This window comes from Aeromonas rivuli (assembly GCF_020149575.1).
Classification (GTDB): Bacteria; Pseudomonadota; Gammaproteobacteria; order Enterobacterales; family Aeromonadaceae; genus Aeromonas; species Aeromonas rivuli.
Window position 1 is genome coordinate 865,001 of record NZ_CP079742.1, and the last position, 57,671, is coordinate 922,671.

At 60.8% G+C, this 57,671-nt stretch carries 32 protein-coding genes, 5 tRNA genes, 2 rRNA genes, 1 pseudogene and 1 riboswitch (2 of these 41 running past the window's edge); of the genes and pseudogenes, 23 read left to right on the forward strand and 17 right to left on the reverse strand.

The genetic code is table 11. The features are described from left to right. The 3 genes from KYK33_RS04185 to KYK33_RS04195 form a co-directional block, all read left to right on the forward strand. Nucleotides 1-1,401: ribosomal RNA gene (locus tag KYK33_RS04185) — 23S ribosomal RNA — on the forward strand (it extends 1,489 nt beyond the left edge of the window). A 122-nt stretch (nt 1,402-1,523) separates the two neighbouring features. Continuing rightward, nucleotides 1,524-1,638, forward strand: a 5S ribosomal RNA gene (gene rrf, locus KYK33_RS04190). 559 nt (nt 1,639-2,197) lie between these two features. Further along, complete coding sequence (locus KYK33_RS04195) at nt 2,198-2,827, forward strand: LysE family translocator (protein WP_224432112.1); 630 nt, start codon at nt 2,198-2,200, stop codon at nt 2,825-2,827. Between the two features lie 134 nt (nt 2,828-2,961). Here the strand turns inward: KYK33_RS04195 and fis are convergent, their stop codons facing one another. Both fis and dusB read right to left on the reverse strand, forming a co-directional pair. After that, nucleotides 2,962-3,258: a DNA-binding transcriptional regulator Fis gene (gene fis / locus KYK33_RS04200; RefSeq protein ID WP_005309538.1), complete on the reverse strand. Its 297-nt coding sequence runs from the start codon at nt 3,256-3,258 to the stop codon at nt 2,962-2,964. 25 nt (nt 3,259-3,283) lie between these two features. After that, nucleotides 3,284-4,249, reverse strand: coding sequence for a tRNA dihydrouridine synthase DusB (gene dusB, locus KYK33_RS04205; protein WP_224432113.1), 966 nt, complete (start codon nt 4,247-4,249; stop codon nt 3,284-3,286). Nucleotides 4,250-4,598: 349 nt separating this feature from the next. On the opposite strand from dusB, the gene KYK33_RS04210 reads away from it, so the two are divergent. From KYK33_RS04210 to KYK33_RS04225, 4 genes are all read left to right on the forward strand, one after another. Continuing rightward, nucleotides 4,599-5,957, forward strand: a complete 1,359-nt coding sequence (locus KYK33_RS04210; RefSeq protein WP_224432941.1) for a TolC family protein — start codon at nt 4,599-4,601, stop codon at nt 5,955-5,957. Nucleotides 5,958-6,093: 136 nt separating this feature from the next. Next, complete coding sequence (locus KYK33_RS04215) at nt 6,094-7,098, forward strand: HlyD family secretion protein (protein WP_224432114.1); 1,005 nt, start codon at nt 6,094-6,096, stop codon at nt 7,096-7,098. After that, nucleotides 7,098-8,240: an ABC transporter permease gene (locus KYK33_RS04220; RefSeq protein ID WP_224432115.1), complete on the forward strand. Its 1,143-nt coding sequence runs from the start codon at nt 7,098-7,100 to the stop codon at nt 8,238-8,240. The genes KYK33_RS04215 and KYK33_RS04220 overlap by 1 nt, the downstream gene beginning before the upstream one ends. Beyond that, the gene (locus KYK33_RS04225) at nt 8,234-9,388 is read left to right on the forward strand and encodes an ABC transporter permease (protein ID WP_224432116.1); all 1,155 of its coding nucleotides are present in this window, start codon (nt 8,234-8,236) and stop codon (nt 9,386-9,388) included. The genes KYK33_RS04220 and KYK33_RS04225 overlap by 7 nt, the downstream gene beginning before the upstream one ends. Before the next feature lie 49 nt (nt 9,389-9,437). On the opposite strand, the gene KYK33_RS04230 is transcribed toward KYK33_RS04225, so the two are convergent. The 3 genes from KYK33_RS04230 to KYK33_RS04240 all read right to left on the reverse strand — a co-directional run bounded on the left by KYK33_RS04230 (nt 9,438) and on the right by KYK33_RS04240 (nt 11,768). After that, nucleotides 9,438-10,073 (reverse strand): SDR family oxidoreductase, encoded by a 636-nt coding sequence (locus KYK33_RS04230; RefSeq protein ID WP_224432117.1) that lies wholly within the window; start codon nt 10,071-10,073, stop codon nt 9,438-9,440. 112 nt (nt 10,074-10,185) lie between these two features. Next, nucleotides 10,186-11,040, reverse strand: a complete 855-nt coding sequence (locus tag KYK33_RS04235; RefSeq protein ID WP_042041258.1) for a DnaA ATPase domain-containing protein — start codon at nt 11,038-11,040, stop codon at nt 10,186-10,188. Nucleotides 11,041-11,093: 53 nt separating this feature from the next. Next, a complete protein-coding gene (locus KYK33_RS04240; RefSeq protein ID WP_224432118.1) occupies nt 11,094-11,768 on the reverse strand; it encodes a DnaT-like ssDNA-binding domain-containing protein in 675 nt (224 codons plus the stop codon). A gap of 222 nt (nt 11,769-11,990) precedes the next feature. Here KYK33_RS04240 and KYK33_RS04245 point away from each other — a divergent pair, with 222 nt between their 5' ends. Further along, nucleotides 11,991-12,962 carry a response regulator gene (locus tag KYK33_RS04245; RefSeq protein WP_224432119.1) on the forward strand — a complete coding sequence of 324 codons (972 nt, stop codon included), beginning with the start codon at nt 11,991-11,993 and terminating at the stop codon, nt 12,960-12,962. Between the two features lie 74 nt (nt 12,963-13,036). On the opposite strand, the gene KYK33_RS04250 is transcribed toward KYK33_RS04245, so the two are convergent. The 3 genes from KYK33_RS04250 to KYK33_RS04260 form a co-directional block, all read right to left on the reverse strand. Further along, the gene (locus KYK33_RS04250) at nt 13,037-14,437 is read right to left on the reverse strand and encodes a peptide MFS transporter (RefSeq protein ID WP_224432120.1); all 1,401 of its coding nucleotides are present in this window, start codon (nt 14,435-14,437) and stop codon (nt 13,037-13,039) included. 213 nt (nt 14,438-14,650) lie between these two features. Next, complete coding sequence (galU, locus tag KYK33_RS04255) at nt 14,651-15,562, reverse strand: UTP--glucose-1-phosphate uridylyltransferase GalU (protein WP_224432121.1); 912 nt, start codon at nt 15,560-15,562, stop codon at nt 14,651-14,653. A gap of 93 nt (nt 15,563-15,655) precedes the next feature. Then, on the reverse strand, nt 15,656-15,973 hold the full coding sequence (locus tag KYK33_RS04260; RefSeq protein WP_224432122.1) for a ComEA family DNA-binding protein: 318 nt from the start codon (nt 15,971-15,973) through the stop codon (nt 15,656-15,658). A gap of 193 nt (nt 15,974-16,166) precedes the next feature. Between KYK33_RS04260 and cysQ the strand changes: the two genes are divergently transcribed. Then, entirely contained in the window at nt 16,167-16,922 is a 756-nt protein-coding gene (gene cysQ / locus KYK33_RS04265) for a 3'(2'),5'-bisphosphate nucleotidase CysQ (RefSeq protein ID WP_224432123.1), read from the forward strand. Nucleotides 16,923-17,038: 116 nt separating this feature from the next. Here the strand turns inward: cysQ and KYK33_RS04270 are convergent, their stop codons facing one another. The 3 genes from KYK33_RS04270 to KYK33_RS04280 form a co-directional block, all read right to left on the reverse strand. Further along, entirely contained in the window at nt 17,039-17,335 is a 297-nt protein-coding gene (locus KYK33_RS04270) for a YciI family protein (RefSeq protein WP_042041266.1), read from the reverse strand. 24 nt (nt 17,336-17,359) lie between these two features. Further along, entirely contained in the window at nt 17,360-17,923 is a 564-nt protein-coding gene (locus KYK33_RS04275; protein WP_042041268.1) for a septation protein A, read from the reverse strand. 95 nt (nt 17,924-18,018) lie between these two features. Further along, nucleotides 18,019-19,530, reverse strand: coding sequence for a pyridoxal-dependent decarboxylase (locus KYK33_RS04280; RefSeq protein WP_224432942.1), 1,512 nt, complete (start codon nt 19,528-19,530; stop codon nt 18,019-18,021). Nucleotides 19,531-19,765: 235 nt separating this feature from the next. Here KYK33_RS04280 and trhA point away from each other — a divergent pair, with 235 nt between their 5' ends. The 3 genes from trhA (at nt 19,766) to KYK33_RS04295 (ending at nt 40,658) form a co-directional block, all read left to right on the forward strand. Then, nucleotides 19,766-20,398, forward strand: a complete 633-nt coding sequence (trhA, locus tag KYK33_RS04285; RefSeq protein ID WP_224432124.1) for a PAQR family membrane homeostasis protein TrhA — start codon at nt 19,766-19,768, stop codon at nt 20,396-20,398. 157 nt (nt 20,399-20,555) lie between these two features. Then, on the forward strand, nt 20,556-22,217 hold the full coding sequence (locus tag KYK33_RS04290; RefSeq protein ID WP_224432125.1) for a putative transporter: 1,662 nt from the start codon (nt 20,556-20,558) through the stop codon (nt 22,215-22,217). A 234-nt stretch (nt 22,218-22,451) separates the two neighbouring features. Next, the gene (locus tag KYK33_RS04295; RefSeq protein ID WP_224432126.1) at nt 22,452-40,658 is read left to right on the forward strand and encodes an Ig-like domain-containing protein; all 18,207 of its coding nucleotides are present in this window, start codon (nt 22,452-22,454) and stop codon (nt 40,656-40,658) included. 205 nt (nt 40,659-40,863) lie between these two features. Here KYK33_RS04295 and KYK33_RS04300 read toward each other — a convergent pair whose 3' ends face one another. The 3 genes from KYK33_RS04300 to KYK33_RS04310 all read right to left on the reverse strand — a co-directional run bounded on the left by KYK33_RS04300 (nt 40,864) and on the right by KYK33_RS04310 (nt 44,228). Continuing rightward, complete coding sequence (locus KYK33_RS04300; RefSeq protein ID WP_005317918.1) at nt 40,864-41,073, reverse strand: cold-shock protein; 210 nt, start codon at nt 41,071-41,073, stop codon at nt 40,864-40,866. Between the two features lie 286 nt (nt 41,074-41,359). Beyond that, nucleotides 41,360-42,025, reverse strand: a complete 666-nt coding sequence (locus tag KYK33_RS04305) for a LysM-like peptidoglycan-binding domain-containing protein (RefSeq protein ID WP_224432127.1) — start codon at nt 42,023-42,025, stop codon at nt 41,360-41,362. Between the two features lie 100 nt (nt 42,026-42,125). After that, complete coding sequence (locus tag KYK33_RS04310) at nt 42,126-44,228, reverse strand: methyl-accepting chemotaxis protein (protein ID WP_224432128.1); 2,103 nt, start codon at nt 44,226-44,228, stop codon at nt 42,126-42,128. 377 nt (nt 44,229-44,605) lie between these two features. Here KYK33_RS04310 and gltX point away from each other — a divergent pair, with 377 nt between their 5' ends. The 9 genes and pseudogenes from gltX (at nt 44,606) to KYK33_RS04355 (ending at nt 51,903) form a co-directional block, all read left to right on the forward strand. Beyond that, nucleotides 44,606-46,021, forward strand: a complete 1,416-nt coding sequence (gltX, locus tag KYK33_RS04315) for a glutamate--tRNA ligase (RefSeq protein WP_224432129.1) — start codon at nt 44,606-44,608, stop codon at nt 46,019-46,021. Between the two features lie 11 nt (nt 46,022-46,032). Continuing rightward, nucleotides 46,033-46,168: pseudogene (locus KYK33_RS04320) on the forward strand (glutamyl-tRNA synthetase); the annotation flags it as partial. Between the two features lie 487 nt (nt 46,169-46,655). After that, a tRNA-Ala gene (locus tag KYK33_RS04325) sits at nt 46,656-46,731 on the forward strand. A 28-nt stretch (nt 46,732-46,759) separates the two neighbouring features. Next, nucleotides 46,760-46,835, forward strand: a tRNA-Ala gene (locus KYK33_RS04330). A gap of 60 nt (nt 46,836-46,895) precedes the next feature. Further along, a tRNA-Ala gene (locus KYK33_RS04335) sits at nt 46,896-46,971 on the forward strand. A 58-nt stretch (nt 46,972-47,029) separates the two neighbouring features. After that, a tRNA-Ala gene (locus tag KYK33_RS04340) sits at nt 47,030-47,105 on the forward strand. A gap of 58 nt (nt 47,106-47,163) precedes the next feature. Beyond that, nucleotides 47,164-47,239 (forward strand) — tRNA-Ala (locus KYK33_RS04345). Nucleotides 47,240-47,580: 341 nt separating this feature from the next. After that, nucleotides 47,581-47,667: riboswitch (cyclic di-GMP riboswitch) on the forward strand. Nucleotides 47,668-47,779: 112 nt separating this feature from the next. Beyond that, nucleotides 47,780-50,809: a glycosyl hydrolase family 18 protein gene (locus KYK33_RS04350; protein WP_396021379.1), complete on the forward strand. Its 3,030-nt coding sequence runs from the start codon at nt 47,780-47,782 to the stop codon at nt 50,807-50,809. Nucleotides 50,810-50,961: 152 nt separating this feature from the next. Further along, on the forward strand, nt 50,962-51,903 hold the full coding sequence (locus KYK33_RS04355) for a chemotaxis protein CheV (RefSeq protein WP_042040342.1): 942 nt from the start codon (nt 50,962-50,964) through the stop codon (nt 51,901-51,903). A 71-nt stretch (nt 51,904-51,974) separates the two neighbouring features. On the opposite strand, the gene KYK33_RS04360 is transcribed toward KYK33_RS04355, so the two are convergent. Then, nucleotides 51,975-52,580 (reverse strand): arylesterase, encoded by a 606-nt coding sequence (locus tag KYK33_RS04360; RefSeq protein ID WP_224432131.1) that lies wholly within the window; start codon nt 52,578-52,580, stop codon nt 51,975-51,977. Here KYK33_RS04360 and KYK33_RS04365 point away from each other — a divergent pair. Beyond that, entirely contained in the window at nt 52,579-53,337 is a 759-nt protein-coding gene (locus KYK33_RS04365) for an ABC transporter ATP-binding protein (protein WP_224432132.1), read from the forward strand. The genes KYK33_RS04360 and KYK33_RS04365 overlap by 2 nt on opposite strands. A gap of 133 nt (nt 53,338-53,470) precedes the next feature. Beyond that, nucleotides 53,471-55,909 carry an ABC transporter permease gene (locus KYK33_RS04370; protein WP_224432133.1) on the forward strand — a complete coding sequence of 813 codons (2,439 nt, stop codon included), beginning with the start codon at nt 53,471-53,473 and terminating at the stop codon, nt 55,907-55,909. Nucleotides 55,910-55,991: 82 nt separating this feature from the next. On the opposite strand, the gene KYK33_RS04375 is transcribed toward KYK33_RS04370, so the two are convergent. Beyond that, the gene (locus KYK33_RS04375) at nt 55,992-56,906 is read right to left on the reverse strand and encodes a TIGR01777 family oxidoreductase (protein WP_224432134.1); all 915 of its coding nucleotides are present in this window, start codon (nt 56,904-56,906) and stop codon (nt 55,992-55,994) included. Between the two features lie 418 nt (nt 56,907-57,324). Further along, on the reverse strand, nt 57,325-57,671 hold the 3' end of the coding sequence (pta, locus tag KYK33_RS04380) for a phosphate acetyltransferase (protein ID WP_224432135.1). Its footprint extends 1,813 nt past the window's final position; only the last 347 of its 2,160 coding nucleotides appear in the window; its start codon lies beyond the right edge, outside the window — the gene reads right to left on this strand; its stop codon occupies nt 57,325-57,327.

A 57,671-nucleotide genomic window follows, 5' to 3' on the forward strand; every position in this document is an offset into this window, starting at 1 on the left:
GATGCAACGCTGAGACACGAGACGAAGCCACTACGGTGGTGAAGCCATTGATGCCATGCTTCCAGGAAAAGCCTCTAAGCTTCAGATTACAAGTCATCGTACCCCAAACCGACACAGGTGGTCGGGTAGAGAATACCAAGGCGCTTGAGAGAACTCGGGTGAAGGAACTAGGCAAAATAGAACCGTAACTTCGGGAGAAGGTTCGCTCTTGACAGTGAAGTCCCTTGCGGATGGAGCAGTTGGGAGTCGCAGTGACCAGATGGCTGGGACTGTTTATCAAAAACACAGCACTCTGCAAACACGAAAGTGGACGTATAGGGTGTGACACCTGCCCGGTGCCGGAAGGTTAATTGATGGGGTTAGCGCAAGCGAAGCTCTTGATCGAAGCCCCGGTAAACGGCGGCCGTAACTATAACGGTCCTAAGGTAGCGAAATTCCTTGTCGGGTAAGTTCCGACCTGCACGAATGGTGTAACCATGGCCATGCTGTCTCCACCCGAGACTCAGTGAAATCGAATTCGCCGTGAAGATGCGGTGTACCCGCGGCTAGACGGAAAGACCCCGTGAACCTTTACTACAGCTTGGCACTGAACATTGAACCTACATGTGTAGGATAGGTGGGAGGCTTTGAAGCGATGACGCTAGTTGTCGTGGAGCCGTCCTTGAAATACCACCCTTGTATGTTTGATGTTCTAACGCAGGGCCCTGAATCGGGCTCGCGGACAGTGCCTGGTGGGTAGTTTGACTGGGGCGGTCTCCTCCCAAAGAGTAACGGAGGAGCACGAAGGTTGGCTAATCCTGGTCGGACATCAGGAGGTTAGTGCAATGGCATAAGCCAGCTTAACTGCGAGACGGACAGGTCGAGCAGGTACGAAAGTAGGTCATAGTGATCCGGTGGTTCTGAATGGAAGGGCCATCGCTCAACGGATAAAAGGTACTCCGGGGATAACAGGCTGATACCGCCCAAGAGTTCATATCGACGGCGGTGTTTGGCACCTCGATGTCGGCTCATCACATCCTGGGGCTGAAGTCGGTCCCAAGGGTATGGCTGTTCGCCATTTAAAGTGGTACGCGAGCTGGGTTCAGAACGTCGTGAGACAGTTCGGTCCCTATCTGCCGTGGGCGTTGGATGATTGAAGGGAGTTGCTCCTAGTACGAGAGGACCGGAGTGAACGAACCTCTGGTGTTCGGGTTGTCACGCCAGTGGCACTGCCCGGTAGCTAAGTTCGGAATCGATAACCGCTGAAAGCATCTAAGCGGGAAGCGAGCCCTGAGATGAGTCATCCCTGACCCCTTGAGGGTCCTAAAGGGCCGTTGGAGACCACAACGTTGATAGGTGGGGTGTGTAAGCGCGGCGACGTGTTGAGCTAACCCATACTAATTACCCGTGAGGCTTAACCATACAACACCCAAGAAGTGTTCTGAGACTTGTAGCAAGTGCGAGACTACTTACCTAATTCAGTGATAGTGACAAGCCAAGCGCAACATCATTACTCACGTCAGCTTTCCGGATGAAGTTTTTTGCCTGGCGGCCATAGCGCCGTGGACCCACCTGATCCCATGCCGAACTCAGAAGTGAAACGCGGTAGCGCCGATGGTAGTGTGGCATTCGCCATGCGAGAGTAGGACACTGCCAGGCTCCTAATTACGGTCACAGCGATGTGATTGGCCACAAATGCAGAGGCATTTGACTGGTAGCAAGACCCTGAAAGCCCGCTCTCACGAGCGGGCTTTTTTCATGCCTGAAATGTGCTGTGCCAGCACATCGGCGCACCCATTCAGCGGGATGGCAGGTGCTTGCCAGCGGGTCTGCCGAGCCAGACTGCCATGCTGAGCTAACCGATGGGAGCTAGGCTTATTCACCTGACCCGCCACACGGCAGCAGCATCTCCACCCCCCCTCTTCCAGCCGCATATCGATGTGAAAACCGAGATGATTGGCTAAATCGCCATTGCAGCAGGGCGCCCCTCTCGCAGTCTCTATTCCCCATGCCAAAGGAACACGACCGTTTAGCATCGGGTAGGGTGAGCGTCTCTATTTTCCTTTGGGAGAGATGCAGTGGAGAAGGGGGGTAATGCACAGTGACTCGCCTCCTATCCGGTCGTTATCACCGGCATTGATAGTCGTTATAGCCTGGGTGAGGGATGACAATCGCTCTGGCCCCCTTAGACTATCCCTTTCCACGGGAGGACGCGTTCATGTTAGGGATCCATGATTTGGCATTGTTTATCGTATCTGGCCTGCTGCTCAATATCATGCCGGGACCTGACTCCTTGCTGGTCATGTTGCGCAGTGGCTCCCAGGGATGGCGAGCAGGCTCGATGGCGGCGCTTGGAATTGGAACTGGCACCATGGTGCACGTATTGGCGGCGGCATTAGGTCTATCGGCCTTGCTGAGTGCCTCTGCCAGCCTGTTCAGCGTCATCAAGCTGCTGGGGGCGCTCTACCTCATTTATCTGGGCATTGGCTTGCTGTGCGCACGACCTGGCGCCCCCTTGGATAACGGAGCGCTCAAGTTGGCTCCTTTGCCTTATGGCCGCCTCTTCTGGCAAGGATTTCTGACCAATCTTCTCAATCCTAAGGTGGCGCTGTTCTTTCTGGCGTTCGTGCCGCAGTTCATTGCCCCGGATGCTCCCCAGAAGGCGCTGGCGTTCATCTTACTCGGTTGCATCTTCAATCTGAACGGGATGATCTGGTGCCATCTACTGGCGCTGTCGACCGCATTTGCCAGTAGCAAGCTGAGGTTACCTGTCAGGTTGAGCCAATGGCTCCATCGGGTGATGGGGGGGCTTTTTGTCGCGCTGGGGATACGGTTGGCGACGGAATAGGAGGGATGGAAGGGTGCATAAACGGGCGGTCATGTACGCTGTATCACACAGCGCAGATCGCTTGTCTGTGCAATAGAAAAAGGCGCACTCCATCGCTGGAATGCGCCTTGTCCTGCACAGACATGATCGAAGGATCAGTTCATGCCGTAACGTTTGAGTTTTTTGCGCAGGGTACCGCGGTTGATCCCCATCATCACGGCGGCGCGAGTCTGGTTACCACGGGTGTACTGCATGATCACGTCCAGCATGGGAGCTTCGACTTCGGAGAGGACCATATCATACAGATCAATCACTTCCTGACCGTTCAACTGGGCCAGGTAGTTACGCAGGGCCTGTTGCACAGAGTCACGCAGGGGGCGCTGGGTGGGCTCGGCGGCATGATTGTGAGTAGTTGTTACCAATGCATCAGAAGTCAGGGTTTGTTCGAACATATTCGGTCGGCTCTTTAGTTATGCGTTAACCTAATCCATCGAAATACACTTCAAGTGCGCTTAGCTGTGCATCTGCACAATCCAACGCATTGAAGTGCTTACGGAATTCTCGGCCCGTCTCTTCTTCATCCAGATACCAACCCACGTGTTTACGGGCAATGCGCGCTCCCAGAAAGGCACCGTAAAACTGATGCAGATTGGTTACATGCTCGTTCATCAGGGTGCGAACCTCATCCCTTCCGGGAGGTGGCAGCTTGGTTCCTGTCTCAAGAAAATGACGGATTTCCCGGAAAATCCACGGTCGTCCTTGCGCTGCACGGCCGATCATCACGGCGTCGACGCCGGTATAGTCGAGGACATACCGGGCCTTCTCCGGGCTGTCTATGTCGCCATTGGCGACAACAGGAATCGATACGGCCTGCTTAATCGCCCTGATAGTGTCGTACTCGGCTTCGCCCTTGTAGAGGCAGGAGCGAGTGCGACCATGCACGGCAAGGGCCGCGATACCGCAATCTTCGGCGATTCGGGCGATCTCCTCGCCATTGCGGTTATCCGGATCCCATCCTGTGCGGATCTTCAAGGTGACAGGCACTTCCACTGCATCGACCACGGCCCGGCAGATAGTTCTGACCAGATCGGGTTGGCGCAGCAGGGCGGAACCTGCCAACTTCTTATTCACTTTTTTTGCTGGACACCCCATGTTGATGTCGACGATCTGAGCGCCCTGCTCCACGTTGTAGCGGGCGGCAAACGCCATCATCTCCGGGTCGGCTCCAGCAATCTGGACCGATCGCAGTCCCGCTTCGGCAGAGTGGTCCATCCGCATCCTGGTCTTCTGGGTATCCCAGACGTCCGGATTGGCCAGCAGCATCTCGGAAACGGCCATGCCAGCTCCCAATCGCAAGCAAAGCTCACGAAATGGTCGGTCTGTTACACCGGCCATGGGGGCCACAATCAAGGGAGTTTCAAGCGTGTGGGGACCTATCTGCATTCCACGGTTACCATCGGCTTAGGGCGGCGTATATTACGCATTTTTTAGTCAGGATAAAAGGTTAGTATTTGAGCGTCAGGCATTTTTTTATGAAAAAAACGGCCAGCGAGCCCTTGCAAATTCTGGAGTGCTTGAAAATCGGGCAAATTGTGATGGGGGCTGCCGTCAGCTTGGGTGAAGGGATACAATCGAATTACCCGTGACCAGATCCCCGGGCTTTGCGTTATGATAATTGCCCTGCGTTGAGTAAAAACTCCAAACATTTTTATTATAAACAGCACGACCAACAGATTGGGGAAGTATGAGATCACGCGTTATCTGCCAGCTGGCATCCTGTCTGTTATGGCTCATGCTGACGCCGGCCCAGGCGCAGTCACTCAGCTTTAGCCAGGCCTGGAGCACGGTGTTGCAGCAAGACGAGGGGTTGGCCGCAGAGCAAGCCGGTGTCGACCGTGCCAAGCAGCTACGGGAAGCGGCCAAGGCCATGTATCTGCCCAAGGTGGACCTTGGGGCAAGCTACACCCATCTCGACAAACCGGTCGAGCTGGACATGCTGGATCTCAATCCCATTGCCAATCATCCCGAGTTTGGTCAGATCCTGGGGCCCGTCATGCAGGCATTGCAGCTCGGTGCCAGCGATTTTGTCACCCCTCTCACCAAGCAGAACGTGGTGACCAGCTCGGTCAAGATGCTGTGGCCGCTGTTCGTCGGTGGGCGCATCGATGCCGCTCAGGATATCCGCCAGGCTCAGGTGCTGGAGGCTCAGGAGCAACTGGTGCTCAAACAGCAGGCCAGTTTCGAGAGCCTCTCCCAGACTTATTTCGGCGTGGTGCTGGCGGCGCAGGTGGTGCAGACCAAGCAGGAGATCGAACAGGGATTGGCCCATCACCTCGATCATGCCCGCAAGCTGGAGGCGCAGGGCCAGATAGCCAAGGTGGAACGGCTCTCGGCTCAGTCGGCCTATGACAGGGCGCGTATCGATACCCAGAAGTATCGCCGTAGCCTGGAGATCGCCGAACTGGCCCTGGCCAGGATGCTCAAACTCAAGGGGGCCGAGCCCGACAATCCTCTGTTTATCAATACCAAGATGCCACCGATGGATGCCTTGGTGCAGGAGACCCTGACGGTGCACCCCGGGCTCAAGCTGCTGGCGGCGAAGAAGCAGCAGGCTCAGGGGCTCATCAAGCTGGAGAAGGGCAAGTACGCCCCCGAGCTGTTCCTGTTTGGTAATTACAACCTCTATGAAGATGACTCCATCACCTCCAGCCTGACCCCGGACTGGCTGGTCGGGGTCGGCGTCAGCATGCCGCTGGTGAGCCGGGATGGCCGCTCCGAGACCGTGCAGGCGGCCAAGAGTGCCGAGTTGCAGGTCAATCTGCTCCAAGCCAAGACCCGCGAGGATCTGGAGCTGCTGGTCGAGAAGACCTGGCGCGAAGCGGCCCAGGGGATGGAGGAGTATCAGGCCCTCGACTCGACCCAGCAATTGGCACAGGAGAATGTCTCCCTGCGCGACAAGGCATTCGCCCAGGGGCTCTCCACCTCGCTGGATGTGGTGGATGCCCGCAATCAGCTGGCCGGGGTAAAGACTCAGCGCGCCGCAGCGGCTTACCAGTATGTGGTATCGCTGGCGCGGCTGTTGGCGCTCTCCGGCCAGATGAACAGCTTCAATCAATACCAGTATGCCCAGGCCACCGAGGTGCGCTCATGAAGCACCTGCCTTGCAATGCAGGTGCACCGGCTTGCCGTTTCAATGAGCGCCCTCACTCCCTGGAGGCCACGGCGCCTGCCTTGTCCATTGTCCGTTTCTGTGTCGGCCGCACTGGCCCCGTTATCGAGGTATCAGCATGAGTCACTCCCCCATACGGCAGAAGATGCGCCAAGGTCGGCCGTTGTTGTTGCTCCTGGCGTTGGCATTGCTGGTTATCTGGCTTGGCTGGCGCTTCTGGCTGGCCTATCAGCCTGAACCGGTGCGGTTGCAGGGGCAGATAGAAGCGCAGCAGTATGCGGTCTCCTCCAAGGTGGCCGGGCGAATCGATCAGGTGCTGGTGAAAAAGGGGGATAAGCTGGACAAGGATCAGCTGGTGTTCACCCTGGCTAGCCCTGAAATAGAGGCCAAGTTGAGCCAGGCCAAGGCGGGCGAGGCGGCGGCCGGAGCCCTGGCGCAAGAGGCCGAAAATGGCGCTCGTGCCCAGCAGATAGCGGCCGCCAAGGACCAATGGCAGCAAGCCAAGGTGGCGGCCACCCTGCGGGGAACAACCTATCAGCGGGTCGCCAACTTGCACAGGGATGGCGTCATGCCGTTGCAAAAACGCGATGAGGCCTGGACTGCCTGGCAGGCGGCCAAGTACAGCGAAGGCATGGCCTGGCAGCAGTATCAACTAGCCCTGGAAGGGGCGCGAGCCGAAACCAAGCTGGCGGCGCGGGAGAAGGTCAAGATGGCGGCGGGCTCCGTGGCCGAAGTGGAGGCCTATCTGGCCGATACCCGCATCACCAGCCCCCATGCCGGTGAGGTTGCCCAGGTGCTGCTGCAAAGCGGCGAGCTGGCTCCTCAGGGCTTCCCCGTGGTGACCCTGCTCGATATGCAGGATGCCTGGGCCCAGTTCCATGTGCGCGAAGATCTGCTGCCCCGCTTCCAGGTCGGCAGCGAGTTCGATGCCAGTATTCCCGGTCTGGGCGATCAGTCGGTGCGCTTCAAGGTGACCCATGTCGCCGTGATGGGGGACTTTGCTACCTGGCGTGCGACTGATACCCGTCAGGGGTTTGATATGAAGAGCTTCCAGGTCGAAGCCCGGCCGCTGCAGCCCGTAGATGGGTTGAGAGTCGGCATGAGCGTCCTGGTTCAACTCTGATGAGAGAGGAGCTGCGCCAGCTCTGGCGTGATCCGTTTGGCCGGGCTCTGGCCAGCTGGCTGCCCCTGCTGTTGATGGGACTGCTGTGCTGGATCTTTTCCGCCGGTCTGGCACGGGATCTCAACATAGGCCTGGTGGATCTGGACAAGAGTCAGCTCTCCCGCCAGCTCGCCTTCTCTCTGGACGGCTCCTCGGGTCTCAAGCTGGGGGCCGAGTTTGATTCTGTCAGCGAGGGCAGTCGCGCCCTGCGTGGGGGAGATATCTACGCCCTGGTGGTGATCCCTCACCATCTGGAGCGGGATGCCCGTGAGGGTATCCAGCCCCAGGTGACCGTCTTCAACAATGGCCAGTTCATCCTGATTGCCAAACTGGTCAATTCGGCACTGGCCCAGGTCGTTGGCACCCTCAATGGCCAGGTCGGGGTACTGAATGCCCTGGCTGAGGGGCAGGCACTGCCGGGGGCCATGGGCCAGGCGCTGCCCATCAACAATCAGATCACGGCGCTCTATAACCTCAACTCCAGTTATGCCCAGTTCCTGCTCAGCGCCTTGTTGCCTGCGGTCTGGCAGATATTGGTGGTGCTCTATGGCTTGAATTCCCTGGCCCGAGCCGACAGGTTGGGCCAGAGATGGCACGCTGAAGGGGTCTGGCAGGGCCTGTGGCGCAAGCTGGCCCCGAATCTGCTCATCGGGTGGGGCTGGGGGCTGGGATGGAGCCTGATGCTGTTCAAGGTGCTGGCTTATCCCATGCAGGGCAGTTGGCTTGTGTTGACTCTTGGATTGGGTCTCACCACAGCCGCCTGCCTCAGCGTGGGCGCCTTGCTCTATGCCCTGCTAAGGGATGCGGCGAGGGCACTCTCCATGGCGGGGGCCCTGACGGCCCCCGGTTTTGCCTTCATGGGGGTCACCTTTCCGACCAGCGCCATGGGCAGTTTCGCCGAAGGGTGGCGCAGCCTGCTGCCAGTCTCCCACTATATCGAGTTGCAGGTGGGTCAGGCCAACTATGGTCAGTCTCTGGCTCAAGCCTTGCCCCAACTGGCGCCGCTGCTCCTGTTCATGCCACTGTTCTGGGTAGTGGCACGCCGCTATCGGACCGACGCCCTTTCCCCGTCCCCCCATGGGAAGGAGCCTGGTCCATGTTAGGTTTTTGGGATCTGGTACGTCTCGAGCTGCGTACCCTGCTATCGGACCGGGCCATCATGCTGACCCTGTTTGGTGGCGTGCTCTTCTACTCCTTCCTCTATCCCCAACCCTATTTGCAGCAACTGCCTCGGGAAGAGCCGGTGGTGGTGATCAACGAGGATGGCAGCCAGCTCTCGCGCCAGCTTGAGTTTATGGCCGATGCGACGGCCCAGGTTCGCTTGGTCGCTCGGGTGAGCAGTCTGGATGAGGCGCGTCAGTGGCTCATGGACGGTCGGGCCAGCGGTATACTGCTGATCCCCCGCCACTTCTATCGGGACCTGTTGCAGGGCAAGAGCGTGACCTTAAGCTATAGCGGTGACGCCTCCTACTTCCTGGTGTACGGCACCATCGCCGAAGGGCTGGCACAGGCGAGCGGCACGCTCGCGGCCCAGATCAAGGTGGCGCGTCTGCTGGTCGAGGGGCAGGCACTGCCCCAGGCGGCCACGGGCTGGAGTGCGGTGGGGCTCAACGTGCTGCCCGTATTCAACCCGACCATGGGGTATGTGAACTATGTGGTGCCAGCGGTGTTCGTGCTGATCCTGCATCAGGTGTTGCTGATGGGGGCCGGCATCCTGGGGGCCACCCAGAATCAGCAAAGCGAGCGGGGAGAGGCGGGTTATTGGCAAAGGGCGCCGGTGCTGCCCCTGTTACTGGCGCGGACTCTGGTGCTGGGGGGGCTCTTTCTGATCCCTGTCAGCTACTTCTTCGGTTTCTGTCTGGATCACTACCAGATAACCCGCAGCGCTTCACCGGCGGCGCTCTGGTTGTTTGTGCTGCCCTTCGTGCTGGCGACCACCATGCTGGGCGTGCTGTTGGGGGCCCTGTTGTCCAGGCGGGATCTGCCGAGCCAGATAGTGTTGCTCTCATCTCTGCCCCTGGTGTTTCTGGCGGGCTTCATCTGGCCGGTGGAGTTGATCCCGGCACCGCTGAATTGGTTGGCCCAGTGGCTGCCGAGCACCCCGGCCATCGCCGGTTTCCTGCGACTCAACCAGATGGGGGCCGACTTTGTGCAGGTGGCGCCACTGTGGTGGCAGCTCTGGGGGCTGACGGCGCTCTATGGCGCACTCTCCTATTACTGGCTGGCCCGGCGTCAGCGGCCAAGAGCCTGAACGGCAAGGGCCAGCACTGAGGCTGACCCTTGTTGAGTGGTGGGGACAGTCAACCCCGCTGGAGACCGGGGTCGCTGATGGCGTAGATCTGGCCGGCGGCCGTGCTGTCGGCGAGCAGGCTCAGCCCTTGAATGGCGACATCATGGCGTCGTACCAGGCCGTGGGTCTCCTGACCTTGACTCAATCGTGCCTGACCGGTTGGTTCGCCATCCTGCAAGCCAGCAGGGCGCAATATGGTCCAGGTCAGGGTGCTGGTCTGCAACCAGCTTTCGGCCAGACTCTTGAGGCGGACCTCGTGGCCGAAGGGCGCCCTGGCGCGCTCGGGGAGATGCTGCCAGCTGTCGCCGCACCCAAGGGAGGTGACCAGCAGCAGACGCTTGAGCCCAGCCTCTTCCATCCCATCGATCAGATGGCGATTGCCCTCATAATCCACCGGCTCCGGGCTGCGAAAGCTGCCGAGGGTTGAGACGACCCAGCTATCCTTCCCCGCCAATGCGCAGGCATGGCTCACCGCCTCTTTATCGAGCGCATCCCCCAACAGCACATCGACCCCGATCGCATTCAACGCCTCGGCCGCTTGGGATGAACGCACCATGGCATGGACCTTATGCCCCTGGGCCCTGGCCACGTTTGCGAAGGCAAGTCCCAGCCCCCGGCTGGCTCCGAAGATAAGAATGGTGGGCATGACCCTCTCCTGTTTGCGAAAAGGTTAGCCTAAGGGTTCATGATGGAGGTGTAAATGAGAGCTGTTATTATTTGAGGGGTGGCAGAGCGGGCCACCGGGGCCCGCAGGGTGTTTAGCCGTTGTAGTGGCCGATACTGGGGCGACGGCTCGGACCACTGAGCTGAATATCCACCGGATTGAATGCCTTGATCGCCTCGAAGCTGAAGTCGCCAATGGCCTGATGCAGACTCTGGGGGCTGTGGTTGGTGATGATGATGACGCTCTTGGAGAGGTTGCGGCGCCGGCGCAGCAGGTGGCCGAGGAAGCTGGACTGGCTCTCCGCCATCTTGGCCCTGTTGGCGGCCACCTCGTCGAGGATCAGCAGATCAACTTCTTCCAGGGCACGGCGATACTGGTTGCGCTCCTCCTGATCCTGGATGACGTTGAAGAAGAGCCTGTCCACCACCGAGGCCCACTGCTGGAAGATCACCGATTTCTGGTGCTGCTCGATCAGTTCGTGTGCCACGGCCCCGGCCAGGGTCGACTTGCCGGTGCCATAGTCACCATAGATGAGCATGCAACCGCCACCGCTCTTCTCCCAATGCTCGAAGCCGCTGATGAAGTAGCGTGCGGTCTCCATGGGGTATTGCAGGCTGGGATCCCCGCTATCCATGCGCTCGAAGACCCATTCCGGATTGAGGTCGGCCTGGGCGATCAGTTTCTGAATGCGCTCCTGACGGGCCGTTTTCTGCAGCTGGCGCACCTCGGCATTGGCCTTGGCGTCGTACTCTTTACGCAGGGTTTCGTAGTCGTACTGGCCGCCGCCGGTCTCGGCCTGCAGCTTGCGGATCCGCTCGAGCAGACCGCCCACATGACGGCTCAATTCTGGGTCATGGACTCGGTTGTCCTGTTTGGCCTTGGCGATACGTTGCCGCTTGGCTTCGATCTCGGCCAGCTCCTGGCGCAGGGGATCCTGTTCATCTGCCATCTTGATATGCTCCTGGTGCCGGGGTGGCGATCATTGTTCGGGTTGGGGCTAGCTCAATCATGCTCGCTCTCTTGCTGCTCGGCCAGCCGTTTGGCCTGCTCTATCATCTCCTGGGCGCGTTTGCTCGGGCCGGAAGAGACGGGATCTGCGCTCACCTGCTGGTAGCCTTGTACCTCGGTTTGCGAGCGACGCACATAGCGACGGGTCTTGAGGGCCCGGATGAATTTGAGCATCCACTGGTGCTGGGAGTCAAAAACCTCGGGACGCCCCAGCCAGTAAGCGATGAACTCGCCGAGATCCTCCTCGCTGTAGCTGGCATCTATGACGCCACAGAGGCGCGCCAGCGCGGGCAGCTCCTCGTCCGGACGCCAGTGCAGGTGCATCTGGAAGGGCCGTTCAGGCAAGGGGCTGCGGCTGCGTTGGTTCAGCAGGGGCAGAGTAAAGGTGCACTGGTGATAGTGCTCACTCTCCACCGGGCTCTCTATATGCAGCAAGCCTGCCTCGATCAGCTCGTCAAACAGGGCGGTGAGCTGGCGGGCATTGACCTGATAACTGAAGCCGCTGGCATCCATGGGATCGACCACCGCCAAGGTGCGTCCCAGTTTAGGATAACTGAGCCGGGGGGGCTGGTTCTCCATGATCAGTCGCCGCAACTGCAGACTGTAGAGGCTGCGAGCCGGATGAGACAATCTGGGATGGGCGAGGGCGCTGTATTCGGCTGGAGTCATGGCGTTCTTCGCTAGCTAGGATGGCGCCATTATCCCCCATGGGCTGGCTGGGCACAATTAAGGGCTGATCCTGGGCGCATTCTGATTGGCGGCTGCGAATAACCCGTCTCTAGACAGGGATTAATAATCATGCGTATTTTTGCGGGGTCACCCCGTCCGCGGGGGGCGGCTGTGGTCTAGGATTAGGCTCTAATCGGCATGAACCACAAGAGTTGTAGCAAGATGTTAAGAGCCGGAATCAGGATCCTGGTGGTGGAGGACGAAGCTGTCTTTCGCCACATGTTGGTGAATTATCTAGAGAATGAAGGAGCTTGCGTGTTCCAGGCCGAGGATGGCATCGAGGGATTGTCCGGGGCTGCCCTCTATCATCCCGATATAGTGCTGTGCGATCTGGGCATGCCTAATCTGGACGGTCATGAGGTGATTGCCTGCCTGGTGGCGCGTTACCCCCAGATCCCCATCATCGTCATCTCGGGCCAGAACCGGATGGAAGAGGTCGGCCGTGCCCTGCGCGGTGGCGCCCGGGATTTTCTGCTCAAGCCCATTCGTGACTGGCCCCAGGTGGCGCAGAGCATCAATCAGTGCCTGTCGGCCCCAGATCTCTCCAGCCCGCAGCTGGAATTGGTCGAACACCTCCATTACTTTCGCCACCATGACGGTGCGGCAACTCGCTTGCTTGGCAATCTATCGACCCCGGTCTTGCAGGAGTGGGGCCCCTGGCAGGTCACGTTCGAGGGGATGGGCAACCTCTTCATCCCGGATACGTTCAGGGTGGATAACCGTCTCCTGGTGCTGGTGATGGAACTGCCGGTGCTGGCTGCGGATGCCGCCTTCTGCGGCGCCTTGGTGCGCTCACTGCTCAATGTGCCCTATCGCGAGTATCAACAGAGGGAGAGCCAGCTACTGGCTCAGCCCCACCGATTGCTGGCCTATCTCAATTGGCAGTTGATGGAGTCTGGCCTGCGTCACTCCTTCTCGATGGCCGCTCTGCTGTTTGACGAAGAAGAGGGCCTCAGCTTTGCCAATGCCGGCATCACTTCCCCCCACTGGCTGATGCGTAGCGGCGGGCTTCCCCTTGGTCTGATGCGGGATGGCCACTACCGGCTTCATAAACGGAGTTGGCACGATCCCTTCGAACTGCAGATCCGCAGTGACACGGGTTGTGCCCTGCATATGCAGGTGCGCCACCACTAGCCTCTCGCCACCCAATCCATAAAAAGAGGGCACCCAATGGGTGCCCTCTTTGTCATGACGGTCGCTATGGGCAATCAGACGGTCGCTGAGTGCAGTTTCTTGTCATCTTGCTCATCAGGTGCCTCGGCATGGCCTTCGGCCCCGTGCATCCAGTAGACCAGGCGGTTGGCCATGGTCAGCAGCAGCAGAGCACTGAGCACGGCGGCGGCGGCGATACCACCGAAGATGGCAATGGCACCGGACTCGCCCACGAAGGAGCCAATGAAGCCGGCGGCATAGTTGGCCAGGGCAACAAAGCCGAACCAGGCACCCATCATCAGGGAGGCCAGGCGCAGGGGAGCCAGCTTGGTCACCATGGAGAGGCCGATGGGGGAGAGGCAGAGCTCACCCAGGGTGTGGAACAGGTAAGCGCCGACCAGCCAGAACATGGAGGTCTTGACGCTCTGATCGCCACCTTGCTCCAGCACGGCACCGATCATGAACAGGAAACCTATGGCAAGGAACAGCAGGCCCATGGCGAATTTCACCGGGGAGTTTGGCTCTTTCTTGCCAAGCTTGATCCAGATGGCGGCAACCAGGGGGGCCAGGGTGATGATGAAGAAGGGGTTCAGGGACTGGAACCAGGCCGTCGGCACCTCGAAGCTGCCGATCATGCGGTCGGTATACTCCTGGGTGTAGAGGTTCATCAGACCGCCGGCTTGTTCGAAGCCAGCCCAGAAGATGATGGTGAACAGACCCAGAATGAGGATGACCTTGATGCGATCCACTTCCTGCTTGGTCAGGGGAGCCTTCTGGTTTTTGGAGCGCTTGGCGGCAGCCAGCTTGGCCGCAGGGACCCGGCCAATGTCGCCGAGGAAGTTCTGCGCCATGGTCGCTTGCAGCACCAGGGAGAGCAGCATGCCGATGCCGGCGCCGACGAAGGCGGCCTGCCAGCCATAGGCGGTGGCAGCAGCCCCACAGATCACCCCGGCCAGCAGGGAGCCCAGGTTGATGCCCATGTAGAAGATGGTGAAGGCACCGTCACGACGGTGATCGCCTTCCTGATAGAGATCGCCCACCATGGTGGAGATGTTCGGTTTGAACAGGCCATTGCCCACGATCAGCAGGGCGAGGCCCGCGTAGAAGACGCTATTGACCATGTCCGGGAACATGGCATGGGGCAGGGCCAGGGTGAATTGCCCCGCGGCCATCAGGATGGCACCGATCAGGATGGAGCGGCGTTGTCCGAGTACAGTGTCGGCCAGCCAGCCACCGATGAGCGGCGTGATATAGACCAGACCCGTGTAGATGCCGTAGAGCTTGAGGGCATCGGCCTGGCTCCAGCCCATGCCGCCGTTGGCGGTCAGGTCGGTCAGATAGAGCACCAGTACAGCACGCATGCCGTAGTAGGAGAACCGCTCCCACAGTTCGGTACTAAAGAGCAAAAAGAGCCCTTTAGGGTGACCTAAAAAGGTCCCTTTTGACGGATTATTCATGGAACTTCCACCTGTATCTTTTATTTTTTTAGGAATTTTATGCAAGGGCTCGGAACAAGCCTTAAACCTTATAAAACAAGCGTGATTGAATTACAAGGTCATGATTTGGTAGTTAATTGTTTGCTCAAAGCTGAATATTTGTTGATGAAATGAAAACGGGGCATCAAATGATGCCCCGTTTAATATTCTGTTTAATGGCGAAAAATTCAGCGTTTACAACTGTTTGGCAAACTGAGCCAGCCACTGTCTGAATTCTGCGCCGAGCTCGCCATGGCGGGCTGCGTACTCGACATTGGCCTTCATATAACCGAGCTTGCTGCCGCAATCATGGCTTCTGCCCTTCATGGAGTAAGCGTTGACCTGCTCGCGCTCCATCAGCATGGCGATGGCGTCGGTCAGCTGGATCTCGTCGCCGGCACCGGCGGGCGTCTTCTCCAGCAGCGGCCAGATGTTGGCCGACAGCACATAACGACCCACCACCGCCAGGTTGGAGGGGGCCTCGTCCCGGGGCGGTTTCTCGACGATGGCCTGCATCGGCAGGGACATGCCCGCGGTCAGCTCCTCCCCTTTGACGTCGGCGATGCCGTATTTGTCGACCTCGCTCTGGGGCACGGTCTCGACCATGATCTGGCTGATCTGGTCTGCCTCAAACAGATGCACCATCTCGGCCAGGTTATCTTGCTTGAGATCGCTGGCCATCTCGTCGATCAGCACGTCCGGCAGCAGCACGGCAAAGGGGTTGTCGCCGATCAGCGGACGGGCGCAGAGCACCGCATGGCCCAGCCCTTTGGCTTCTCCCTGGCGGACATGCATGATGGTCACGTCCTTGGGACAAATTTGCTGCACCTCTTCCAGCAGTTGGCGCTTGACCCGCTTCTCCAGGGTCGCTTCCAGCTCGAAACTCTTGTCGAAATGGTTCTCGATAGAGTTCTTGCTGGAGTGGGTGACCAGGATGATCTCCTTGATCCCGGCGGCGATGGCTTCACGTACCACATACTGGATCAGGGGTTTGTCGACCACTGGCAACATCTCTTTCGGGATGGCCTTGGTGGCGGGCAACATGCGGGTACCCAGGCCAGCAACGGGTAGCACGGCCTTGCGAACAATGAGCGGTGTCTTTTTCATGGAGATATATCCGGTGAGACAAAGTGGGCACATGATACCCGAAGAAAAATGGGGCAGCCACTGGCTGCCCCGGGACATGAGTCCGCTCCTGTCTTACTTGACGATGATCAGATCCCGATTGGCCTCCAGCGTCGCCGGGCCAATGCCACTCACGTCGGCCAGCTGATCCACAGAGTTGAATTTCCCCTGCTTCTCGCGGTAGTCGATGATGGATTGCGCCTTCTTGTCGCCAATGCCCTTGAGGGCGGTCAGCTCGTCCAGGCTGGCCGTATTGAGGTTGATCTTGCCCGCCTGGTTGACGGCGTTGCTGGTGACGGCTTGGGTTGCGGTTTTCTCTGCCGCCAGTGCGGGTTGGCCGAGTAACGGCAGGGTGGCCAATAGCACGGCACAGGTGAGTATGAGACGTTTCATCGACTCTCTTCCTTGAGCAAGGACGCGGGTTGCGCCGTCTTGATGTTTAGCTCAGCGGTGGCCGTTTCTGTCTGTCAGAAATGACAGGGGAAGGCTGCCATTTCTGACAGGGAATAACTCATGATAAACGGCTATAAGCTGGCGGTTCTGATTCGGGTAGACTGAGCTATCTTTTTGACTTGGAAGCTATTTTATGTCCTTTCCCCCAATTGCCGCACTCGAAGCCATCGCCCGGGCCGCAGGCGATGCCATACTGGCCATCTACCAGCAAGCCTTCACCGTGGAGTACAAAGCCGACGAGAGCCCGCTGACGGCGGCAGACAGGGGGGCCCATGACGTGATAGTGGCCGGTTTGGCGCGTCTGACCCCCCATATCCCCGTGTTGTCCGAGGAGTCCGGGGAGGAGGTGTTGCAGGCCAGGCTAGGTTGGCAACGCTATTGGCTGGTGGATCCCCTGGATGGCACCAAGGAGTTTGTCTCCCGCAACGGTGAATTTACCGTCAACATAGCGCTTGTCGAAGAGGGCCGTCCGGTCTGGGGCATGGTCTATGCTCCCGTGCTGAACAAGCTGTGGTATGGCGGCAAGGGGCTGGGGGCATGTTGCAGCGAGGGGGGCGTCAGTCGCTCTATCCAGACCCGGCCTCACCAGGAGGGAACCCCCTGGCGCGTGGTGGGCAGTCGCAATCACCTCTCTCAGGAGACCCTCGATTTTCTGGCCCCCCTTGGGGAGATAGCGCTGGTTTCCATGGGCAGCTCCCTCAAGTTTTGCGTCATCGCCGAGGGCGGAGCCGAGCTCTACCCCAGACTGGCGCCGACCTGTGAATGGGACACCGGCGCCGCTCAGGCGATCCTGGAAGGGGCGGGGGGCAGTGTCACCCAGCTCGATGGCGCCCCCCTCGTATACAGCAAGCCGGATATCCTCAATCCCTGGTTTGTGGCGCGAGCCTGAGGCACCGTTCTGGCAAGCAGTGAATGGGCGGGGGATGTCTGGCTGCCAGCCTTCCCTCAAAAAACAGGCCGGACAATGTCCGGCCTGTTGGTTGGTGCTGAGCTGCCCGTGTTCCCTTAGAACACCTTCTTGAATGGCTTGATGGTGACCTTGTCATAGACGCCGGCGGCGACATAGGGGTCAGCATCTGCCCATGCCCGGGCATCGGCCAGGCTGTTGAACTCGGCGATGACGGTCGAGCCGCTGAAGCCCGCATCGGCCGGATCCTCGGCATCGATGGCGGGATTGGGCCCCGCAGTCAGCAGGCGCCCTTCATCCTGCAGCGCCTGCAGCCGGGCGAGATGGGCGGGGCGAGCCTGTTTGCGCAGGGCCAGGCTGGCGGCCACATCTTCGGAGTAGATCAGATACCACATGAGAGGATCCTTTTCGGGTTGCGGTTATTTTTTCTGTTCGAGTTTTTGGGCCTCTTTCTGCTCCGCCGGCATATGGCGGTAAAGATAGACGCCGGAGAGCAGGGTGAAGACCAGGGTCAGGCCGAGCAGGCCGAACACCTTGAAGTTGACCCAGACCTCCTGAGGCAGATTGAAGGCGACATAGAGATTGAGCAGGCCGCAGAGGGCGAAGAAACCGGCCCAGGCCAGGTTGACCCTGTCCCAAATGGGATCAGGTGCCTGCAACTCCTTGCCCAGCATCTGCTTGATCAGGTTCTTGCCAAAGCCGTAGCGCGCGATAAGCAGGGCGAGGGCAAACAGGGCATTGATGACGGTCACCTTCCACTTGATGAAGGAGTCATCATGGAAGAAGACGGTCAGACCGCCGAAGAAACCGACCAGGATAAAGGTGAACAGCTGCATCTTCTCGACCTTGCGATAGCGAAGCCAGCCATAGAGCAGCTGCAGACCCGTGACCACCACCAGGGCGCCGGTTGCGGCATAGATGTCCACCATCTTGTAGACGGCAAAGAAAACGATAAGCGGAATAAATTCAAAAAATTGCTTCATGCTGGCTCATTCACCTCGAAATTTCATCCAGTCTACCTGTCCGACAGACAACGGCAAATGAATAAGACCCGCCCCGGGGGCCTGAGTTCCCTTGCTTATGCATCGACGAACAGCTCGGCGGCGACCCTCAACCCTAATCGGGTCTGATCTGCCAGCAAGTCGCGGATGTCAGACTCCTCAATCTGAGGATTGAGCAGCACGGCGCGCAGCAGTACCAGGGGTTGATCGTCGTAGCGGCTCAGTGCGCGCTGGGTGCGGGAGACGAAGCTGTGCCCCTCGGCGCGCTGGGCTTTTTGCAGCGCAATGTTGAAGGCATTGATCTGGTCGTTGGCCGCCTCGTCCAGGGGCTGACCCTGCAGGTGGGGCGGGATGCAGCGATAGGAGAGCAGGTTCATCACCGGCGCAGACATCAGCTCGAAGGCAGGATCCGCGTCTATCAGCGCCGCCATGCAGCGCGCCTTGTCATAGTTGGCTTCGATGAGGGTGCGATAGCCCGCCTCACCGAGCAGTTGAAAGGCGGCATCCAGATAGAGGGCATTGGCGGGACGGGTGCCTTCCAGGGTGAAGCGGCCCTGATCGAAGGAGCTGGCACGAATGGCGTAGGGGGCTTCGCGCTTGACCGCCATCACCAGATCCGGTCGCTTGCAGAGCAGCATGCCGGTACCAAGGGGGATCAGCAGCTGCTTGTGGCCATCCAGGGTGACGGTATCGGCGGCCTCTATGCCCGCCAGTAGCGACCGATAGCGAGGAGAGAAGAGTGTCGGACCGCCCCAGGCGGCATCCACGTGGAAATGCACCTCTTCCCGGCGGGCGATGGCGGCGAGTTCAACCAGGGGGTCGACGGAGCCAAAGTCGGTACTGCCCGCCACCCCTATGATGGCGAGCACCTTGAGGCGCTGGGCCTTGCACGCGAGCAAGGCGGCCTCCAGGGCGGGCAGGCTGAGGCGATTGTCGGCATCCGTGTCCAGGCGATGCACACTGGCCGCGCCCAGCCCCAGCAAGTCCATCCCCTTGTCGAAGGAGTAGTGCATAAGGCGTGAGCCAAGGATGACGGCACCGCGGTAACCCTGCTCGACCAGATTGAAGAGGTTATCGCCCACCGCATGGTTGCGGGCCAGCCAGAGGGCGGTGACGTTGGCGATGGTGCCGCCGCTGGTCATGACACCGAGGGCTGCGTCTTTGGCATGCATCTGGCTGCGATAAAACGCATCCTCATCCCGGTAGACGAGGCGGTGCAGCTTGGCCAGGACTTCCCGCTCGAGGAAACTCAGCAGTCGGGAGGACTCCATCTTCATCGGATTCTGGTTGAGCATCACCAGCAGCCGGGCCAGCTCGCCGGTGAAGGCGGGCAGAGGGGCCGTCATGTGGCCCATGTAGTGACGGGAGGCGAGATGGGAAGCGCCAGGCACCAGTTGTTCGAGCCGTGCCAGATAGGCCTGGGTATCCATGCCCTCGCCGGGCACAGTGGCATCATCGAGTTGCTGGCAAAACTGCTCATGCCTATAGGGCGCCTCGCTGTCATCGGCGCGGTGAAAGCGCTCCAGCAGGCGGGTCACGGCAGCGGCCAAGGCCGGGTCCGGTTTGGCAAAGAGTTCGGTCAACGTCATCGGGGTCTCCAGACCAGGCCGGCGGACCACGCCATCCGGGCGCATGGGCCAAGGGGTCGCGGCGGCATCAATACGGGTCATCACCAGAACCACTCAGGGGCAATGGGCTGGCGGCAGAGGATACACCAAAGGGGCGCGGCTGGCAGCCACTCCCTTTTTTCAGCTAACACTTGTACTCTTAAATCCTCTTGGGCTAGAGTGAAGCCTCTAATCATTGGTATCGAGAGTGGGTGCGATGGACTATTCCCCCCGTGAAGAGTGGGCGAATCGCTGGAGTCATGGCCTGGGGTTGGGGCTGGGGATAGTGGGCGGGATCTGCCTGTTGCTCAAGGGGTGGGATCAAGGGCCCCTGGCCCGGCTCAGTTATGGCCTCTACAGCGCCAGCCTGATATTGCTATTCCTCGCCTCCACCCTCTATCACAGCATGGGGGAGGGGCCCTGGCGGCGTTGGTGCAAGATCTTCGATCACTGCGCCATCTATCTGCTGATCGCCGGCACCTATACCCCCTTCCTGCTGGTCGCGCTCGATAGCCCTCTCGCCGATTGGCTGATGGCGGTGATCTGGCTGCTGGCTCTGTTCGGAGTGGTGTTCAAACTTATTTTTATCAATCGTTTCAAACGACTGTCCCTTGTCACCTATCTGATCCTGGGCTGGCTCTCTCTGCTGGTGGTCTACCAGCTCTACCTCAATCTGGCCGTTGGCGGCTTGGCATTGCTGGCGCTGGGTGGCCTCATCTACAGCCTGGGCGTCATCTTCTACGCCAACAAGCGGATACCCTACAACCATGCCATCTGGCACCTGTTTGTACTGGGGGGGAGCCTGTGCCACTTCGGGGCCATTTATGGCTACGTGGCCTCTCTACCCTGAGGCGATAGCGCGAGCACCATATCACGGGTATTTAATCTAACCCTTAATTGGTAATTTCTGCTCCGGGTTACGCCAGAATCGTGCGCCGCCACACAGTCATCCCCCTCCTTTGCTGACAAGCTAGGCCGAGTCAAATTCGGAACAAGGATGGCGGAAAATGAGTGAGATCGCGCTTTCTATCAGCATGCTATCCCTGGTGGCGGTGCTCGGGCTCTGGCTGGGCAACTGGAAGATCCACGGGGTGGGATTAGGGATAGGGGGGGTGCTGTTTGGCGGCATACTGGTCGGCCACTTCGCCGGTATTTTGCAGGTGAGCTTCGATGACCACACCCTGCATTTCATCCAGGAGTTCGGGTTGATCCTGTTTGTCTACACCATCGGCATTCAGGTCGGTCCCGGGTTCTTCTCCTCCCTGCGCAGTTCCGGGCTCAAGCTCAATGGTTTTGCCGCTCTGCTGGTGGTGCTCGGCTGCGTTGTGGCGCTGGGACTTCACAAGCTGTTTGACGTGCCGCTGCCGGTGATCCTCGGGGTCTTCTCCGGGGCCGTGACCAATACCCCTTCCCTGGGGGCGGGTCAGCAGATCCTGGCAGAGCTGGGCGCCGCTCCCGGCTCCACGGCGCTGATGGGGATGGGCTATGCGGTGGCCTACCCGTTCGGGATCTGCGGCATACTGCTGACCATGTGGTTGGTGCGCGTATTTTTTCACATCAAGATCGAGGATGAAGCCGTTCGTTTCGAGCAAGAATCCGGCACAGTCCGCGAGAGTCTGCAGACCATCAATATCGCGGTACGCAACCCCAACATGCACGGAATCATGCTCAAGGAGATCCCCAGTCTGGATGAGACGGATGTGATCTGTTCACGTCTGAAGCGGGGCGATGAGCTGATGGTGCCGCGCCCGGATACCCGCATCCAGACCGGGGATCTGCTGCATCTGGTCGGAGAGCGTCATGCCCTGCGCAAGGTATTGCTGGTATTGGGGGAGGAGGTCGATACCTCCCTCTCGACCCGGGGTACCGAATTACGGGTCGAGCGGGTGGTGGTGACCAACGAGCAGGTGCTCGGCAAGAAGATCCGCGATCTCGACATTAAGCAGAAATACGATGTGGTCATCTCGCGCCTCAACCGGGCCGGGATCGAGCTGGTGCCGACCAGCCAGACCAGCCTGCAATTTGGTGACATCCTTAACCTGGTCGGCCGGCTAGATGCCATAGAAGCCGTGACCTGCGTCGTGGGCAACGTGCAGCAAAAACTGCAACAGGTGCAGATGCTGCCGGTATTCATCGGCATCGGGCTCGGGGTGTTGCTTGGTTCAATTCCCTTCTATCTGCCCGGTTTCCCGGCGGCGCTCAAGTTGGGCCTGGCTGGTGGCCCTCTGGTGGTGGCCCTGATCCTCGCCCGGATCGGCAGCATAGGTAAGCTCTATTGGTTTATGCCTCCCAGCGCCAACCTTGCCCTGCGGGAGATAGGCATAGTGCTGTTTCTGGCCGTGGTCGGGTTCAAATCCGGTGCGGGTTTTGTTGATACCCTGCTTCACGGTGATGGCCCTGCCTGGGTGCTCTATGGCATGGCGCTGACCCTGATCCCTCTGCTGGTCGTTGGTGTACTGGCGCGTCACTATGGCAAGCTCAACTACCTGACCCTGTGCGGTTTGCTGGCGGGTTCGATGACGGATCCTCCGGCCCTGGCTTTTGCCAACGCCATGCACAGCAACAGCGGTGCCAGTGCGCTTGCCTACGCGACGGTTTATCCCCTGGTGATGTTCCTGCGCATCATCTCGCCGCAACTGTTGGCCATACTGCTCTGGGCCGGCATCTGACGTATCAGTTGGCATCACGGCATGATGCCAATTGACCCATTTCAACCAATTGAAATGAATAGTTTTTTATCAGTAAGCACAACAGATGCCAACCCTCCGGTTTCTAAGCCTGTTCCCTCTCAAAAAGCCCTCATTCGTTCTAAATTTCTCACTGGTTGCTAGTGACTCATTCGAATAAAGTGGATGCTGGAAAATTGTATGCCCGTCATCGGGAATTACTCATCAGGAGAGAGCATGAGCGCCAATACCATCACCTTGGAACAGGACATAGTCGTGACCCATTTGACCCAGCCGGTATACCTGGTCGGTGAGGATGGCAGCCTGCGTCAGTTGGCCGAAGGGGATGCCGTCGCCAAAGGCGCACAGTTGCTCTCGCCTGAGGGAGGCACCCTTGGTGCCGGTACATTGCAGATCTCGCTGCCAGTGGCCGACCTCCATCCTGATGAGCTGGATCCCGCAGGTGACGGTGTACTGTTGGCCCTCAACCAGGGAGAGGGTGAACCCTCGGCCACGGGGGCTGTCAGCGATGACATTGCAGCCTTGCAGGCTGCCATTCTTGACGGCGTGGATCCGACCAAGGCATTCGAAGCGTCAGCAGCGGGGGGGGCCCCGGCGGCGGGTGGCGGTGTGGCGGGAGGAAGCGGCAACGGGGGCTTTATCGTGGTTGATCGCAGCGCCGATTCGACCCTGGCTCAGGGTGGTTTCGATACGGACGAACCAGCCAGCGCCATTGTGCGGCGAGAGGATCTTCCTGCCGCAGCAGATGAACTGCTGCTGGATGCGACAGCACCGCAGATCTCGGTCTCGGCTCCCGACAATATCAAGGACGCTACCCCGACCCTCACCGGCATCACGGATGCCGCCCCCGGCAGCACAGTGACCCTGGTGGTGACGGATGCCAATGGCAATCAGCAGATCCTGATCGCCACGGTCAATCCGGATGGCAGCTTCAGTGTGGATGTGGCGACGCCCCTGGCTGATGGCGACTACAGGGTGACGGCTTCCGTGACCGATCCTGCCGGCAACACCGGCACTGCCGCCGACGATGGCAGCGTGGACAGCACGGCGCCTTCCGTCACTGTGACTGCGCCGGATAACACCAACGACAGCACCCCGACCATCACTGGGACCACCAATGCCGCCCCTGGCAGCACAGTGACCCTGGTGGTGACCGATGCCAATGGCAACCAACAGACCCTGATGGCCACAGTTCAGCCGGATGGGACTTACAGCTCGAATGTGGTCACCCCATTGCCGGATGGCGGTTATAAGGTGACCGCCAGCGTGACCGATCCCGCCGGCAACACCGGCACTGCCGCCGATGATGGCAGCGTGGACACCACCGCCAACATCACGGTGAGCCTGGATGACGTGAACGGCGACAATGTGGGCAACGCGCCCATCACTGGCACCTCCGATGTCGGCCCGGGTCGCACCGTGACCCTGGTGATCACTGATGCCAACGGTGACAAGGTGACTGTCACAGCCGTCATCGATGGCAATGGCAACTACAGCACCACCGCGGATCTGAGCGGGCTGGCGGATGGCAATCTGACCGTCGTGGCCAGTGCCACAGATGCGGCGGGCAACCGTGCTGACGCCCGTGATGACACCACCTCGCTCGACACCACGGCGCCGGATGCTCGTATCACCCTGGATGCCGACATCACGCCGGATGACATCATCAACGCGGCGGAAGCGAACCAGAACATCGCGATCACCGGCACTGTGGGTGGTGACGTCAGGGTGGGCGACACCGTCATCCTGACGGTGAACGGCAAGACGTTTACCGGCCTGGTGCTGGCCGACAAGACCTTCAACATCAAGGTGCCGGGTGCGGATTTGGTGGCGGATGGCGACAAGCTGATCGACGCCAGAGTGACCACCACAGATGCGGCGGGCAACAGCACCACAGCAACTGGCAGCGAAGGCTACAGCGTGGACACCCAGGGCCCGAGCGTGCTGGTCGACATCGTCGACACCCAGCTGACCGTGGGCGAGACCAGTGACGTCACCTTCACCTTCAGCGAGCAGGTGACCGGGTTCGATCCGAGTGACCTGACCGTGGTCGGCGGCACCGTGACCGGGCTGACTACTTCCGACGGCGGCAAGACGTGGAGCGGGACCTTCACCCCGGATGCCAACTTTGAAGGCACCGCCTCCGTCACCGTCAAGCCGGAGAGCTACACCGATCTGGCCGGCAACCAAGGAAGCGGCGGCAGCGACAGCGCGGCCATCGACACCCAGGCCACTGGCGCGCCGACGGTAGTCATTACCGAGGACATCGATAACGACGGCACCATCGACCGCACCGAAATCAGCGGCAAGGTAGACGTCAACGTCAGCCTGCCGACCGATGCCAAGGCCGGCGACACCCTCAAGGTGAGCGGCCAGGCCGATCGGGTGCTGACCGATACCGACATCAGCGCAGGCAAGGTGGGCTACGAGTTTGACCGTCCGGCGGACGGGGTGAAGCTCACCGTCACCGCCACCATCGTCGATGCCGCCGGTAACGTTTCGGCAGAAGGTAAAGACAGCGCGGTCATGGGCGACACCACCGCGACCGGTGCGCCGACCGTGGTCATCACCGAAGATGCCAACAACGACGGCACCATCAGCAACAGCGAGATTTCAGGCCCCGTAAACGTCGAGGTGAGTCTGCCAGCGGAAGCCAAGGCGGGTGACACCCTCAAGGTGAGCGGCCAGGCTGACCGGGTGCTGAGCGATGCCGACATCAGCGCTGGCAAGGTGGGCTACGAGTTTGACCGCCCTGCGGACGGCGCCGGTCTGACTGTCACCGCCACCCTCGTCGATGCCGCCGGCAACGTCTCGGCAGAAGGTAAAGACAGCGCGGTCATGGGTGACACCACCGCCACTGGCGCGCCGACCGTAGTCATCACCGAAGATGCCGACAACGACGGCACCATCGACCGCACCGAAATCAGCGGCAAGGTAGACGTTAACGTCGGCCTGCCGACCGAAGCCAAGGCCGGCGACACCCTCAAGGTGAGCGGCCAGGCAGACCGGGTGCTGAGCGATACCGACATCACGGCGGGCAAGGTGGGCTACGAGTTTGACCGTCCGGCTGATGGCCAGAAGATTACCATCACCGCCACCCTCGTGGATGCCGCCGGTAACGTCTCGGCTGAAGGCCGCGACAGTGCCACCATGGGCGACACCACCGCCACCGGTGCGCCGACCGTGGTCATTACCGAAGATACCAACAACGACGGCACCATCAGCAACAGCGAGATAAATGGTGCAATCAACGTCGAGGTGGGCCTGCCGACCGATGCCAAGGCCGGCGACACCCTCAAGGTGAGTGGCCAGGCTGACCGGGTGCTGAGCGATGCCGACATCACGGCGGGCAAGGTGGCTTACGAGTTTGACCGCCCGGCTGATGGCGTGAAGCTGATTGTCACCGCCACCCTCGTCGACGGGGCGGGCAACGAATCCCTGCCGGGCAGCGACAGTGCCACCATGGGCGACACCACCGCGACCGGTGCGCCGACCGTGGTCATCACCGAAGATGCCGACAACGACGGCACCATCGACCGCACCGAAATCAGCGGCAAGGTAGACGTTAACGTCGGCCTGCCGACCGAAGCCAAGGCCGGCGACACCCTCAAGGTGAGCGGCCAGGCTGACCGGGTGCTGAGCGATACCGACATCAGCGCCGGCAAGGTGGGCTACGAGTTTGACCGTCCGGCTGATGGCCAGAAGATCACCGTCACCGCCAGCATTGTGGATGGGGCCGGCAACGTCTCGGCAGAAGGTAAAGACAGCGCAGTGATGGGCGACACCACCGCCACTGGCGCGCCGACCGTGGTCATCACCGAAGACACAGATAACGACGGCACCATCGACCGCACCGAAATCAGCGGCAAGGTAGACGTGAACGTCGGCCTGCCGGCGGATGCCAAGGCGGGTGACACCCTCAAGGTGAGCGGCCAGGCCGACCGGGTGCTGAGCGATGCCGACATCAGCGCTGGCAAGGTGGCTTACGAGTTTGACCGTCCGGCGGATGGCGTGACGCTGACCGTGACCGCCACCCTCGTCGATGCCGCCGGCAACGTTTCGGCAGAAGGCAGCGACAGCGCGGTGATGGGCGACACCACCGCCACCGGCGCGCCGACGGTGGTCATCACCGAAGATGCCAACAACGACGGCACCATCAGCAACAGCGAGATTAGCGGCAAGGTGAACGTGGAAGTGGGTCTGCCGGCGGAAGCCAAGGCGGGCGACACCCTCAAGGTGAGCGGCCAGGCAGACCGGGTGCTGAGCGATGCCGACATCACGGCGGGCAAGGTGGGCTACGAGTTTGACCGTCCGGCCGACGGCGCCGGTCTGACTGTCACCGCCACCCTGGTGGATGGGGCGGGCAACGTCTCCCTGCCGGGCAGCGACAGTGCCACCATGGGCGACACCACCGCCACCGGCGCGCCGACAGTAGTTATCACCGAAGATACCAACAACGACGGCACCATCGACCGCACCGAAATCAACGGCAAAGTGAATGTCGAGGTGGGCCTGCCGACCGATGCCAAGGCTGGCGACACCCTCAAGGTGAGCGGCCAGGCCGACCGGGTGCTGAGCGATACCGACATCAGCGCCGGCAAGGTTGCTTACGAGTTTGACCGTCCGGCGGACGGCGTGAAGCTGACTGTTACCGCCAGCATCGTCGATGCCGCTGGTAACGTTTCGGCAGAAGGCAAAGACAGCGCGGTCATGGGCGACACCACCGCGACCGGTGCACCAACCGTGGTCATCACCGAAGACACCGACAACGACGGTACCATCGACCGCACCGAAATCAACGGCCATGTGAATGTCGAAGTGGGCCTGCCGGCGGAAGCCAAGGCTGGCGACACCCTCAAGGTGAGCGGCCAGGCAGACCGGGTGCTGAGCGATGCCGACATCACTGCCGGCAAGGTGGTTTACGAGTTTGACCGTCCGGCGGACGGCGTGAAACTGACCGTCACCGCGACCATCGTCGATGCCGCCGGTAACGTCTCGGCAGAAGGCAAAGACAGCGCGGTGATGGGCGACACCACTGCCACCGGTGCGCCGACCGTGGTCATCACCGAGGATACCAACAACGACGGCACCATCAGCAACACCGAGATCCGCGGCAAGGTGAACGTGGAAGTGGGCCTGCCGGCCGAGGCCAAGGCGGGTGACACCCTCAAGGTGAGCGTCCAGGCAGACCGGGTGCTGACCGATGCCGACATCAGCGCAGGCAAGGTGGGCTACGAGTTTGACCGTCCGGCGGATGGCCAGAAAATCACCGTCACCGCCACCCTCGTCGATGCCGCCGGCAACGTTTCGGCAGAAGGCAGCGACAGCGCGGTGATGGGCGACACCACCGCGACCGGTGCACCGACCGTGGTCATCACCGAGGATGGCAACAACGACGGCACCATCAGCAACAGCGAAATCAGTGGCAAGGTAGACGTGAACGTCGGCCTGCCGGCCGAGGCCAAGGCCGGCGACACCCTCAAGGTGAGCGGCCAGGCCGATCGGGTGCTGAGCGATGCCGACATCAGCGCCGGCAAGGTGGGCTACGAGTTTGACCGTCCGGCGGACGGCGTGAAGCTGACTGTTACCGCCAGCATCGTCGATGCCGCCGGTAACGTCTCGGCTGAAGGCAAAGACAGTGCCACCATGGGTGACACCACCGCCACTGGCGCGCCGACTGTGGTCATCACCGAAGATGCCAACAACGACGGCACTATCAGCAACAGCGAGATAAATGGTGCAATCAACGTCGAGGTGGGTCTGCCGGCGGAAGCCAAGGCGGGCGACACCCTCAAGGTGAGCGGCCAGGCAGACCGGGTGCTGACCGATGCCGACATCACGGCGGGCAAGGTGGCTTACGAGTTTGACCGCCCGGCCGATGGCGTGACGCTGACCGTCACCGCCAGCATCGTCGACGGTGCGGGCAACGAATCCCTGCCAGGCAGCGACAGTGCCACCATGGGTGACACCACCGCCACCGGCGCGCCGACCGTGGTCATCACCGAAGATGCCGACAACGACGGCACCATCGACCGCACCGAAATCAACGGCAAAGTGAATGTCGAAGTGGGCCTGCCGACCGATGCCAAGGCCGGGGACACCCTCAAGGTGAGCGGCCAGGCTGACCGGGTGCTGAGCGATGCCGACATCAGCGCCAGCAAGGTGGCTTACGAGTTTGACCGCCCGGCTGATGGTCAGAAGATCACCGTCACCGCCACCATTGTGGATGGGGCGGGTAACGTCTCGGCTGAAGGCAAAGACAGTGCCACCATGGGTGACACCACCGCGACCGGTGCGCCGACCGTGGTCATCACCGAAGACACAGATAACGACGGCACCATCAGCAACAGCGAGATAAATGGTGCAATCAACGTCGAGGTGAGTCTGCCGGCGGAAGCCAAGGCGGGCGACACCCTCAAGGTGAGCGGCCAGGCCGATCGGGTGCTGAGCGATACCGACATCACGGCGGGCAAGGTGGGCTACGAGTTTGACCGTCCGGCTGATGGCGTGACGCTGACCGTCACCGCCACCATCGTCGATGCCGCCGGTAACGTCTCGGCTGAAGGCCGCGACAGCGCGGTGATGGGTGACACCACCGCGACCGGTGCGCCGACCGTGACCATCACCGAAGACACAGATAACGACGGCACCATCAGCAACAGCGAGATAAATGGTGCAATCAACGTCGAGGTGGGCCTGCCGGCGGAAGCCAAGGCGGGCGACACCCTCAAGGTGAGCGGCCAGGCCGACCGGGTGCTGAGCGATGCCGACATCACGGCGGGCAAGGTGGGCTACGAGTTTGACCGTCCGGCGGACGGGGTGAAGCTCACCGTCACTGCCACCATCGTCGATGCCGCCGGTAACGTCTCGGCAGAAGGCAGTGACAGCGCGGTGATGGGTGACACCACCGCGACCGGTGCGCCGACCGTGGTCATCACCGAAGATGCCAACAACGACGGTACCATCGACCGCACCGAAATCAACGGCAAAGTGAATGTCGAGGTCGGCCTGCCAGCGGAAGCCAAGGCCGGCGACACCCTCAAGGTGAGCGGCCAGGCCGACCGGGTGCTGAGCGATGCCGACATCAACGCCGGCAAGGTGGCTTACGAGTTTGACCGTCCGGCGGACGGAGCCGGTCTGACCGTCACCGCCACCCTCGTCGATGCCGCCGGTAACGTCTCGGCAGAAGGCAGCGATAGCGCGGTGATGGGCGACACCACCGCGACCGGTGCACCGACCGTGGTCATCACTGAAGATACCAACAACGACGGCACCATCAGCAACAGCGAGATTTCAGGCCCCGTAAACGTCGAGGTGGGCCTGCCGGCGGAAGCCAAGGCCGGCGACACCCTCAAGGTGAGCGGCCAGGCCGACCGGGTGCTGAGCGATGCCGACATCACGGCGGGCAAGGTGGCTTATGAGTTTGACCGCCCGGCCGACGGCGCCGGTCTGACTGTCACCGCCACCATTGTGGATGGGGCGGGCAACGTCTCGGCTGAAGGCAAAGACAGCGCGGTGATGGGTGACACCACAGCTACTGGCGCGCCGACCGTGGTCATCACCGAAGATGCCAACAACGACGGCACCATCGATCGTACCGAAATTAGCGGCAAGGTAGACGTTAACGTCGGCCTGCCGGCGGAAGCCAAGGTTGGCGACACCCTCAAGGTGAGCGGCCAGGCCGACCGGGTGCTGACCGATGCCGACATCACGGCGGGCAAGGTGGTTTACGAATTTGACCGTCCGGCAGACGGGGTGACGCTGACCGTGACCGCCACCATCGTCGACGGGGCGGGCAACGAATCCCTGCCGGGTAGCGACAGCGCGACTATGGGCGACACCACCGCGACCGGTGCGCCGACCGTGGTCATCACCGAAGATGCCAACAACGACGGCACCATCAGCAACAACGAGATAAATGGTGCAATCAACGTCGAGGTGGGTTTGCCAGCGGAAGCCAAGGCGGGCAACACCCTCAAGGTGAGCGGCCAGGCCGACCGGGTGCTGAGCGATGCCGACATCAGCGCCGGCAAGGTGGCTTACGAGTTTGACCGTCCGGCGGACGGCGTGAAGCTGACTGTTACCGCCAGCATCGTCGATGCCGCCGGTAACGTCTCGGCAGAAGGCAGCGATAGCGCGGTGATGGGCGACACCACCGCGACCGGTGCGCCGACGGTGGTCATCACCGAAGATGCCAACAACGACGGCACCATCGACCGCACCGAGATCAGCGGCAAGGTGAACGTGGAAGTGGGCCTGCCGGCTGAGGCCAAGGCGGGTGACACCCTCAAGGTGAGCGGCCAGGCAGACCGGGTGCTGAGCGATGCCGACATCAGCGCTGGCAAGGTGGGCTACGAGTTTGACCGTCCGGCGGACGGCCAGAAGATCACCGTCACCGCCACCCTGGTGGATGGGGCGGGCAACGAATCCCTGCCGGGTAGCGACAGCGCGACCATGGGCGACACCACCGCCACCGGTGCGCCGACCGTGACCATCACCGAAGATGCCAACAACGACGGCACCATCAGCAACACCGAGATCCGCGGCCCCGTAAACGTCGAGGTGGGTCTGCCGGCCGAGGCCAAGGCGGGCGACACCCTCAAGGTGAGCGGCCAGGCTGACCGGGTGCTGAGCGATGCCGACATCAGCGCCGGCAAGGTGGCTTACGAGTTTGACCGTCCGGCGGACGGCCAGAAGATCACCGTCACCGCCACCCTGGTGGATGGGGCGGGCAACGTCTCTCTGCCGGGCAGCGACAGTGCCACCATGGGCGACACCACCGCCACTGGCGCGCCGACCGTGGTTATCACCGAAGATGGCAACAACGACGGCACCATCAGCAACACCGAGATCAGCGGCAAGGTGAACGTGGAAGTGGGTCTGCCAGCGGATGCCAAGGCCGGCAACACCCTCAAGGTGAGCGGCCAGGCAGACCGGGTATTGACCGATGCCGACATCACGGCGGGCAAGGTGGCTTACGAGTTTGACCGTCCGGCGGATGGCGCCGGTCTGACCGTCACCGCCAGCATCGTCGATGCCGCCGGTAACGTCTCGGCTGAAGGCAGCGACAGCGCGGTGATGGGCGACACCACCGCGACCGGTGCGCCGACCGTGACCATCACCGAAGACACAGATAACGACGGCACCATCAGCAACAGCGAGATAAATGGTGCAATCAACGTCGAGGTGAGTCTGCCGGCGGAAGCCAAGGCGGGCGACACCCTCAAGGTGAGCGGCCAGGCCGATCGGGTGCTGAGCGATACCGACATCACGGCGGGCAAGGTGGGCTACGAGTTTGACCGTCCGGCTGATGGCGTGACGCTGACCGTCACCGCCACCATCGTCGATGCCGCCGGTAACGTCTCGGCTGAAGGCCGCGACAGCGCGGTGATGGGTGACACCACCGCCACCGGTGCGCCGACCGTGACCATCACCGAGGATGCCAACAACGACGGCACCATCGATCGCACCGAAATTAGCGGCAAGGTAGACGTTAACGTCGGCCTGCCGGCGGAAGCCAAGGTTGGCGACACCCTCAAGGTGAGCGGCCAGGCCGACCGGGTGCTGACCGATGCCGACATCACGGCGGGCAAGGTGGTTTACGAATTTGACCGTCCGGCAGACGGGGTGACGCTGACCGTGACCGCCACCATCGTCGACGGGGCGGGCAACGAATCCCTGCCGGGTAGCGACAGCGCGACTATGGGCGACACCACCGCGACCGGTGCGCCGACCGTGGTCATCACCGAAGATGCCAACAACGACGGCACCATCAGCAACAACGAGATAAATGGTGCAATCAACGTCGAGGTGGGTTTGCCAGCGGAAGCCAAGGCGGGCAACACCCTCAAGATGAGCGGCCAGGCCGACCGGGTGCTGAGCGATGCCGACATCAGCGCCGGCAAGGTGGCTTACGAGTTTGACCGTCCGGCGGACGGCGTGAAGCTGACTGTTACCGCCAGCATCGTCGATGCCGCCGGTAACGTCTCGGCAGAAGGCAGCGATAGCGCGGTGATGGGCGACACCACCGCGACCGGTGCGCCGACGGTGGTCATCACCGAAGATGCCAACAACGACGGCACCATCGACCGCACCGAGATCAGCGGCAAGGTGAACGTGGAAGTGGGCCTGCCGGCTGAGGCCAAGGCGGGTGACACCCTCAAGGTGAGCGGCCAGGCAGACCGGGTGCTGAGCGATGCCGACATCAGCGCTGGCAAGGTGGCTTACGAGTTTGACCGTCCGGCGGACGGGGTGAAGCTCACCGTGACTGCCACCATCGTCGACGCGGCGGGCAACGAATCCCTGCCGGGTAGCGACAGCGCGACCATGGGCGACACCACCGCGACCGGTGCGCCGACGGTGGTCATCACCGAAGATGCCAACAACGACGGCACCATCAGCAACACCGAGATCAGCGGCAAGGTGAACGTGGAAGTGGGTCTGCCAGCGGATGCCAAGGCCGGTGACACCCTCAAGGTGAGCGGCCAGGCAGACCGGGTATTGACCGATGCCGACATCAGCGCAGGCAAGGTGGGCTACGAGTTTGACCGTCCGGCGGATGGCGCCGGTCTGACTGTCACCGCTACCCTGGTGGATGGGGCGGGCAACGAATCCCTGCCGGGCAGCGACAGCGCTGTGATGGGTGACACCACCGCTACTGGCGCGCCGACCGTGACCATCACCGAGGATGGCAACAACGACGGCACCATCGACCGCACCGAGATTAGCGGCAAGGTAGACGTCAACGTCGGCCTGCCAGCGGATGCCAAGGCCGGCGACACCCTCAAGGTGAGCGGCCAGGCTGATCGGGTGCTGAGCGATGCCGACATCAGCGCCGGCAAGGTGGCTTACGAGTTTGACCGTCCGGCGGACGGCGCCGGTCTGACCGTCACCGCCACCATTGTGGATGGGGCGGGCAACGTCTCGGCTGAAGGCAGCGACAGTGCCACCATGGGTGACACCACCGCCACTGGCGCGCCGACGGTAGTCATCACCGAGGATACCAACAACGACGGCACCATCAGCAACAGCGAGATAAATGGTGCAATCAACGTCGAGGTGAGTCTGCCGGCGGAAGCCAAGGCGGGCGACACCCTCAAGGTGAGCGGCCAGGCCGACCGGGTGCTGAGCGATGCCGACATCAGCGCTGGCAAGGTGGGCTACGAGTTTGACCGTCCGGCGGACGGCCAGAAGATCACCGTCACCGCCACCCTGGTGGATGGGGCGGGCAACGAATCCCTGCCGGGTAGCGACAGCGCGACCATGGGCGACACCACCGCGACCGGTGCGCCGACCGTGACCATCACCGAAGATGCCAACAACGACGGCACCATCAGCAACACCGAGATCCGCGGCCCCGTAAACGTCGAGGTGGGTCTGCCGGCCGAGGCCAAGGCGGGCGACACCCTCAAGGTGAGCGGCCAGGCTGACCGGGTGCTGAGCGATGCCGACATCAGCGCCGGCAAGGTGGCTTACGAGTTTGACCGCCCGGCTGATAGTCAGAAGATCACCGTCACCGCCACCATTGTGGATGGGGCGGGCAACGTCTCTCTGCCGGGCAGCGACAGTGCCACCATGGGCGACACCACCGCCACTGGCGCGCCGACCGTGGTTATCACCGAAGATGGCAACAACGACGGCACCATCAGCAACACCGAGATCAGCGGCAAGGTGAACGTGGAAGTGGGTCTGCCAGCGGATGCCAAGGCCGGTGACACCCTCAAGGTGAGCGGCCAGGCAGACCGGGTGCTGAGCGATGCCGACATCAGTGCCGGCAAGGTGGCTTACGAGTTTGACCGTCCGGCGGACGGCGCCGGTCTGACCGTCACCGCCACCCTAGTGGATGGTGCGGGCAACGTCTCGGCCGAAGGCAAAGACAGCGCGGTCATGGGCGACACCACCGCGACCGGTGCACCGACCGTGGTCATCACCGAAGACACCGATAACGACGGCACCATCGACCGCACCGAAATCAACGGCCAGGTGAATGTCGAAGTGGGCCTGCCGGCGGAAGCCAAGGCTGGCGACACCCTCAAGGTGAGCGGCCAGGCAGACCGGGTGCTGAGCGATGCCGACATCAGCGCTGGCAAGGTGGGCTACGAGTTTGACCGTCCGGCGGACGGGGTGAAGCTGATTGTCACCGCCAGCATCGTCGATGCCGCCGGTAACGTCTCGGCAGAAGGCAGCGACAGCGCGGTGATGGGTGACACCACCGCGACTGGCGCGCCGACCGTGGTCATCACCGAAGATGGCAACAACGACGGCACCATCAGCAACAGCGAGATTAGCGGCAAGGTGAACGTGGAAGTGGGCCTGCCGGCCGAGGCCAAGGCGGGTGACACCCTCAAGGTGAGCGGCCAGGCCGACCGGGTGCTGAGCGATACCGACATCACGGCGGGCAAGGTGGGCTACGAGTTTGACCGTCCGGCCGACGGCGTGAAACTGACCGTCACCGCCACCATTGTGGATGGGGCGGGTAACGTTTCGGCCGAAGGTAAAGACAGCGCAGTCATGGGTGACACCACCGCCACTGGCGCGCCAACCGTAGTCATCACCGAAGATGCCAACAACGACGGCACCATCGACCGCACCGAAATCAGCGGCAAAGTGAATGTCGAAGTGGGCCTTCCGGCGGAAGCCAAGGCCGGCGACACCCTCAAGGTGAGCGGCCAGGCAGACCGGGTGCTGACCGATACCGACATCAGCGCAGGCAAGGTGGGCTACGAGTTTGACCGTCCGGCGGACGGGGTGAAGCTGATTGTCACCGCCAGCATCGTCGATGCCGCCGGTAACGTCTCGGCAGAAGGTAAAGACAGCGCCACCATGGGCGACACCACCGCGACTGGCGCGCCGACCGTGGTCATCACCGAAGATGGCAACAACGACGGCACCATCAGCAACAGCGAGATTTCAGGCCCCGTAAACGTCGAAGTGGGCCTTCCGGCGGAAGCCAAGGCCGGCGACACCCTCAAGGTGAGCGGCCAGGCAGACCGGGTGCTGACCGATACCGACATCAGCGCAGGCAAGGTGGGCTACGAGTTTGACCGTCCGGCGGACGGGGTGAAGCTGATTGTCACCGCCAGCATCGTCGATGCCGCCGGTAACGTCTCGGCAGAAGGTAAAGACAGCGCCACCATGGGCGACACCACCGCGACTGGCGCGCCGACCGTGGTCATCACCGAAGATGGCAACAACGACGGCACCATCAGCAACAGCGAGATTTCAGGCCCCGTAAACGTCGAAGTGGGTCTGCCGGCGGAAGCCAAGGCCGGCGACACCCTCAAGGTGAGCGGCCAGGCCGATCGGGTGCTGACCGATACCGACATCAGCGCAGGCAAGGTGGGCTACGAGTTTGACCGTCCGGCGGACGGCGTGAAGCTGATTGTCACCGCCAGCATCGTCGATGCCGCCGGTAACGTCTCGGCAGAAGGTAAAGACAGCGCCACCATGGGCGACACCACCGCGACTGGCGCGCCGACCGTGGTCATCACCGAAGATGGCAACAACGACGGCACCATCAGCAACAGCGAGATTTCAGGCCCCGTAAACGTCGAAGTGGGTCTGCCGGCGGAAGCCAAGGCCGGCGACACCCTCAAGGTGAGCGGCCAGGCCGATCGGGTGCTGACCGATACCGACATCAGCGCAGGCAAGGTGGGCTACGAGTTTGACCGTCCGGCGGACGGCGTGAAGCTGATTGTCACCGCCAGCATCGTCGATGCCGCCGGTAACGTCTCGGCAGAAGGCAGCGACAGCGCGGTGATGGGTGACACCACCGCGACCGGCGCGCCGACCGTGGTCATCACCGAGGATACCAACAACGACGGCACCATCAGCAACAGCGAGATTTCAGGCCCCGTAAACGTCGAGGTGGGTCTGCCAGCGGAAGCCAAGGCCGGGGACACCCTCAAGGTGAGCGGCCAGGCCGACCGGGTGCTGAGCGATACCGACATCACGGCGGGCAAGGTGGGCTACGAGTTTGACCGTCCGGCCGACGGCGTGAAACTGACCGTCACCGCCACCATTGTGGATGGGGCGGGTAACGTTTCGGCCGAAGGTAAAGACAGCGCAGTCATGGGTGACACCACCGCCACTGGCGCGCCAACCGTAGTCATCACCGAAGATGCCAACAACGACGGCACCATCGACCGCACCGAAATCAGCGGCAAGGTAGACGTGAACGTCGGCCTGCCGACCGATGCCAAGGCCGGCGACACCCTCAAGGTGAGTGGCCAGGTCGACCGGGTGCTGAGCGATGCCGACATCACGGCGGGCAAGGTGGCTTACGAGTTTGACCGTCCGGCGGACGGGGTGAAGCTCACCGTGACCGCCACCATCGTCGACGGGGCGGGCAACGAATCCCTGCCGGGTAGCGACAGCGCGACCATGGGCGATACCACCGCCACCGGTGCGCCGACCGTGACCATCACCGAAGACACAGATAACGACGGCACCATCAGCAACACCGAGATTAGCGGCAAGGTAGACGTCAACGTCAGCCTGCCGACCGATGCCAAGGCCGGCGACACCCTCAAGGTGAGCGGCCAGGCCGACCGGGTGCTGAGCGATACCGATATCACGGCGGGCAAGGTGGGCTACGAGTTTGACCGTCCGGCTGATGGCCAGAAGATCACCGTCACTGCCACCATCGTCGACGGGGCGGGCAACGAATCCCTGCCGGGTAGCGACAGCGCGACTATGGGTGATACCACCGCCACTGGCGCGCCGACGGTAGTCATCGTGGATGACGTGAACAACGACCAGAAGCTGACCAAGACCGAGATCGGCAACGATCAGATCCAGGTGCGTGCCGGGGTCAACCATGCCGATCTGGTCGCTGGCGGCAAGGTGACGCTGATCATCAACAATGGTGTCGTCAGCAGTACGGTTGAACTGACGTTGAAAGCCGATGGCACACTGCAATCGAACAATGGCAAGAGCTATGGCTATCAGAACGGCGTTGTCAGCTGGACTGAAGCGACGCCGGGCAATGGAACATCGTTGACGGTGACCGCGACCCAGACCGACAAGGCGGGCAACACCTCCCTGCCGGGCAGCGATACTGCGCTGGTATTGGCCGTTCCCGTCACTTCCGGCGGCTACGCCAGTGGCGCCGAAGACACCCCGCTTTCCCTGAAGTGGAGCGATTTCAAGGCCAGCGATGCCGATACACCAGATGCTCAGCTGTCGATCAAAATCACTTCACTGCCAGCCGATGGCTTGCTCCAGTACAAGGATGCTGACGGTAAATGGCAGACAGTGACACAGGCTCTGGTGAATAGCGGGCTGACATTCAGCAAGGGGGATATTGATGCAGGCAAGCTGCAGTTCTTGCCTGACCTTCATGAGTCGAGCTCGGCTGCGGGCAACAATGGCGGCACTCCGGGCAACAAGCTTGGCGATTATGCCGCCTTTGATTACCAGGTCAGCGATGGCGTCAATGCCAGTGACAATGCCAAGTTCGTTATTGATATCAAGCCAGTGGTTGATGGCGTGACCCTCAAGGTTGAGCTGGTGAGTGGCGGTTTGACTCCGGGTGCGGCGAAGGTGGAAGAGATCCTGGACTCCTTGCAAGGCAAAAATCCATCATCGAACCCGACCGGAGGGAATGATTATCTGGTGTCCAGCAATGGCAGCTGGGTAGATGGCGGGGCTGGCAACGACACGATCAAGTTCGGCAGCGGTACAAGCTTCCAGGCGATCGGTGGGGCTGGCAACGACACCCTGATCGGTGGGGCCAGCGTCAATGAGGTCCTGATTGGCGGTGACGGAGATGACATTCTGATCGGTGGCAAGAATGCAACGTCCTCGGTCAAGCTGCAGGGGGATGGGGGCAACGATACGCTTATCTCTCAAAGTCTGAAGGCAACCACTTCCTATTACGGTGGTGACGGCCAGGACGTTGCCTACATGCCCGGCTCGATGAAGGCGCTGAAACTGGTCACGACCGGTTTGCCCAACAGCTGCGACTACCGGCTTGTCTATACGGACCCTGTCACTGGGGCTGTGACCAACCATGACTTCTACAGTGTCGAAACCCTCTATCTGCAAGATGGCAAGTACGAGTTTGAGGGTGGCCAACTGAGCAAGGTTGCCGACCTTGCAACCCTGAAGATTGATGCTGACTTGATAGACACAGACGGTAGCGAGCGCTTTACCGAGCTGACCATCAAGGGACTGCCGCAGGGGGCTGAGGTCTCCGGCGGTACTCTGCAGGCTGACGGCAGTTGGAAGGTGCCAGCCAGCATGCTGGATCAGGATGGCAAATTGTCGCTGCAGATTGAACTGCCGGTCGGTAGCCAGAATATCAAGGTTACCGTTGTGGCGGGCTCGCAAGAGTACGATATGAATGGTCAACCTATCTCGGGTGAAGTGAAATTTACCGAGGCAGACGCCGGCTTCATGATCAAACCGGCCAATCCGAATGGTGACAACACCCTTGATGGCGGCGGTGGTGATGATGTGCTGCTGGGGGATATAGGTGGCATCAAGACGTCGGTCGAGCCTGGCAAGAATTACAATGTCGCGCTGATTGTGGACACCTCAGGCAGCATGGCATATGGCCTGGATGGGAATAAGGAGCCCAGCCGAGGTCAGGATCGAATGACATTGACGATCAATGCACTGAAAGTGTTGGCCAATCAGCTGGCCAGCCACGATGGCGTGGTCAACGTGACGCTGATCGGTTTCGCCGGGTCGGCCAGCAATATGTTGAAGATTGAAGATCTCAACTCGGCAAACCTGCAGACGCTGATCAACAAGATCACGGCCTTGTCTGCTGATGGTGGCACCAACTACGAGGATGCCTTCATCAAGGCGACCGAGTGGTTCAATACCAAGCCGGGGAGCGGGACAGACCTGAAATTCGAAAACCTGACCTACTTCCTGACCGACGGTGATCCCACGACGTACAACGGTGACAAATCATCGTCCGGTGGTACCACGAATGATGCCGACATGCAGAAGGCCATCGATGTCTTTACGTCTCTGTCGGGATTGAGCGAGGTCAAGGCGATTGGCATAGGTACCGGTGTGACGGAGGGTAACCTGAAGTATTTCGACAATACCCAGGTGACCGGTGCGAGCAGTCAATATGGCCAGTCGCAAATACTGAATGACTTCTCGAGTAATAGTGGTGTGTGGAGAGCGAGCAGTTGGGGTAAAACTGGTGATAGCTCCGGCACCGTTGTGAGAGACAACGACAAGATTGAGTTAACTGATAAAGCCTCTTCCGGTGCGTCGATCTTTACCAGTGCAACACTGGCGGTGGCGGCGGGTAATGGCATCCGCTTTGATTTGTCTACAGATAGCGATTTTTCTTCCGGTGACAGTTTCTCGGTGCAATTACAGCGCTGGAATGGCTCGAGCTGGGTCAATGTCGGTAGTGCTTTAAATACGACCGGAATGATAGACAGTGGTCCTTTAGTCGCTGCCGATTATCGCTATGTCTTTACATTGAATGATATAGATGACGGTTGGAGTTGGAGTCGGGGTTGGGATAACACGTCGGCCACGCTGGTGATAGATAACCTCGCCAAGGTGACGGACTATCCGCCGATCGGTCAACCCGACATTATCACCAAGGCCGAGGATCTCCAGGCCGTGCTTGTGGGTGGCTCGGTGACGAATACTCCCGCAGAGGTTGGTTCGGATACTGTCAATGGCGGTGCAGGCAGCGACATCCTGTTTGGCGATGCCATTAACACCGATTATCTGCCCTGGGGCGCGGCGGGCAATCCGGCCAAGCCGACGGACTGGGTCAATGGCAAGGGACTGGATGGCTTGACCCAGTTCCTGACCTTGAAGAACGGCTATGCCCCCAGCACCGTAGAGCTGTACGAATATATCAAGGGCAATGCCAAGTCATTTGATGTCGCAGGTGATACTCGTGGCGGGCACGACAAGCTGTATGGTGGCCTGGGAGACGACATCCTCTTCGGCCAGGGAGGTAACGACGAACTCTCCGGTGATGCTGGCAACGATGCCCTCTATGGCGGTACCGGTAACGACACCCTGAGCGGTGGCTTGGGCAATGACATCCTGACTGGGGGCCTCGGCAACGACATCCTGAAGGGGGATGCGGGATCAGATGCCTTCACCTGGCTGAAGGGGGACACGGTCGCAGGCTCGGTCGCCAAGGACTATGTGCTCGACTTCTCCAAGTCCGAAGGGGACAAGCTGGACCTGAGCGATCTGCTCGACAGCGATGGCAGCAAGAACCAGAGCTCCCTGAAGGGGTTGCTTTCCGTCTTCCAGGACAGCGAAGGGGTGCATCTGCAGGTGAAGGAGAGCAGCGCGGCGCCGGTGACTCAGGAGATAGTGCTGATGAATCACAGCTTCGATACCCTGACGGGCAATGCGGGCGCGACCTCGACTCAGGTGATCGATTTCATGTTGAACAACCATATGCTGGAGATCGATAAATAAGGCTGTGCTGGACCTGCAAGTATCAAGACGGTGGCTCAGGCCACCGTTTTTCATGGTGCCAAGCAGGAAGAGAGAGCGAGCAGCAGTGACTTGAGCCTTGCATGGCAGGGAACAGCATCAGGTAGAAGAGGGGAGTCGGAAGGCAATATAGGAAGGCAATAGAAGCAAAATAGGAGGAGAGATCTCCTCCTAGCAAGGCGGCTGCTTAGAGAAGGGTAACGTTCTCAGCCTGCGGACCTTTCTGACCCTGAGTCACGGTGAACTGAACCTTCTGGCCTTCGGCCAGGGTCTTGAAACCAGTGCTCTGGATGGAGGAGAAGTGAACGAAAACGTCCGGGCCCTGGGATTGCTCGATGAAGCCGAAACCCTTGGTCTCGTTGAACCATTTGACTTGGCCGGTGCGAATGTCAGACATGTGTAAGTCCTATCTATAACAAAATGAAACTAACGCCTGGTACAGGCAGGGTTTGCCTAGAAGACAGGGGGAGGGCATGACTGACCTGTTTAACCGTCTCAGTCGTGCTCAACAGTCCCTGTTTAAAGCAAAAACGATTGTACGTGAGCGCGGATCCTTGTCAATTTTCGAGGATTCATTTTTTGAGCAAGGTAAAACTATTGGTCAATCAAGCCGTTGTCGGCAGGGATTGAGCATGAAAAAGGAGGCATCAAGCCTCCTTTTTCTGTTCGGCGCCTTGAATGCCTTACTCCTTGAGCGCAAAACCCTCACCCTGGCGATCGTAACGATAGAGTACCTGGAAGTCGTCCCGGATCTCGACACGCTGGATCCGTTGATCGTCTCCGACCAGGATGTTGAGTGACTTGCCGGTTTGCATCCGGGTCAGCGGTCTGTCCGGCCCCTCAATGGCAATGAGGCGGCTCAACTCGACCCCGGGTAACTGAAACTGGCGGAACAGGGAGAACAGGGTTTCGCCCGCTGCCACCTTGTGCCGCAGCCACTTGCCATTGACCGGTTCGGGTTCGACGGCAACCTTTGCCTGATTTTGCGGCTGTCGCAGCGCGTTCTGGGCTTGGACAGGGATAGCGACGGGCACGCTGAGCACGCCGGAGGGGGCTGCTTGCGGCGCGCTGGGCGCAGGTTCCCAGGCCAGCAGGATCAACCAGACTGGCACCAGGATCAGCAGTGCGATGCAGTGCTTGCGGGGCAGAGGGGTTTGCCACTTGCGGCCCTGATCCGTCTTGGGCCGGCTGGCATCCCGGTTTCTCAGCTGCCCCAGAGTCTGGCCAAGTTGCTGGCGCAGGGGCAGGCTGGCGGCGTTGATACGTTCAAGCAGGGATCCTTGAGACTCGTCTTTATGACGCTGTGCTCGTCTGTTATGGCCACGGGGGCGACGATCCGGGGTGGGCACGGCAGTTACCTCTCACTACAATTGCCTGCCATCAGGCAAATCAGGCGCCTATGGTAAACGGACTCGTCCCCGAGGGGGAGAGCCCGTGACAGGAAAATTATCAGCGCAGTCGGAATTGTCCCAGTAATTGCTGTAATCGTTCCGCCGCCTGACGCAGCGCCTGACTGGCGTTGGCGGTCTCGGCCGCATCCTGGGCGATGTCATTTGCCAGGATGTTGGTCTGGGCCAGATTGCCAGAGACCGTCTCGGAGACAGAGCTTTGCTCCTCGGCGGCGGAGGCTATCTGGTAGGTCATGTCATTGATGGTGGCGATGGCCTGATAGATGCTGCCAAGGGCGGCCTCTGCCAGATCCGCCTCTGTCACGGCCTGTTGCGTCAATTGCTGGCTGAGACTGATGGCACAGACGGCATTGGTCGAGCTGTGACGTATCTTCTCGAGCAGCTCCTGAGTGTTCTGTACCGCCTGCTGAGTATTGCGGGCCAGCTGGCGCACCTCATCGGCCACCACGGCAAAGCCACGGCCCTGATCCCCGGCCCGGGCCGCTTCGATGGCGGCATTGAGTGCCAGCAAGTTGGTCTGATCGGCAATATTCTGAATGACGGTGAGAATGCTGGTGATCTGCTCGCTGTCCCGGGCCAGCCCTTCGACCACCTCGGCCCCCCGGCCAGCCTCCGTCGCGACCTTGTGCATCGACTGGATCACCTGCTGGAAGCGTACCTTGCCCTCATCGGCCGCGCTCTGGGCCTGCTTGGCGGAGTCGGCGGTGTTGTTGGCATGGGTCGCTACCTCCTGACTGACATAGGACATCTCTTGCACCGCGGTCAGCATCTGCTCCATCTCCGCCTGATGAGATTGCAGGTTGCGATCCGTCTGACCCGCGATGCGATCGGTATCACCGGCGTGACGGTTCACCTCGCTGGCGGTACAGAGTACATCGCCGAGCAACCCCTGTAGCTTGTCGATGAAGCGGTTGATGCCTTTGGCCAGATCCCCCAGTTCGTCGACTGAGTGAGCCTGGAGTCGCTTGGTCAAGTCTCCTTCGCCATCGGCGATGTCATCCACCAAGCTGACCATCTGCCGGATAGGACCCGTGATGCTGCGCGCAATAAACAGCATGGCGGCCAGGGCCAAGCCCAGCACCAGCAGGGCGCCTATCAGCTGCTGGCTCATGGCGGCACGGTTCAGGTCGTTGAGCTGAGCTTCGAGCTGATCGGCACGGGCCAGCACCACCTGATAGGGCAGGGTGACGATGATGGCCCAGTTGCGGTGCATGCCAGGTACCTGAATGGGCACAGAGATCCGAAATGCCTCGTTGAGTTCCTGGCGCTGCACCTCTGGCTTGAGGTATTGACGCCACTCCTGACCGAGTAGTTGTGCGGCCGGGCCACCGAGCAGGGCCGCATCGCCACTGGTGCCGGTGATCACCCCGGCGGCACTGACGATCAATGTCTCACCCTTGCCGTCATAGATGTTGCTGTTGAGGTGCCTGGCCTGCTGATTGATGGAGTCTACCGTCAGATCCAGCGCCGCTATCCCCTTGAACTGACCCTTGACCATGATGGGGCTGGTGATGGTGCTCACCAACACCTGCTGACCGTTGATGTCGACCTTGAAAGGGTCGATGAGGCAGGCCTGGCCTTGCTGTTTCGGGCAGGCATAGTAGTCGTTGGCCGGGTTGCCGAAGCTGTCTGTGTCGCTTTTCTCGATGGAGAGCAGCAGATCCGAGCCTATCTTGGTGCCATCACGATAGAAGTAGGGCACGAAGCGGCCTTGGGGGTCACTGCCCAGTTCAGTCTGACCGGCGAAGAGGGCATCATCGCCAGCAAAGCCATTGGGCTCGAAACCGGCGAAGGCACCATAGAGCTGTGGCTCGAGGGCGAGCTGGGCCTTGAGCAGATCATTGACCTGTGGACGGCTGAGGTTGAGCAGCCCCTCCTGTTGCAGGGTCAGTACACTGGCCATCTGCTGGGTGTAAGAGAGCCCCTTTTGCAGCAGTTGTGTGATGGCGGCCGCCTCGGCGCGGGCCTCGGCACTGACTTTCTGCCATGCCTCTTCTTGCAGGGCTTCGCGGCTGGAACTGACGGTCAGTTGCTGAGTCTGGCGGCCCGAATATTGGGTCTGCAAGATGAGGATCACCAGTGCGAGGGTCATGGCGATCCCGGCCATCACCAGTATGCGGTGTGAAATAGAACGAAACTGCATCATGCGTTCCTTGTTGTAGGGTGAAGTTGGCTGAAATATCGGCGGATTAGCTGAAAGCTCCAGCTTTTGTTAGCAGTAGAGCCGAAAATAGCGAGATATTTTGCGATCCTCCTCATGTCCGGGGAGAAAGGGATTCATGCTTGCCCTGCGCAGGCCCAGATTTCCCCATTGGGAGCGCTGAGCGTTACCGTCCTGTTGTTCGGCCCCGTTGCTGGGGTTTAGGTTCGACTCTCCCAGGGGAGAGCCTGTTGCATATCCGGGTTGCTCATCTTGAAGGGGGTGATCAATGTCCAGTTTTCCCATCCGGGGGCGGGAGTGCTAAAATGCGGCGGTTTTTCTAACGCATTGGCCCAAGGCCCTCTACACAAGGCTTAAAGATGAAAGTCAAAACCCGTTTTGCGCCCAGCCCGACCGGTTTCCTGCATGTCGGCGGTGCCCGTACCGCGCTCTACTCCTGGCTCTATGCGAAAAGCCAGGGCGGTGAGTTCGTGTTGCGTATCGAGGATACCGATCTGGAACGTTCCACCCAGGAGGCGATCGACGCCATCATCGAGGGCATGGAATGGCTGGAGCTGAACTGGGATGAGGGTCCCTATTATCAGACCAAGCGTTTCGATCGCTACAACGCCCTGATCGACGAGATGCTGGCCGACAGCCGCGCCTACAAGTGCTTCTGCTCGCGGGAGCGGTTGGACGCGCTGCGTGAAGGTCAGATGGCCAGCGGCGAGAAGCCGCGCTATGACGGCAAGTGCCGGGATGCCGCTCACGATCACCCGGCCGATGCGCCCCACGTGATCCGCTTTCGCAACCCGACCGAAGGCTCAGTGGTGTTCGATGATCACGTCCGTGGCCGCATCGAGTTCGCCAACAGCGAGCTCGACGATCTCATCATCCGCCGCACCGACGGTGCGCCCACCTACAACTTCTGCGTGGTGGTCGATGACTGGGACATGGAGATCACCCACGTGGTGCGTGGTGAAGACCACATCAACAACACCCCGCGCCAGATCAACATCTACAAGGCCCTGAACGCGCCCGTGCCGGAGTTTGCCCACGTCTCCATGATCCTGGGCGACGACGGCGCCAAGCTCTCCAAGCGCCACGGCGCCGTGTCCGTGATGCAGTACCGCGACGACGGCTACCTGCCGGAAGCCCTGTTGAACTACCTGGTGCGTCTGGGCTGGTCCCACGGCGATCAGGAGATCTTCACCCTGGACGAGATGATCAAGCTGTTCAGCCTGGATGCCATCTCCAAGTCGGCATCCGCCTTCAACACCGACAAGCTGTTGTGGCTCAACAACCACTACATGCGCAGCCTGGATCCGGCCTATGTCGCCAAGCATCTGGCATGGCACATGGCGGAGCAGAACATTGATACCAGCAAGGGGCCGACCTTGCCTGAGGTGGTGACCCTGCTGGCCGAGCGCTGCAACACCCTGGTGGAGATGGCCGCCCAGAGCCGTTATCTGTTCGAAGAGTACGAAGCGCTGGACGAAGCCGCCGCCAAGAAGCACCTGCGCGGCGTCGCGGCCGAGCCGCTGACCCTGGCCAGGGCCAAGCTGGCTGCCCTGGAGACCTGGACCACAGAGGCGCTGCACGAGCTGATTGAAGCCACCGCCGCCGAACTGGGTCAGGGCATGGGCAAGGTCGGCATGCCGCTGCGCGTCGCCGTCACCGGTCTGGGTCAGTCCCCGGCCATCGACGCCGTGATGGCGTTAGTGGGCAAGGAGCGGGTGCTCGCCCGCATCGACCGCGCGCAGGCCTACATCGCAGCGCGGATGGCAGCCGAGTAAGCTTGCCGTCGGACATTGCCGTCACCGGTCTGGGATAATCTCTCCCCGGGTATCGACGCCGTGATAGCACTGGTTGGCAAGGAGCGGGTACTTGCTCGCATCGATCGCGCCCTGGCTTATATCGAAGCGCGTATGGCAGCCGAGTAATACTGGTCTGGGCCAATCTCCCCTGGCATCGCCGACGCCGTGATGGCGTTAGTGGGCAAGGAGCGGCGTCGGCCCGTATCGACCGCGCGCTGGCTTATATCGAAGCGCGTATGGCAGCCGAGTAATACCGGTCTGAGCCACTCCCCTGGCATCACCGACGCCGTGATGACACTGGTTGGCAAGGAGCGGGTGCTAGCTCGTCTCGACCGCGCGCTGGCCTACATCGCAGCGCGGATGGCCGCCGAATAAGTCGATTCATTGCCATAGAAAAAGGGCTCCCGTTCGGGGGCCCTTGTTGTTTGTACCCAAGAGTGATTTGTGACCAAAAACAGCAAGATAGCGACAGGGTTGCCGGTAAAAACAGCTAACTGCCTGAATTTTGACTAAACGCATCAACGAGGGGTATTTTTGGGTTGACAGCAAAGCGGTCGATGCCTATCATGCGCCTCCGTTGCCGGAGATAACTTTGGTAGCGCCGAGGTGAGTTGGGGTTATAGCTCAGCTGGGAGAGCGCTTGCATGGCATGCAAGAGGTCCGCGGTTCGATCCCGCGTAGCTCCACCAAATTCTCCTCGAACAATCTGGAATCTAAGGGGTTATAGCTCAGCTGGGAGAGCGCTTGCATGGCATGCAAGAGGTCCGCGGTTCGATCCCGCGTAGCTCCACCAGATTCTTGATTGACGAATACCCAGGGCAGTGCGGTGTGTATCACCCAGGCCGATCTTTGTGGGGTTATAGCTCAGCTGGGAGAGCGCTTGCATGGCATGCAAGAGGTCCGCGGTTCGATCCCGCGTAGCTCCACCACTATTTCGCAGTAAGGCAAACGGACACCAGAACCGATTGTCTAAAGAGTAAAGATTTCGGGGTTATAGCTCAGCTGGGAGAGCGCTTGCATGGCATGCAAGAGGTCCGCGGTTCGATCCCGCGTAGCTCCACCACTATTTCGTAGTAAGGCAAACGGACACCAGAACCGATTGTCTAAAGAGTAAAGATTTCGGGGTTATAGCTCAGCTGGGAGAGCGCTTGCATGGCATGCAAGAGGTCCGCGGTTCGATCCCGCGTAGCTCCACCAATTTCTTGTTACAAGAAAGCTAAAGGCCACCGCATCGCGGTGGCCTTTTTGCTATGTGCATCTGCTCTTCGCTCCCCTTCCCGACGTGAATTGTCGTCTCATCAATCATCGTATGGCGTCCTAGTCATGAGGTGGCTCACAGTTCCAGCGCATGATATCAGTGGTTTCGGGCATATCGGTGTCGATGCTTGTGCTGATAATCGTGTTAATTGCTAGCTGTTCGCGGCATTTTGGCTACTTTTTCTGCGTTTTTTGTATTCCGCCCAAACATATTTTCCTTTGTGAATGAAGATTGAGCATTTGCGGGCGACTTCCTATACTCGGGCCGTTCCAGATGGAATCCAGGTAAAGAGCAAACCGGTTGAAAGACCGGGACGCAAAGCCTCCGGTCTACCGACTCCAGGGTCCAGGATAGCGGGGTTACCCAGGTAAGAGTCAGTGACGCGTCCATCGTCACTTGTCTTCTTCGTCGTACCTGTTGCGGTTGTGCTTTGCCTTGGTCAGCGTTTTGCCAAGACAAAAAACAAGGATGATAACAAGATGCAACAAGTCTTAAGACCAAGTCGGCTAGCCATGCTGGTCGCCCTCGCGTCCCTGCCCGGTTGGGCACTCGCGGCTTACCCCGCCTATCAGGCAGGCACCGCCTACAAGGCTGGCGACATCGTCAGCAACATCGGTAGCCTCTACCAATGCAAAGCATTCCCCTACTCCGGCTGGTGCAGCGGTGCCAGCTCTCACTACGCCCCGGGCACAGGTACTGTCTGGGCCGATGCCTGGACGCTGTATCAGGATACGACTCCCCCTGCCCTGGACCTGACACTCTCTTCCCCGGCCGCGGGCAGCTCGGTGAGCGTGGGTGCAGAACTGGCTCTGGCCGTCAGCCTGGCCGGTAGCAGCAGCGCCGTGACCCAGGTGGTCTATCTGGTCGATGGCAGTCAGGTGGCTGCCGCGACCTCTGCCCCTTGGTCAGCCAGTTGGGCTGCCAGCGGAGTGGGCGCTCATCAAATCACGGCTCGCGCCCTGGACAAGGATGGCAAGAACCTGGATGAAGCTCAGGTCAGTGTGACGGTGACGGCCGTGGTTGCCCCCGAGGCACCCAAGGCCAGCATCACCAGCCCGGCCGCCGGGGCCAAACTCACCCTGGGTCGCGCCGTCACAGTGACCGGCAATGTCACCGATGCCAACAACGATGTGGCCAGGGTCGAGCTCTATGTGGATGGCAAGAAGGCGGGTGAGGACAGCAGTGCCCCCTGGCAGCTGAGCTGGACGCCGCAGACCAAGGGGAGCGCCGCGCTGACCCTGGTCGCCGTAGACAGCCAGAACCTGTCGGGGGAGTCCGCCCCGGTGTCGGTCAGCATCGAAGAGGCGGCCTTGCCGCCCACCGGTGGCAATCTCTCCTGCGACGTTCGCCAGATCTATCGCGCCGATGGCAGCGAGTGCATGGGGGATGACCATGGCCGCCGCGTCATCGGTTACTTCACCTCCTGGCGTACCGGCAAGAACGGTCTGCCTTCCTATCTGGTAAACGACATCCCCTGGGACAAGATCACCCACATCAACTATGCGTTCGCCGCCGTGGATGAGCAGAGTCACCTCATCAAGGTGGATGACGCCGCCACCAAGCTGACCTGGGAAGGGGTGCCGGGCGCCGAAATGGATCCGGAGTTTGCCTATCAGGGCCACTTCAACCTGCTCTCCAAGTACAAGAAACAGTATCCAGACGTGAAGACCTTGATCTCCGTGGGCGGCTGGGCCGATACCCGTGGTTTCTATGCCGCCACCACCAAGGGTGACTGCTCGGTCAATACCGCTGGCATCAATGCGCTGGCCAACTCGGCGGTGAGTTTCATTCGCCAGTACGGCTTCGATGGGGTGGATATCGATTACGAATATCCGACCTCCATGAAGGATGCGGGTAACCCCAATGATTTCCCACTCTCCAATCTGTGTCGGGGCAAGCTGTTTGCGAACTATGAAGTGCTGATGAAGACGCTGCGCGAGCGGCTCGACAACGCGGGCACCGAAGATGATCGCAAGTACATGCTGACCATAGCGTCGCCGGCGTCGGCCTATCTGCTGCGTGGCATGGAGAACTTCCAGGTCACCCAGTATCTGGATTACGTCAACCTGATGACCTATGACTTCCACGGTGCCTGGAACAACTTCGTGGCCCATAACGCCGCGTTGTTCGACAACAAGGCAGATCCGGAACTGGCCCAGTGGGGTGTCTATAACCAGGCTCAGTTCGGTGCCATCGGTTATCTGAACGCAGCCTGGGCGGCGCACTACTTCCGTGGTGCCATGGCGGCTGGCAAGATCAACGTGGGTGTTCCTTATTACACCCGTGGCTGGCAAGGGGTGACCGGTGGTACCCATGGTCTCAATGGCAAGGCAGCCTTGCCAAGCCAGAGCGACTGCCAACCGGGTACCGGGGGCAGCACCATCCCTTGTGGCAATGGCGCGGTCGGTATCGACAACATCTGGCACGATCTGGACAAGAACGGCAACGAGATAGGCGGTGGCGCCGTGCCCATGTGGCATGCCAAGAACCTGGAGCACGCGGCCAGCCTCGGCATCACTACCCTGCCCAGCTATGGCACCGCCTGGGGTCTGGATGCCAATAACCCGGCTGACGTGATCCAGGGTCAGTACGTGCGTTACTACGATGACAAGGCCCATGCGCCCTGGCTGTGGAACGAAGAGAAGAAAGTGTTCCTCTCCACCGAAGATGAAGAGTCCATGGGTCACAAGCTGGACTACATCATCAAGCGCGGTCTGGGTGGCGTCATGTTCTGGGAGATGGCAGGGGATTATGATTTCGATCCGGCCAAGAACGAATATGTCATGGGCAGCACCCTCACCAGTCTGGCGTATGACAAGTTCGCCACGGCGAGCAAAGCCCATCTGCAGCAGAATGATCTGCCTGCCCCGGCCGCTCAGCTCGACATTGCCGTCAGCCTGACTGGCTTCAAGGAGGGGGATTCCAACTATCCCATCAATCCGACCCTGAAGCTGACCAACAACTCCACCCAGACCATTCCGGGCGGCACCCGCATCGAGTTCCTGATGCCCACCTCCACTTCTGACACCATTACGGATCAGAGCGGTATGGGGCTGACAGTGGTCGAGAGCGGTGGCAACCAGAACTCCGACGGCATCGCCAATGAGAAGGACTTCCACAAGGTGGCCCTGACCCTGCCGGGCTGGAAGGCCTGGGCACCGGGGACGGATGTTGAGGTCGCCATGACCTATTACCTGCCGGCAGCCGGTGTGCCAAGTGGCGTGCGCCTCGTCAGCGGTAGCCAGACCATAGGCCTGAAGTCCGACTTCCCGGCTCTGGCCGAGGCGGTACTGGGCGGCGGCAGCAACCCTGGCCCGGGCGGCACGACCTGCAGCTCCCAGAGCGTCAATCCGGCGGCCTATCCGGCTTACCCGAGCTGGCCGCAAGGGGACCACGCCAATGGCAACGATCGCATGACCAATGGCAGTGCGGTCTGGCAGGCGAACTGGTGGACCAGCTCCGAGCCCAAGGCGGGTGATGGCAGCTGGAAGCTGGTTTGCAGCTACTGAGAGAGAGATTAACAATGTAAACGGGGCCTCTGGCCCCGTTTTTTTATCAAGAAAATCCCGGTGGCGGCCGACATAACATAGTAATGGCCATAGTACCGGGATCGGCGAGTCCCTATACTGGACCGCATTCGGATTGGGAGAGAAGGGCAATCATGGCGAGCATATTGGATTCAGTGGATCAACGTACCCAGCTGGTAGGGGAGAATCGCCTGGAGTTGCTGATGTTTCGACTCGGCTCCCGTCAGCTGTTTGCCATCAACGTGTTCAAGGTGCGCGAGGTGGTGAAACTGCCCCACCTGAACAAGATGCCTGGCTCTCATCACAACATCAGCGGCGTGGCCAATATCCGCGGTGTCTCCATCCCCGTCATCGATTTGCGCAGCGCCATCGGCATGCGCGGCCAAGCCCAGGAGGGAGAGGCCAACCTCATCATCACCGAATATAACCGTACCATTCAGGGTTTCCTGGTCGGCCAGGTGGCCAACATCGCCAATATGACCTGGAAGGACATATTGCCGCCGCCGCGCTCGGCGGGTCGCGCCAACTACCTCACCGCCATCACCCGCCTGCGGGAGGGCGATAGCGAGCAGATCGTCGAGATCATCGACGTGGAGAAGGTGCTGGCCGAGATCATCACCTACGACATCCGCATCTCCGACGCCGTGCTGGATAGAGAACTGCTGCCGCAGATGCAGGGGCGCAAGGTGTTGATCGTCGATGATTCCAGCACGGCCCGCAACCTGATCCGCGATACCCTGGCGCAACTCGGACTCGAAGTGATCGAATGTCAGGATGGCCTGCAGGCCTTGCGTTTGCTCAAGAGCTGGTGCGATGCGGGCAAGAGAGTGACCGACGAAATACTGCTGATGATCACCGATGCCGAGATGCCGGAGATGGATGGTTACCGCCTCACCCACGAGGTGCGCAGCGACCCGCGCATGCAGGATCTCTTCATCACCCTCAATACGTCGCTCAGTGGCAACTTCAACGAGGCCATGGTCAAGAAGGTCGGCTGTGACCGCTTCATTTCAAAGTTCCAGCCGGACCTGTTGGTGGGGGTCGCCCAGGAGCGGCTGCGTCAGTTGCTGGGTTGACAGACTATCGGGCTGGTTCAGCAACCAAAAAGGTCAGCATCTGCTGACCTTTTTGGTTCTACAAGAGCCTGTCAGTGAGTCAGCAAGGGCTCGACGAAGCGGGCCACCTTGTCGCGGATGAGCGGCTGTGCCTCGGCCTTGGGGTGGATGCCATCATTCAGCATGAGTTCAGGGCGAGTGGCAATATCATCGAGGAAGAAGGGCAGCAGTGGCCGCTCATTCTCCTTGGCAAGATCCGGGAATATGGTTTCGAACTGGCGCAGGTAACGGGTCCCGTAATTGGGGGGCAGCTGGATCTGGGTCAGGATGGTGTGGATCCCCTGCTGCTTGGCCATGGCCAGCATCTTGGCCAGATTCTGGCGAGTGATGGCGGGCGGGAAACCGCGCAGGCCATCATTTCCCCCCAGCTCGATCAGCAGCCAGTCCGGCTTGTGCTCCTTGAGCAAGACAGGCAGTCTGGTGAGGGCCCCTTGCGTGGTCTCGCCGCTGATGCTGGCGTTGATCAACTGATGCTGGCCACCGGTTTGCTGCCACTGTTGCTGGAGCAGGGCAGGCCAGCTCTGCTCGGCCTGCATCTGATAACCGGCACTCAGGCTGTCGCCCAGCACCAACAGTGTCTGTGCCTGCAACTGGCCACAGGCCATCACCCACATTAAGGCGAACAGGATACGCGCCATGACTTCAACTCCCATCATTTCGATTAGCAACCTCGGCAAGTCTGTGCGCCTTGGCAGTGACAATCTGACCATCCTTGAGGGGATCTCGCTGCAAGTCAAGGCGGGGGAGACCCTGGCTCTGGTCGGTGCCTCAGGTTCGGGCAAATCGACCCTGCTCGGCCTGCTGGCCGGATTGGATCTGCCCAGTAGCGGCGAGATCCGCATTCAGGGTCACTCCCTCGGCGAGCTGGATGAAGAGGGGCGCGCCCGCTTGCGCTCCGATCACATCGGCTTCGTATTCCAATCCTTCCTGCTGTTGCCAACCCTGAGCGCCCTGGAAAACGTCATGCTGCCTGCCGAGTTACGTGGCGAGCGCGATTGCGAACCCAGGGCCCGCGAGCTGCTGGCGGCGGTCGGCCTGAAAGACAGGCTGGATCACTTGCCCCCCAGGCTCTCTGGTGGCGAACAGCAGCGGGTCGCCATCGCGCGCGCCTTCATGACCAGACCCAGCCTGCTGCTGGCAGACGAGCCGACCGGCAACCTCGACAGCAAGACGGGGGATACCGTCATCGAGCTGCTGTTCGAACTCAACCGTACCCATGGCACCACCCTGGTGGTGGTCACCCATGATCTGGCACTGGCTCAGCGTTGCCAGCGCCAACTGACCATGGCAAGTGGCCGCTTGCAGGGCAGCCCGGGTGAGGAGTCCCATGCTGCTGACCGCGATGACCGCGATGACCGCGATGACCGCGATGACAGCAGCGCCGTGCGTGCCTGACGCTGGCCCCGGGATCCGGTTTTATGTCGATAGAGAGCAGTCATGACCCAGTTAACAGGATGTCAGCGCATGAGGAGGTCGCAATGATGCGGTCAGGATGGCATGAGCGTCAAACCGTGAGGGAGCCCCAATAATGATGCATTTACGATTGGCGCTGCGTCTGCTGCGCCGGGAAGGGGCCAGTGGCGAGCTGCGCTGGTTCGTGCTGGCGCTGGCGCTCTGCGTCGCCTGCGTGCTGAGTGTGGCCCTGGTCGCCGATCGGCTGGACGCTGGCCTCAAGGCCTCGGGTCGTGACTTTATCGCGGCAGACAGAGCCCTGGGCACGAGCCGGGCCCTGAGTCCCGATCTGCTGGCCAGGGCGCAGCAGGACAAGGTGGCGGTGCAAGCCACGGTCAGCTTCAACAGCATGCTGTTTCACGGCGAGGCGTTTCAGCTCGCCTCTATTCGTGCGGTACCGAGTGGTTTCCCCTTCTATGGCACCCTGGAGCTGACCCCTCAGCAAGCCCCCAAACCGGGCGAGATCTGGCTGTCGCCACGGCTGATGCAACTGCTCGATGCCAAGGTGGGGGAGGCGCTTGAGGTGGGCAATACCCATCTCAAGGTGGCGGGTCTGCTTGGCCGTGAGCCGGATCAGGGATTTAGCCCCTTTCTGCTCGCGCCGCGTGCCTTGATCCACAGTGATGACATAGGGGCAACCGGCGCCTTGCTGCCCGGTAGCCGTCAGCAGTGGCGCTACCTGTTTCAGGGAACGCGGGCCGACATAGCTCGCTTCGAAGCCTGGATAAAACCCAAGCTGGTGACGGGGCAGAAGTGGGTCACCCCGGATGACAAAGGCTCACAGGTGGGGCGCTCCCTGGCCAATGCCGAGCGTTTCTTCCGGCTCGCGTCCCTGGCAGGGGTCTTGCTTGGTGCCCTGGCCATGGGCATAGCCGTGCGGCATTTTGCCGAACGCCAGACCAGCATGGTGGCCCTGCTCAAGACGCTTGGGGCTTCGCGAGGAACCCTGTGGCGCCTGATGGGCACCCTGCTGCTCTGCCTCACCCTGGTAGGCGCTCTGCTTGGCCTGGTGGCGGGCAGCGCCATGCAGTGGCTCACTCTGCATCTGCTCGGTGGCCTCTTGCCTGCGGATCTGCCGCCCCCCTCCTGGCGTCCATTCGCCCTGGGGGTGGCCGTGGCGCTCTTTATCACCCTGTTGCTCGCCTTCATCCCCTTCTTGCGCCTGCTCAAGGTGCCACCGCTGCGGGTCCTGCGTCGTGAGCTGTCGGCGAGCGTCCCCCCCTGGTTGGCGCTGCCGGTGGGTCTGCTCGGTCTGTTCGCCCTGGTGTGGGGCTTCACCGCCGAGCTGGGCTTGTCCCTGGGGCTGGTCGCGGGCATGGGGCTGCTGATGGGATTGCTGGCCGTGATGGCAGCGGGCCTGCTCAGGCTCGGCGGCCGCCTCCAGGGGCCCCACGCCTTGCGTCTGGCCCTGGCGCATCTCTCCAGGGAGCGAGGTGCCGGTCTGTTCCAGCTGGCGGGGTTCGCCCTTGCACTCATGTTATTTGGCTTGCTGTGGGCGGCCCGGGTCGATCTACTCGACGAGTTTTCCGCCCGCTTGCCCGCCGATGCGCCCAATCGCTTCCTGGTCAACATCAGCAGCGAGGAGCGCATTCCCATACTCGCAGCTCTCGGCGAAGCGGGTGCCGTCACCTCGGACTTCTACCCCATGGTGCGTGGCCGCCTGACCAGCATTGCCGGCGACCTCATCGGGCCCAATGGCCGGGAGGGAATCGACAGGGAACTCAACTTCACCAGCACGGCGCAGTTGCCTGCCGATAACCGCATCACCCAGGGGCGCTGGCTGGCGGGCAAAGGCGAGGTCTCTGTAGATGATGAAGTAGCCGGGCGGCTGGGCATCAAGCTGGGCGACACACTGGGCTTCAACATCGAGGGGCGCGAGTTCGAGGCGAGCGTCACCAGCCTGCGCCATATCAAGTGGGACAACATGCGTCCCAACTTCTACATGATCTTCTCGCCGGATCTGCTGACTGACTTCTCGCCGACCTGGCTTGGCAGCTATCGGTTGCCAAGCAGCGGCAAGGGCGCCGAAGTGGCGCTCATACGTCAGTATCCTACCGTCTCCCTCATCGATGTGGATGATCTGATCGCCCGGCTGACCCAGGTCTCCCAACAGGTGAGCCGGGCCCTGGCCTTGATGCTGGGGCTGGTGACGGTGGCGGCCCTGCTGGTGTTGCTGACCCAGACCCAGGCCAGCATGGCGAGCCGACGCAGGGAGCTGCTGCTGATGCGCACCCTGGGGGCGAGCAGTGAGCTGCTGCAGCGCATGTTGCGTTGGGAGCTGGTGGCGACGGGCCTGCTGGCGGGATTGTGCGGGGCGGCCGTGGTGGAGATCTGTTCCCTGGCTCTGCAACTGCTCTGGTTTGAAGGGCAGTGGCAGTTCCACTGGTTCATCTGGCTGGGCTTGCCTGTGCTGGGTGCCTTGCTGGTCACCCTGGCCGGACAGGGGATGCAGCGCCAGTTGCTGGCGGGCACCCTGAGCGATCGACTACGGGGCCTGGGCCAGGGGCTGCTCTAAGGGCCCACCCAAGTAGATACCGGAGAAAAAGAAAAAACGCTTCATCCGCCGGGATGAAGCGTTTTTATTTGAGGATCTCTGGTTACGGGCTCGATGGGGGGCGTTCCAGCAGATTGCAAAGCGCCTGGGGCAGGGCCGGGAAGCTGAAATGAAAGCCTGCGTCCTGCAGCCGTTTCGGCAGGACTCTTTGCCCGGTGAGCAGCAGGTCGGCGGCCTCGCCCATCATGAGCTGCAGCGACCAGGCGGGAATGCGCATCAGGTGGGGGCGCTTCAACGACTTGGCCAGTTGCTGGCTAAACTCCCGGTTGCTGACCGGGGTGGGCGCCGTGCCGTTATAGATGCCTTGGCAATCGTCATGCTCGAGCAGAAACAGCCAGGCGCGCACCAGATCCTGAATGTGGATCCAGGAGACCACCTGCCGACCTTCACCCATGGGGCCGCCGAGCCCGACCCTGTAGGGCGGCAGCATCTTGGGCAGGGCGCCGCCATCTAGCCCCAGCACCAGGCCAATGCGCAATATGCAGACCCGGGTCTGTTCACTGCTGGCCGCCAGGGCCAGGGATTCCCACCGGTTGCAGAGCTGATGGGTGAACTCGAGACTGGGGTGATCGCACCCCTCATCCAGTGGCTTGTCATCCTGGCGGCCGTACCAGCCGATGGCAGATGCGCTAAGCAATGCCTTGGGGGGGGTGGTGGAGAGCTTGATGAGATCGACCAGCTGTTCGGTCAGCAGCCAGCGGCTATCGCACAGTTGTTGCTTGCGAACCGGGTTCCAGCGCCCCTGAGCGATGGGCTCCCCCGCGAGGTTGATCACCACATCGATGTCGTTGAGATGGTCGAGCCGGTCCAGGGAGTCAATCAGCTGCACATCGTGGCCGAGCAGTTGATACGCATGGCTCCCCTGACGGCTCAATACCACCACCTGATGCTGTACTTTAAGGTGGGCGACTAACTTGCGGCCGATAAAACCTGTCCCCCCCGTGATCAGTATCTTCATCTCGTCTTCCCCTCTCTGTCTGGCTCTACTCTAGTGAGTCGGCAAGGGATGAACAAGCCATGAGCATGAGGCAAGGTACACCAAGAGGCACCATCTGCATCTGTTGTTTTCTTTCAAATGATCCAGAAACTATCCACAAAAGCTGTGGAAAAGTCTGTAGATTAGCGGTGTGTCTAGCGTTAGTTAGTTGATCTTAAAAGAGTATTTCATTCTGATCTCGACTGGAGTGCAATTGCTCAATCCCCTGGCGCGAATGTGAGTGTTCGCTCAGGCGCTGCGCCACTATTGGCGAAGGCTCTAGGCGCTGGGGCGAGATCTGACCGGATCCGGATTTGATCTGGGGGATCAACATAATGCCCGCCAGCCATAAAAAAACCCGCCAGGAGGCGGGTTTTTGCAAGATGGCAGAGCGGGGCTATTACTCGGCCTCTGCCTGGGCTGCCTGAATACCGGTCAGGGCGATGGTGTAGACGATGTCATCCACCAGGGCGCCACGGGACAGGTCATTGACCGGCTTGCGCATGCCTTGCAGCATGGGGCCGATGGAGACCAGCTCGGCGGAGCGCTGTACCGCCTTGTAGGTGGTGTTGCCGGTGTTCAGGTCCGGGAACACGAACACGGTGGCTTTACCCGCAACCGGTGAGTTCGGTGCCTTGGACTTGGCCACGTTCTCCATGATGGCCGCGTCGTACTGCAGCGGGCCGTCGATGATGAGGTCGGGGCGCTTGGCCTTGGCCAGCTCGGTCGCTTCACGCACTTTCTCTA

Coding starts and splice junctions, on each gene's coding strand:
- KYK33_RS04195 (WP_224432112.1), top strand. CDS start 2,198: ATGTTAGGGATCCATGATTTGGCATTGTTTATCGTATCTGGCCTGCTG.
- fis (WP_005309538.1), bottom strand. CDS start 3,258: ATGTTCGAACAAACCCTGACTTCTGATGCATTGGTAACAACTACTCAC.
- dusB (WP_224432113.1), bottom strand. CDS start 4,249: ATGCAGATAGGTCCCCACACGCTTGAAACTCCCTTGATTGTGGCCCCC.
- KYK33_RS04210 (WP_224432941.1), top strand. CDS start 4,599: ATGCTGACGCCGGCCCAGGCGCAGTCACTCAGCTTTAGCCAGGCCTGG.
- KYK33_RS04215 (WP_224432114.1), top strand. CDS start 6,094: ATGAGTCACTCCCCCATACGGCAGAAGATGCGCCAAGGTCGGCCGTTG.
- KYK33_RS04220 (WP_224432115.1), top strand. CDS start 7,098: ATGAGAGAGGAGCTGCGCCAGCTCTGGCGTGATCCGTTTGGCCGGGCT.
- KYK33_RS04225 (WP_224432116.1), top strand. CDS start 8,234: ATGTTAGGTTTTTGGGATCTGGTACGTCTCGAGCTGCGTACCCTGCTA.
- KYK33_RS04230 (WP_224432117.1), bottom strand. CDS start 10,073: ATGCCCACCATTCTTATCTTCGGAGCCAGCCGGGGGCTGGGACTTGCC.
- KYK33_RS04235 (WP_042041258.1), bottom strand. CDS start 11,040: ATGGCAGATGAACAGGATCCCCTGCGCCAGGAGCTGGCCGAGATCGAA.
- KYK33_RS04240 (WP_224432118.1), bottom strand. CDS start 11,768: ATGACTCCAGCCGAATACAGCGCCCTCGCCCATCCCAGATTGTCTCAT.
- KYK33_RS04245 (WP_224432119.1), top strand. CDS start 11,991: ATGTTAAGAGCCGGAATCAGGATCCTGGTGGTGGAGGACGAAGCTGTC.
- KYK33_RS04250 (WP_224432120.1), bottom strand. CDS start 14,437: ATGAATAATCCGTCAAAAGGGACCTTTTTAGGTCACCCTAAAGGGCTC.
- galU (WP_224432121.1), bottom strand. CDS start 15,562: ATGAAAAAGACACCGCTCATTGTTCGCAAGGCCGTGCTACCCGTTGCT.
- KYK33_RS04260 (WP_224432122.1), bottom strand. CDS start 15,973: ATGAAACGTCTCATACTCACCTGTGCCGTGCTATTGGCCACCCTGCCG.
- cysQ (WP_224432123.1), top strand. CDS start 16,167: ATGTCCTTTCCCCCAATTGCCGCACTCGAAGCCATCGCCCGGGCCGCA.
- KYK33_RS04270 (WP_042041266.1), bottom strand. CDS start 17,335: ATGTGGTATCTGATCTACTCCGAAGATGTGGCCGCCAGCCTGGCCCTG.
- KYK33_RS04275 (WP_042041268.1), bottom strand. CDS start 17,923: ATGAAGCAATTTTTTGAATTTATTCCGCTTATCGTTTTCTTTGCCGTC.
- KYK33_RS04280 (WP_224432942.1), bottom strand. CDS start 19,530: ATGACGTTGACCGAACTCTTTGCCAAACCGGACCCGGCCTTGGCCGCT.
- trhA (WP_224432124.1), top strand. CDS start 19,766: ATGGACTATTCCCCCCGTGAAGAGTGGGCGAATCGCTGGAGTCATGGC.
- KYK33_RS04290 (WP_224432125.1), top strand. CDS start 20,556: ATGAGTGAGATCGCGCTTTCTATCAGCATGCTATCCCTGGTGGCGGTG.
- KYK33_RS04295 (WP_224432126.1), top strand. CDS start 22,452: ATGAGCGCCAATACCATCACCTTGGAACAGGACATAGTCGTGACCCAT.
- KYK33_RS04300 (WP_005317918.1), bottom strand. CDS start 41,073: ATGTCTGACATTCGCACCGGCCAAGTCAAATGGTTCAACGAGACCAAG.
- KYK33_RS04310 (WP_224432128.1), bottom strand. CDS start 44,228: ATGCAGTTTCGTTCTATTTCACACCGCATACTGGTGATGGCCGGGATC.
- gltX (WP_224432129.1), top strand. CDS start 44,606: ATGAAAGTCAAAACCCGTTTTGCGCCCAGCCCGACCGGTTTCCTGCAT.
- KYK33_RS04350 (WP_396021379.1), top strand. CDS start 47,780: ATGCAACAAGTCTTAAGACCAAGTCGGCTAGCCATGCTGGTCGCCCTC.
- KYK33_RS04355 (WP_042040342.1), top strand. CDS start 50,962: ATGGCGAGCATATTGGATTCAGTGGATCAACGTACCCAGCTGGTAGGG.
- KYK33_RS04365 (WP_224432132.1), top strand. CDS start 52,579: ATGACTTCAACTCCCATCATTTCGATTAGCAACCTCGGCAAGTCTGTG.
- KYK33_RS04360 (WP_224432131.1), bottom strand. CDS start 52,580: ATGGCGCGTATCCTGTTCGCCTTAATGTGGGTGATGGCCTGTGGCCAG.
- KYK33_RS04370 (WP_224432133.1), top strand. CDS start 53,471: ATGATGCATTTACGATTGGCGCTGCGTCTGCTGCGCCGGGAAGGGGCC.
- KYK33_RS04375 (WP_224432134.1), bottom strand. CDS start 56,906: ATGAAGATACTGATCACGGGGGGGACAGGTTTTATCGGCCGCAAGTTA.